Source organism: Pseudomonas sp. 22515, assembly GCF_052044625.1.
In the GTDB taxonomy this organism is placed as follows: Bacteria; Pseudomonadota; Gammaproteobacteria; order Pseudomonadales; family Pseudomonadaceae; genus Aquipseudomonas; species Aquipseudomonas alloputida.
In genome coordinates this window covers 5,264-60,350 of sequence record NZ_JBQENN010000032.1, presented here as the reverse complement: position 1 = coordinate 60,350, position 55,087 = coordinate 5,264, and the positions used below count along the sequence as shown (strand labels likewise).

General features: G+C 61.9%; 56 protein-coding genes and 2 tRNA genes (1 of these 58 only partly in view). 29 read left to right on the top strand and 29 right to left on the bottom strand.

The window, feature by feature from the left end:
* The 3 genes from ACTJJN_RS23845 to ACTJJN_RS23835 form a co-directional block, all read left to right on the top strand.
* Positions 1-124, top strand: the 3' portion of a protein-coding gene (locus tag ACTJJN_RS23845; protein WP_012051158.1) for a hypothetical protein. Its footprint begins 662 nt before the window's first position; 124 of the gene's 786 nt are visible here — the last part of the coding sequence; the start codon falls outside the window, past its left edge; it ends in the stop codon at positions 122-124.
* The gene (rimI, locus tag ACTJJN_RS23840; protein ID WP_004575708.1) at positions 121-576 is read left to right on the top strand and encodes a ribosomal protein S18-alanine N-acetyltransferase; all 456 of its coding nucleotides are present in this window, start codon (positions 121-123) and stop codon (positions 574-576) included. The genes ACTJJN_RS23845 and rimI overlap by 4 nt, the downstream gene beginning before the upstream one ends.
* 138 nt (positions 577-714) lie before the next feature.
* Entirely contained in the window at positions 715-1,290 is a 576-nt protein-coding gene (locus ACTJJN_RS23835; protein ID WP_012051159.1) for a D-Ala-D-Ala carboxypeptidase family metallohydrolase, read from the top strand.
* On the opposite strand, the gene ACTJJN_RS23830 is transcribed toward ACTJJN_RS23835, so the two are convergent.
* On the bottom strand, positions 1,230-2,147 hold the full coding sequence (locus ACTJJN_RS23830) for a LysR substrate-binding domain-containing protein (protein WP_012051160.1): 918 nt from the start codon (positions 2,145-2,147) through the stop codon (positions 1,230-1,232). The two genes, ACTJJN_RS23835 and ACTJJN_RS23830, sit on opposite strands and share 61 nt — an antisense overlap.
* A gap of 183 nt (positions 2,148-2,330) precedes the next feature.
* Between ACTJJN_RS23830 and ACTJJN_RS23825 the strand changes: the two genes are divergently transcribed.
* Entirely contained in the window at positions 2,331-2,945 is a 615-nt protein-coding gene (locus tag ACTJJN_RS23825) for a LysE family translocator (RefSeq protein WP_012051161.1), read from the top strand.
* Positions 2,946-3,075: 130 nt separating this feature from the next.
* Here ACTJJN_RS23825 and ACTJJN_RS23820 read toward each other — a convergent pair.
* Together ACTJJN_RS23820 and ACTJJN_RS23815 are read right to left on the bottom strand one after the other, a co-directional pair.
* A tRNA-Met gene (locus ACTJJN_RS23820) sits at positions 3,076-3,152 on the bottom strand.
* A 95-nt stretch (positions 3,153-3,247) separates the two neighbouring features.
* Positions 3,248-4,171 (bottom strand): FecR family protein, encoded by a 924-nt coding sequence (locus tag ACTJJN_RS23815; RefSeq protein ID WP_017148091.1) that lies wholly within the window; start codon positions 4,169-4,171, stop codon positions 3,248-3,250.
* Positions 4,172-4,364: 193 nt separating this feature from the next.
* Between ACTJJN_RS23815 and ACTJJN_RS23810 the strand changes: the two genes are divergently transcribed.
* From ACTJJN_RS23810 to ACTJJN_RS23800, 3 genes are all read left to right on the top strand, one after another.
* The gene (locus tag ACTJJN_RS23810; protein ID WP_161774983.1) at positions 4,365-5,579 is read left to right on the top strand and encodes an MFS transporter; all 1,215 of its coding nucleotides are present in this window, start codon (positions 4,365-4,367) and stop codon (positions 5,577-5,579) included.
* Between the two features lie 103 nt (positions 5,580-5,682).
* Positions 5,683-5,820, top strand: a complete 138-nt coding sequence (locus ACTJJN_RS23805) for a hypothetical protein (RefSeq protein WP_003247435.1) — start codon at positions 5,683-5,685, stop codon at positions 5,818-5,820.
* An 83-nt stretch (positions 5,821-5,903) separates the two neighbouring features.
* Positions 5,904-7,061 carry an MFS transporter gene (locus ACTJJN_RS23800; protein ID WP_221100762.1) on the top strand — a complete coding sequence of 386 codons (1,158 nt, stop codon included), beginning with the start codon at positions 5,904-5,906 and terminating at the stop codon, positions 7,059-7,061.
* 7 nt (positions 7,062-7,068) lie between these two features.
* Here the strand turns inward: ACTJJN_RS23800 and ACTJJN_RS23795 are convergent, their stop codons facing one another.
* Entirely contained in the window at positions 7,069-8,025 is a 957-nt protein-coding gene (locus ACTJJN_RS23795; RefSeq protein ID WP_012051165.1) for a FecR domain-containing protein, read from the bottom strand.
* Positions 8,012-8,527, bottom strand: a complete 516-nt coding sequence (locus ACTJJN_RS23790) for a sigma-70 family RNA polymerase sigma factor (RefSeq protein ID WP_047605086.1) — start codon at positions 8,525-8,527, stop codon at positions 8,012-8,014. The genes ACTJJN_RS23795 and ACTJJN_RS23790 overlap by 14 nt, the downstream gene beginning before the upstream one ends.
* A gap of 171 nt (positions 8,528-8,698) precedes the next feature.
* On the opposite strand from ACTJJN_RS23790, the gene ACTJJN_RS23785 reads away from it, so the two are divergent.
* The 3 genes from ACTJJN_RS23785 to ACTJJN_RS23775 are packed head-to-tail and all read left to right on the top strand — an operon-like array spanning position 8,699 to position 12,893.
* On the top strand, positions 8,699-9,325 hold the full coding sequence (locus ACTJJN_RS23785; RefSeq protein WP_041168291.1) for a DNA-3-methyladenine glycosylase family protein: 627 nt from the start codon (positions 8,699-8,701) through the stop codon (positions 9,323-9,325).
* Positions 9,326-9,372: 47 nt separating this feature from the next.
* Positions 9,373-10,425: a bifunctional DNA-binding transcriptional regulator/O6-methylguanine-DNA methyltransferase Ada gene (gene ada, locus ACTJJN_RS23780; RefSeq protein ID WP_012051167.1), complete on the top strand. Its 1,053-nt coding sequence runs from the start codon at positions 9,373-9,375 to the stop codon at positions 10,423-10,425.
* A gap of 56 nt (positions 10,426-10,481) precedes the next feature.
* Positions 10,482-12,893 carry a DUF3772 domain-containing protein gene (locus ACTJJN_RS23775; RefSeq protein WP_341783369.1) on the top strand — a complete coding sequence of 804 codons (2,412 nt, stop codon included), beginning with the start codon at positions 10,482-10,484 and terminating at the stop codon, positions 12,891-12,893.
* A gap of 25 nt (positions 12,894-12,918) precedes the next feature.
* On the opposite strand, the gene ACTJJN_RS23770 is transcribed toward ACTJJN_RS23775, so the two are convergent.
* The 5 genes from ACTJJN_RS23770 to ACTJJN_RS23750 form a co-directional block, all read right to left on the bottom strand.
* Complete coding sequence (locus ACTJJN_RS23770) at positions 12,919-14,136, bottom strand: DUF3422 domain-containing protein (RefSeq protein WP_119714157.1); 1,218 nt, start codon at positions 14,134-14,136, stop codon at positions 12,919-12,921.
* Positions 14,137-14,535: 399 nt separating this feature from the next.
* Positions 14,536-14,697 (bottom strand): hypothetical protein, encoded by a 162-nt coding sequence (locus tag ACTJJN_RS23765; RefSeq protein ID WP_158249204.1) that lies wholly within the window; start codon positions 14,695-14,697, stop codon positions 14,536-14,538.
* Positions 14,698-14,714: 17 nt separating this feature from the next.
* Positions 14,715-16,145 (bottom strand): aldehyde dehydrogenase family protein, encoded by a 1,431-nt coding sequence (locus ACTJJN_RS23760; RefSeq protein ID WP_088513498.1) that lies wholly within the window; start codon positions 16,143-16,145, stop codon positions 14,715-14,717.
* A gap of 13 nt (positions 16,146-16,158) precedes the next feature.
* The gene (locus ACTJJN_RS23755; RefSeq protein ID WP_004575698.1) at positions 16,159-17,658 is read right to left on the bottom strand and encodes a purine-cytosine permease family protein; all 1,500 of its coding nucleotides are present in this window, start codon (positions 17,656-17,658) and stop codon (positions 16,159-16,161) included.
* A gap of 92 nt (positions 17,659-17,750) precedes the next feature.
* Positions 17,751-18,140 carry a nuclear transport factor 2 family protein gene (locus ACTJJN_RS23750; RefSeq protein WP_017148094.1) on the bottom strand — a complete coding sequence of 130 codons (390 nt, stop codon included), beginning with the start codon at positions 18,138-18,140 and terminating at the stop codon, positions 17,751-17,753.
* A gap of 211 nt (positions 18,141-18,351) precedes the next feature.
* On the opposite strand from ACTJJN_RS23750, the gene ycaC reads away from it, so the two are divergent.
* From ycaC to ACTJJN_RS23715, 7 genes are all read left to right on the top strand, one after another.
* On the top strand, positions 18,352-18,972 hold the full coding sequence (ycaC, locus tag ACTJJN_RS23745) for an isochorismate family cysteine hydrolase YcaC (RefSeq protein WP_010951959.1): 621 nt from the start codon (positions 18,352-18,354) through the stop codon (positions 18,970-18,972).
* Positions 18,973-19,078: 106 nt separating this feature from the next.
* Positions 19,079-19,894 carry a polyphosphate kinase 2 gene (gene ppk2 / locus ACTJJN_RS23740; protein WP_440781666.1) on the top strand — a complete coding sequence of 272 codons (816 nt, stop codon included), beginning with the start codon at positions 19,079-19,081 and terminating at the stop codon, positions 19,892-19,894.
* A gap of 36 nt (positions 19,895-19,930) precedes the next feature.
* Positions 19,931-21,127: a monovalent cation:proton antiporter-2 (CPA2) family protein gene (locus tag ACTJJN_RS23735; RefSeq protein ID WP_192907556.1), complete on the top strand. Its 1,197-nt coding sequence runs from the start codon at positions 19,931-19,933 to the stop codon at positions 21,125-21,127.
* 40 nt (positions 21,128-21,167) lie between these two features.
* Positions 21,168-22,265 (top strand): AI-2E family transporter, encoded by a 1,098-nt coding sequence (locus tag ACTJJN_RS23730; RefSeq protein ID WP_003247421.1) that lies wholly within the window; start codon positions 21,168-21,170, stop codon positions 22,263-22,265.
* Positions 22,266-22,268: 3 nt separating this feature from the next.
* Complete coding sequence (locus tag ACTJJN_RS23725; protein WP_324737376.1) at positions 22,269-23,783, top strand: TolC family protein; 1,515 nt, start codon at positions 22,269-22,271, stop codon at positions 23,781-23,783.
* Positions 23,780-24,877 (top strand): HlyD family secretion protein, encoded by a 1,098-nt coding sequence (locus tag ACTJJN_RS23720; RefSeq protein WP_324737377.1) that lies wholly within the window; start codon positions 23,780-23,782, stop codon positions 24,875-24,877. The genes ACTJJN_RS23725 and ACTJJN_RS23720 overlap by 4 nt, the downstream gene beginning before the upstream one ends.
* Positions 24,867-25,889 (top strand): DUF2955 domain-containing protein, encoded by a 1,023-nt coding sequence (locus ACTJJN_RS23715; RefSeq protein WP_276216905.1) that lies wholly within the window; start codon positions 24,867-24,869, stop codon positions 25,887-25,889. Before ACTJJN_RS23720 ends, ACTJJN_RS23715 begins: the two co-directional genes overlap by 11 nt.
* Positions 25,890-25,908: 19 nt before the next feature.
* On the opposite strand, the gene ACTJJN_RS23710 is transcribed toward ACTJJN_RS23715, so the two are convergent.
* From ACTJJN_RS23710 to ACTJJN_RS23655, 12 genes are all read right to left on the bottom strand, one after another.
* Positions 25,909-27,621, bottom strand: coding sequence for a SulP family inorganic anion transporter (locus ACTJJN_RS23710; RefSeq protein ID WP_012051178.1), 1,713 nt, complete (start codon positions 27,619-27,621; stop codon positions 25,909-25,911).
* 174 nt (positions 27,622-27,795) lie between these two features.
* Positions 27,796-28,896 carry a redox-regulated ATPase YchF gene (gene ychF, locus ACTJJN_RS23705; protein ID WP_003247414.1) on the bottom strand — a complete coding sequence of 367 codons (1,101 nt, stop codon included), beginning with the start codon at positions 28,894-28,896 and terminating at the stop codon, positions 27,796-27,798.
* A 24-nt stretch (positions 28,897-28,920) separates the two neighbouring features.
* Positions 28,921-29,505, bottom strand: coding sequence for an aminoacyl-tRNA hydrolase (pth, locus tag ACTJJN_RS23700; protein WP_003247413.1), 585 nt, complete (start codon positions 29,503-29,505; stop codon positions 28,921-28,923).
* Between the two features lie 79 nt (positions 29,506-29,584).
* Positions 29,585-30,178, bottom strand: coding sequence for a 50S ribosomal protein L25/general stress protein Ctc (locus tag ACTJJN_RS23695; RefSeq protein WP_003247411.1), 594 nt, complete (start codon positions 30,176-30,178; stop codon positions 29,585-29,587).
* Positions 30,179-30,296: 118 nt separating this feature from the next.
* A complete protein-coding gene (locus tag ACTJJN_RS23690) occupies positions 30,297-31,238 on the bottom strand; it encodes a ribose-phosphate pyrophosphokinase (RefSeq protein WP_003247410.1) in 942 nt (313 codons plus the stop codon).
* Between the two features lie 48 nt (positions 31,239-31,286).
* A tRNA-Gln gene (locus ACTJJN_RS23685) sits at positions 31,287-31,361 on the bottom strand.
* Between the two features lie 20 nt (positions 31,362-31,381).
* Positions 31,382-32,242, bottom strand: a complete 861-nt coding sequence (ispE, locus tag ACTJJN_RS23680; RefSeq protein WP_221100766.1) for a 4-(cytidine 5'-diphospho)-2-C-methyl-D-erythritol kinase — start codon at positions 32,240-32,242, stop codon at positions 31,382-31,384.
* A gap of 4 nt (positions 32,243-32,246) precedes the next feature.
* Positions 32,247-32,864 (bottom strand): lipoprotein insertase outer membrane protein LolB, encoded by a 618-nt coding sequence (lolB, locus tag ACTJJN_RS23675; protein ID WP_003247402.1) that lies wholly within the window; start codon positions 32,862-32,864, stop codon positions 32,247-32,249.
* Between the two features lie 4 nt (positions 32,865-32,868).
* Complete coding sequence (locus ACTJJN_RS23670; RefSeq protein ID WP_012051182.1) at positions 32,869-34,590, bottom strand: tetratricopeptide repeat protein; 1,722 nt, start codon at positions 34,588-34,590, stop codon at positions 32,869-32,871.
* Positions 34,591-35,437: 847 nt separating this feature from the next.
* A complete protein-coding gene (locus ACTJJN_RS23665) occupies positions 35,438-35,797 on the bottom strand; it encodes a hypothetical protein (RefSeq protein WP_014755319.1) in 360 nt (119 codons plus the stop codon).
* Positions 35,794-36,771: a hypothetical protein gene (locus ACTJJN_RS23660; RefSeq protein WP_266028608.1), complete on the bottom strand. Its 978-nt coding sequence runs from the start codon at positions 36,769-36,771 to the stop codon at positions 35,794-35,796. The genes ACTJJN_RS23665 and ACTJJN_RS23660 overlap by 4 nt, the downstream gene beginning before the upstream one ends.
* A gap of 9 nt (positions 36,772-36,780) precedes the next feature.
* A complete protein-coding gene (locus tag ACTJJN_RS23655; protein ID WP_440781665.1) occupies positions 36,781-37,269 on the bottom strand; it encodes an Hcp family type VI secretion system effector in 489 nt (162 codons plus the stop codon).
* A 1,093-nt stretch (positions 37,270-38,362) separates the two neighbouring features.
* On the opposite strand from ACTJJN_RS23655, the gene hemA reads away from it, so the two are divergent.
* The 6 genes from hemA to ACTJJN_RS23625 all read left to right on the top strand — a co-directional run bounded on the left by hemA (position 38,363) and on the right by ACTJJN_RS23625 (position 43,713).
* The gene (gene hemA, locus ACTJJN_RS23650; RefSeq protein WP_003247394.1) at positions 38,363-39,640 is read left to right on the top strand and encodes a glutamyl-tRNA reductase; all 1,278 of its coding nucleotides are present in this window, start codon (positions 38,363-38,365) and stop codon (positions 39,638-39,640) included.
* The gene (gene prfA / locus ACTJJN_RS23645) at positions 39,637-40,719 is read left to right on the top strand and encodes a peptide chain release factor 1 (protein WP_003247392.1); all 1,083 of its coding nucleotides are present in this window, start codon (positions 39,637-39,639) and stop codon (positions 40,717-40,719) included. The genes hemA and prfA overlap by 4 nt, the downstream gene beginning before the upstream one ends.
* Complete coding sequence (gene prmC / locus ACTJJN_RS23640; RefSeq protein ID WP_004575885.1) at positions 40,719-41,549, top strand: peptide chain release factor N(5)-glutamine methyltransferase; 831 nt, start codon at positions 40,719-40,721, stop codon at positions 41,547-41,549. The genes prfA and prmC overlap by 1 nt, the downstream gene beginning before the upstream one ends.
* On the top strand, positions 41,543-42,298 hold the full coding sequence (locus ACTJJN_RS23635; protein WP_014755324.1) for a molybdopterin-synthase adenylyltransferase MoeB: 756 nt from the start codon (positions 41,543-41,545) through the stop codon (positions 42,296-42,298). The genes prmC and ACTJJN_RS23635 overlap by 7 nt, the downstream gene beginning before the upstream one ends.
* The gene (gene murI, locus ACTJJN_RS23630; protein ID WP_014755325.1) at positions 42,291-43,088 is read left to right on the top strand and encodes a glutamate racemase; all 798 of its coding nucleotides are present in this window, start codon (positions 42,291-42,293) and stop codon (positions 43,086-43,088) included. Before ACTJJN_RS23635 ends, murI begins: the two co-directional genes overlap by 8 nt.
* A gap of 106 nt (positions 43,089-43,194) precedes the next feature.
* Entirely contained in the window at positions 43,195-43,713 is a 519-nt protein-coding gene (locus ACTJJN_RS23625; RefSeq protein WP_003247385.1) for an acyloxyacyl hydrolase, read from the top strand.
* Between the two features lie 123 nt (positions 43,714-43,836).
* Here the strand turns inward: ACTJJN_RS23625 and ACTJJN_RS23620 are convergent, their stop codons facing one another.
* From ACTJJN_RS23620 to ACTJJN_RS23600, 5 genes are all read right to left on the bottom strand, one after another.
* Positions 43,837-44,535 carry an SDR family oxidoreductase gene (locus tag ACTJJN_RS23620; protein WP_014755326.1) on the bottom strand — a complete coding sequence of 233 codons (699 nt, stop codon included), beginning with the start codon at positions 44,533-44,535 and terminating at the stop codon, positions 43,837-43,839.
* An 11-nt stretch (positions 44,536-44,546) separates the two neighbouring features.
* Positions 44,547-45,974, bottom strand: coding sequence for a deoxyribodipyrimidine photo-lyase (gene phrB, locus ACTJJN_RS23615; protein ID WP_004575883.1), 1,428 nt, complete (start codon positions 45,972-45,974; stop codon positions 44,547-44,549).
* Entirely contained in the window at positions 45,965-46,864 is a 900-nt protein-coding gene (locus tag ACTJJN_RS23610; protein WP_003247379.1) for a MerR family transcriptional regulator, read from the bottom strand. The genes phrB and ACTJJN_RS23610 overlap by 10 nt, the downstream gene beginning before the upstream one ends.
* Positions 46,854-47,822 (bottom strand): YbgA family protein, encoded by a 969-nt coding sequence (locus ACTJJN_RS23605; protein ID WP_003247377.1) that lies wholly within the window; start codon positions 47,820-47,822, stop codon positions 46,854-46,856. The genes ACTJJN_RS23610 and ACTJJN_RS23605 overlap by 11 nt, the downstream gene beginning before the upstream one ends.
* Before the next feature lie 103 nt (positions 47,823-47,925).
* Positions 47,926-48,912, bottom strand: coding sequence for an NAD(P)/FAD-dependent oxidoreductase (locus ACTJJN_RS23600; protein ID WP_012051188.1), 987 nt, complete (start codon positions 48,910-48,912; stop codon positions 47,926-47,928).
* Positions 48,913-49,099: 187 nt separating this feature from the next.
* Between ACTJJN_RS23600 and ACTJJN_RS23595 the strand changes: the two genes are divergently transcribed.
* Positions 49,100-50,005, top strand: coding sequence for a TIGR01777 family oxidoreductase (locus ACTJJN_RS23595; protein ID WP_440781664.1), 906 nt, complete (start codon positions 49,100-49,102; stop codon positions 50,003-50,005).
* Positions 50,006-50,018: 13 nt separating this feature from the next.
* A complete protein-coding gene (gene hemH / locus ACTJJN_RS23590) occupies positions 50,019-51,035 on the top strand; it encodes a ferrochelatase (RefSeq protein ID WP_014755330.1) in 1,017 nt (338 codons plus the stop codon).
* A gap of 35 nt (positions 51,036-51,070) precedes the next feature.
* Here the strand turns inward: hemH and ACTJJN_RS23585 are convergent, their stop codons facing one another.
* Together ACTJJN_RS23585 and upp are read right to left on the bottom strand one after the other, a co-directional pair.
* A complete protein-coding gene (locus ACTJJN_RS23585) occupies positions 51,071-52,336 on the bottom strand; it encodes a uracil-xanthine permease family protein (protein ID WP_440781663.1) in 1,266 nt (421 codons plus the stop codon).
* Between the two features lie 2 nt (positions 52,337-52,338).
* Positions 52,339-52,977 (bottom strand): uracil phosphoribosyltransferase, encoded by a 639-nt coding sequence (gene upp, locus ACTJJN_RS23580; RefSeq protein WP_003247366.1) that lies wholly within the window; start codon positions 52,975-52,977, stop codon positions 52,339-52,341.
* A 162-nt stretch (positions 52,978-53,139) separates the two neighbouring features.
* Between upp and ACTJJN_RS23575 the strand changes: the two genes are divergently transcribed.
* The 4 genes from ACTJJN_RS23575 to ACTJJN_RS23560 all read left to right on the top strand — a co-directional run bounded on the left by ACTJJN_RS23575 (position 53,140) and on the right by ACTJJN_RS23560 (position 55,054).
* A complete protein-coding gene (locus tag ACTJJN_RS23575) occupies positions 53,140-53,697 on the top strand; it encodes a hypoxanthine-guanine phosphoribosyltransferase (RefSeq protein WP_010951990.1) in 558 nt (185 codons plus the stop codon).
* Between the two features lie 2 nt (positions 53,698-53,699).
* A complete protein-coding gene (locus ACTJJN_RS23570; protein ID WP_088513045.1) occupies positions 53,700-54,173 on the top strand; it encodes a WbuC family cupin fold metalloprotein in 474 nt (157 codons plus the stop codon).
* Positions 54,174-54,224: 51 nt separating this feature from the next.
* Entirely contained in the window at positions 54,225-54,695 is a 471-nt protein-coding gene (locus ACTJJN_RS23565; RefSeq protein ID WP_440781662.1) for a hypothetical protein, read from the top strand.
* A 68-nt stretch (positions 54,696-54,763) separates the two neighbouring features.
* Positions 54,764-55,054, top strand: coding sequence for a PA4642 family protein (locus ACTJJN_RS23560; protein ID WP_003247360.1), 291 nt, complete (start codon positions 54,764-54,766; stop codon positions 55,052-55,054).
* Positions 55,055-55,087 lie beyond the last annotated feature (33 nt).

Below are 55,087 nucleotides of genomic sequence, written 5' to 3'. Positions count from 1 at the left end.
CGACAGCCTGGGCGACGCCTGGGCATTGCCGGGCCTTGAACTGTTGATGGACGAGCCGCAACGCAAGGCGGACGTCTGGAAAGCCATGCGCCAGCTGATGGCGCGCTGGAAGAGCGTTGAATGAGTGACTCGATCAGCTTCCGCCCGATGACCGAGGCGGATCTGGATGCCGTACTTAAGATCGAATATGCCGCATTCAGTCATCCCTGGACCCGTGGAATCTTTCAGGATGCGCTCAAGTCGTACGAAGTCTGGCTGATGTTCGATGGCCAGCAGCAAGTGGGCCATGGTGTGATCAATGTGATCATCGATGAAGCGCACCTGCTCAACATCACCGTAAAACCGGAAAACCAAGGCTGCGGCCTGGGCCTGCGCCTACTCGAGCACCTCATGGCCCGGGCCTATCAGCTCAATGGCCGCGAATGCTTTCTGGAAGTGCGCGCCAGCAACCAGTCGGCCTATCGTTTATACGAGCGTTACGGTTTCAACGAAATTGGCCGCCGCCGCGACTATTATCCGATCGCCGGCGGCCGTGAAGACGCCCTGGTGATGGCCTGTACCCTGTTCGAAGACTGACTTTCCAGCGGCTTACCCCGTCACGCAGGCACCCCTCTGCTCCGGCCGCCCGCTGACGCTGCAGTAACGGTTGCGCGTTGAACTAGTATGAGTCCCGGTGGGAGCGCAGGCTTTGTTCTCTGCAGGGACGGATAAAGAATGAGAAAACTGCTTTTGGCAGCGGGCTTGTGTTTAGCGAGCGTTGTCCACGCTGACGAGCGCGACGTGTGGATGTTCGCCCAGTGGGCGGGTGATCATCAAACCCGCCCTTTCCGTGAAATGCTGGTAGATGCCCGGCTTTACGGTGTAGTGCCAATTCACCAGTTGCTGCGCTCGGCTTCGGACTGGAAACTGTGCCACGCATCGCCTTTCGCTGTACCGCCCCCCGGCAATTGGGCGGCTGTACGCTCGACCCTCGCGTTGATCAGGGCACTCGACGATCAAGGCATCCTGCGCCAGTTCGAGGTGGTTTCGGCTTACCGTGAGCCGCGCCTGAACGCCTGTGCGGGCGGGGCAGCCAACAGTGCGCATACCCGCGCGTTCGCCGTCGATATACTGCTGCCGGCCTGGGCCGATCCCAATCCGCTGTGCCGTTTCTGGCAGCAGCACGGCCAAGCCTGGAACATGGGCCTGGGCCGCTACCCATCAGGCCGCATTCATGTGGATACCGCCGGCTATCGCACCTGGGGCGGCGATGGCAGTGCGGGGTCGTCGTTCTGCGTCAAACCCAAATGAGCCAGGCAACCCCGGCATTCGTCCATTAGCCACTCTGCGAAGCGCTGGCACTTGCCGCTGTCGGCCAGAGGCTGTGGGCTAAGCAGGTGGTAGGCCGAGCCATCGCGCACAAAACCGTACGGTGCCTGCAACTGCCCGCTGTCGAGTTCGTCGCACACCATCAGGGCTGAGGCCATGGCCAGGCCCAGGCCGGCGTTGGCGGCCTGGATCGACAGGTAGAAATGCTCGTAGTCGCTGCGTTCGCAGTGCCGCGCCTGTTGGCCGCTCAGGCGCAGCCAGGTGGGCCAGGCAGCAGGGCGTGTGGTGCTGTGCAGCAGCCGTTGGCCATCGAGTCTGGCGCTGGCGGCGGGGTGGCACACCGGGCCGATCCATTCATCGCAGACCTTCTGGTTGAACAGCTGGTTATTCCAGTGGAAGTCGTCACGGCGGATGGCCATGTCGACCCCACTGCGGGCGAAGTCCAGCGGCCCGCCGGCAGCCACCAGGTGTAACTGCAGGTCGGGATGGGTGGCATGGAAGCGCGGCAGGCGCGGGATCAGCCAGCGCATGGCGATGGTCGGCTCGCAGGACAGCACAAGCACATTGTCGCGGACCTGGTGCTGCAAGCGCTGCACGGCGCCTTCCAGTTGCTCGAAGATCGCCTGGGTGGTGCCATGCAGGGCGCGGCCGGCAGGGGTGAGGAAAATGGCCCTGTTGCGGCGTTCGAACAGTTCCACGCCAAGGCTTTCTTCCAGCAGGCGTATTTGGCGGCTGACCGCGCCGTGAGTGACGTGCAAGTGTTCGGCGGCGCGCACGAAGCTCTCGGTCTGGGCGGCGATGTCGAAGTAGCGGAAGGCGTTGAGTGGCGGCAGTTTCATGATATCCCTGTTCAGCTGTGCCGGCCTCTTCGCNGGTTTACCCGCGAAGAGGCCGAGGCAGGCTGTACATATCTGTGAATAAAACTAACAGATTCATCTCAGCATAAATCGATTTTTCCGCATCCGTAAGCGCTCGATAATCGGCGGTCTGTGCATTTCCATCGCCTATCGAGAGCCCTCAGCATGACCGAACTCATCGCCGTCGCCCTGTTCACCTTGCTCGCCGTCATCAGCCCTGGCGCCGATTTCGCCATGGTCACCCGCAGCAGTTATGCGCAGGGGCGCAAGGCCGGGCTGGCGGCCGCCATAGGTATCGCACTGGGGGTGCAGGTGCATGTGTTGTACACGGTGTTGGGCATTGCCGTAATCATCAGCCAGAGCCCGGCGCTGTTCTTCGTCATGAAAGTGCTGGGTGCGGGCTACCTGATCTACCTCGGGTACAAGTCATTGACCAACACGCAACGTATCAACCTGGACGGGGTTGGCCAGTCTGCTGCCAGCGTACTGCAAGCGCTGCGCACCGGCTTTTTGACCAACGCCCTCAACCCCAAGACCATGCTGTTTGTCATCAGTGCCTTCACCCAGGTAGTGCAGCCTGGCAGCCCGCTGGCGCTGAACTTCGCCTACGGTGCGTTCATGTCCGTTGCCCATTGGCTATGGTTCAGCCTCGTGGCGGTATTTTTCTCCAGTACGGCATTGCGCAGGGCGATGATCGAGCGGCAAGTGCTGGTGGACCGGGCCATTGGTCTGGCATTGATCGGGCTTGGCCTGGCTGTGGCGGTGACCGGAATACGTTGAGGCGACGATAGCAGCGCCGAAACCTGTGGTTCGGCGCCCGGCTGCTGCTGGATGGGTTAGCGCGGGCCCCAGCAACTTTTTCGCAGGCAAAGAAAAAGGGCTTACCTTGCGGTAAGCCCTTCGTCTTGTTTGGTGGCTACACAGGGACTTGAACCCCGGACCCCAGCATTATGAATGCTATGCTCTAACCAACTGAGCTATGTAGCCGATGGCGCGCATTATTCTCTTGAACGCCCCCTCTGTCAACACTCATTTCAAAAAAAATTTGCACGCTTTCAAAAACTTAGCGGCCAGCCCCGGTTTTAGCGCACCACAAGCCAGTGCCCGAGCACACCCAGCAACTGCAGCTGCTGGGCTGCAGCCAGGGATTGCAGGCTTTGGCCAGGCCGGTCGAGGTTGAAATCGCCGCTCACACGGCGATGAGCCACGTGTTCATCCATCATCCACAGACGCTGCCCTTGGTAACCGGCAAGGCGCTCCAGCACCTGCCTCAATGGCATGTCTGTGGCTTTAAGGCGGCCGTTGCGCCAACTGTCAGCGGTTTTCAGATCAGCCTTCCGCACCGGGTCGATGCGTGTGTCATCGAAGGTTACCCGCTCACCTGCCGAGACCATTCGCTGCTCACCCCCCTGGGTGACCATGGCCTTGCCACTGAATACCACGAGTTCGTCACGCCCTGCATGGCGGGCTATCTGCAAGCGAGTGCCGTATACCTGGATGCGTGCGTTGCCCACTTCCACGTCCATGGCCCGCCCGTCGAGCACGACTTCCATATGCACCTGGCCCTGCACCAGGTGCAGTTGGCGGGTGCGGCCGCGCAGGTCGACGTTCATCGCGCTGGCGCTGTCCAGGTTCAATGTCGTGCCATCCGCCAAGCGTATGCTGCGGCGCTCTCCCACGTCGGTGTGCAGCTCGCTGGCCAGACGCTGTATCAGCGGCCAGTACAGGTAAGCAGCAGCGCCTAACCCTAGCAAGAACACAAGCGCCAACCCTTTACCCAGGTGACTGCGACGGACAGTGACATGCCGTGGGCGAGGGCGGGCAGGTGCGGGTTGCAGCTGTTGCCAGAACGTCTCCAGCTCGGCGTAGGCGTGGGCGTTCTCTTGTACCTGGCACCAGGCTGCAAATGCCTGGCGCTGCGTTTCGTCGCAACCGGGCTGGCGCAACAACGAAAACCACGCCAGCGCTTCCTGTTGTGGATCGGGCTGCAGCTGCTTGGCGGACATCGGGCTCATGGGGGCGGTCTGCTCACGATAGGGGCCGTTTGGCCTAACGATGACAGGAGTCATTGGCAGAGGATGCTAATTATATTGAGAACCATTTTCAAGTACGTGGCGACAGGGGGATAAAAAAGGTAGCTATGTATCTATTTGATTCCTGATAATCGGATCCCAAACCAGAGGATGGAGATTCAGGCAAATGGCCACCAGTAGTGCCTCCACCGCATCCACCCCGGCAGCGGCAAGCCAAGCCTCGCCGATGGTGATGCGCATCATCGGTTTCTGCGCCTTGGCGCATTTGATCAACGACCTGATCCAGTCGGTGCTGCCGGCGATCTACCCGATGCTCAAGGCCAACTACGACCTGAGCTTCGCCCAGATCGGCATGATCACGCTCACGTTCCAGATCACCGCCTCGTTATTGCAGCCTTGGGTCGGCTTCTTCACCGACCGCCGGCCCACGCCAAATCTGTTGCCGCTAGGCACCCTGTGCACGTTGGTGGGGATCGTGATGCTGGCCTTCGTTGGCAGTTTCCCGATGATCCTGCTGGCGTCGGCGCTGGTGGGCATTGGCTCGTCGACCTTCCACCCGGAAACCTCGCGTATTGCACGGCTGGCTTCGGGCGGGCGCTTCGGCCTGGCCCAGTCGACCTTCCAGGTCGGTGGCAACACCGGCTCCGCTCTGGGCCCGCTGTTGGCAGCGGCCATCGTCATTCCGTTCGGCCAGACCCATGTGGCCTGGTTCGGCCTGGCCGGGCTGTTCTTCCTCGGCGTTACCCTGATGCTGCGCGGCTGGTACAAGGAGCACCTCAATCAGGCCAAGGCGCGAAAGGCGGTGCAGGCCACCCACGGCATTTCGCGCAATCGGGTATTTGCGGCGCTGATCGTGCTGGGCCTGCTGGTGTTCTCCAAGTACTTTTACATGGCCAGCTTCACCAGCTACTTCACCTTTTACCTGATCGAGAAGTTCGGCGTGTCGGTGGCCAGCTCGCAGCTGCACCTGTTCCTGTTCCTCGGCGCAGTGGCGGCGGGCACCTTCTTTGGCGGGCCGATCGGTGACCGTATCGGGCGCAAGGCAGTCATCTGGTTTTCAATACTGGGCGTGGCGCCGTTCACGCTGGCGCTGCCGTATGCCGACTTGTTCTGGACCACGGTGCTGAGCGTGGTGATCGGCTTTATCCTGGCTTCTGCGTTTTCCGCGATCGTGGTGTATGCGCAGGAACTGGTGCCGGGCAGCGTGGGCATGATCGCCGGGATCTTCTTCGGCCTGATGTTCGGCTTTGGTGGCATTGGCGCTGCGCTGTTGGGGTACGTAGCAGACCTGCGTGGTATCGAGTATGTGTACGGCTTGTGCTCGTTCCTGCCATTGTTCGGGTTGTTGGCGGTGTTTCTGCCAAGTACAGGTAAACGCTGAACGCGCCGGGGGCCTGGCAGAGGCCCCTGGGCAATTGACGAGCCCCCCGGAGGTGGCTAGAGTGCCGCCTCTTTTTTCAATCACCTGCGTAGTAGCCAAAGCAATGCGCCGTACCCAGTCCCTCCCACACGCCCGCCAGCCTGCCTTCCAGGCACTGCGTCGTGCATGGCCGAGTGACACGGTGCTCAAGCGCCGCCGCAGCGTGCTGTTTGCCTTCACCTTCTCACCACACCTCGCCTGAACGGATCTGCGCTTTAGCGTCGCTCGCCGTCTCGGCGTGCGCGCCTGTTTCTGCACGTCTTTTCGGTTTGCCAGGAGTGGTACATGAACATGCGTTTATTGGCGGGCTTGTTGTTCGCCGTTTCTGTCGTGGGTTTCAGTTTGGGGGCCAGCTTGCCGCTGGTGTCGTTGCGCCTGCATGAAGCGGGGGCGAGCACCCTGGAAATCGGCATCATCTCGGCCATCCCTGCCGCCGGCATGATGCTCTCTGCTTTTCTGGTCGACGTCTGCTGCCGCCATCTCACCCGGCGCACTATCTATCTGCTGTGTTTCAGCCTGTGCACGGTCAGCATCGCCTTGCTCGAGTCCGCGTTCGGCTCGTTGTGGCTGCTGGCGTTGCTGCGCCTGGGCCTGGGGCTTGGCATGGGGATCGCCATCATCCTCGGCGAGTCGTGGGTCAACGAACTGTGCCCCGAACATAACCGCGGCAAGATCATGGCCCTGTACGCCACCAGCTTTACGGGCTTTCAGGTGCTGGGCCCGGCCATGCTGGCAGTGTTGGGCGCCGATAGCCCGTGGATCACGGGTGTCGTCACGGTCTGTTATGCGCTGGCGTTGCTGTGCATTGTGCTGACGGTGCCCAACGACCATGTCGAGCACGAAGAGGGCGAAAAAAGCTTCGGCCTGGCCGGGTTCTTCCGGGTGGCACCGGCGTTGTGCATGGCGGTGCTGTTCTTCTCGTTCTTCGATGCCGTGGTGCTGTCGCTGCTGCCGGTGTACGCCACCAGCCATGGCTTTGCCGTTGGCGTGGCAGCGTTGATGGTGACGGTGGTGTTTGCCGGCGACATGCTGTTCCAGCTGCCGCTGGGCTGGCTGGCCGACCGGGTTGAGCGCACAGGGTTGCACCTGGTGTGCGGGCTGGTGGCGATGGTGATCGGCATCGGTTTGCCTTGGCTGCTGAATCTGACCTGGCTGCTGTGGCCGCTGCTGGTGGTGCTGGGCGCGGTGGCGGGGGGCATCTATACCTTGGCGCTGGTGCTGATCGGGCAGCGCTTCAAGGGCCAGGACCTGGTCACTGCCAATGCCAGTGTGGGCTTGCTCTGGGGTGTAGGCAGCCTGGTCGGGCCGCTGGTCAGTGGGGCGGCCATGAATGTCGCGCCCCACGGTTTGCCCATGGCGCTGGCCCTGATGGCCGGGCTGTTCGTGTGCTTTGCCAGGCAGTCATACCGGCGCCGTGGGCGGATGCGGGCTGTGGCGCAGTGATACCCCTTTACGCCGCGCCGATGCTGACCCAATAGCGCGTTCGGTACTCGACCCGCACGGGTAGGCTGCGGGTGAGCAGTTGCAGGATTTGCCCGGTGTCATCCAGCTGATAGGTGCCGGAAACCTTCAAGCCTGCCACTTCTGGAGCGCAGCGCAACAGGCCCGGTCGATAGCGGCCGAGTTCGCTGACAAACTCGGCAAGCGGCATCTGCTGCACGCTGAGTACACCTTCGGTCCAACCCCAGGGGTCGTTGTGCAGTGTTCTGGCCTGAATGCTGCCGTTGGCGCTGACTTGCAAGGTTTCACCGGGCAGCACCTGCCTCGCTGACGCCGAGGCAGGGAACAGCGTGACTTCACCACGCCGCACCGACAGCAGCAGGCCCTGGCTGTTTTCGCGCAGCAACAGCTGGCCATCGAAGGTGGTCAGCGGGCCGACAGGGGTGGCGACGTGGAATGGGCGGTTGTCGTTGGGGTTGCTGTCCAGGCTGACCTCGCCATGGATCAGTTTCAGCTGGCGTTGTTCCGCACTGTAGTGCAAGTCGATGGCACTGGCAGTGTTGAGCTGGATGCGGCTGCCGTCACTGCCTTGCCATTGGCGCCGTTCACCGGTGGCGGTGCTGGTGTCGGCCAGCAGTTGTGGCAGGCCCAGCGGTTCGCGCGCGGCCCAGCCCAGGCTGCCGCCCACGGCCAACAGCCCCAGCAACTTCAGGTGGTCCCTGCGGCTGGCTTTGGGGTGCTGGCTAGCGTCCAGGGTGCGCCGGCTCAGGTCCTTGGGCAGCCCGGCCAGTTCATCGCCCAGATGACTGACCCGCTGCCAGGCCAGGCGGTTGTGTGGGTGGCTGGCCAGCCAGTGTTGAAACTGCTGCTCGGTGCGCGGGCTAGGGGTGTCGAAACGCAGCTTCACCAGCCAGTCGATGGCCTGATCGACCTGCGCCTGAGCGGGCGTACCATCAGGCATCGGCATAGCGCAACCGGTAGCAGACGCCCAGGGCCTTCGCCAGATCGCGCTCAACGGTGGCCCTGGACACCTCCAGACGTTGGGCAACCTGCACGATGCTCAAACCGTCTAGCTGGGCCAGCAGGAACGCTTGGCGGACGCGCGGTTTCAACTGGTGCAAGGCGCGGTCGAGGCGTTCAAGGCTATCGAGGATGACAAGCTTATCCTCTTCGCTGGGCACTTCTGCTTCGGGCAGGTGAGCCAGGCTTTCCTGGTAGGCCCGCTCCAGCGCGCGGCGGCGGAACTGGTCGATCATCAAGCCACGGGCGATGCTGCTGAGGTAGGCGCGCGGTTCTTTGAGCGGCGACACCTGGCGGGCGCGCAACAACCGCACGAAGGTATCCTGGGCCAGGTCTGCGGCATGTTCACTGCAACCGACCCGGCTGCGTAACCAGCCGCGCAACCAGGCATGGTGAGACTGGTAGAGCAGAGCGACCTCGGTGGGCTTGAGCGTGTCGTTGATCTGCATCGTAGAGAAGGCCCAGTCCAGTGATGTGTGCGATTGTGAATAGTTCTCAATTCTATGCGGGGAAGATGGCGCCGAGCAATGGCATGCCAAAGATTAGCTGCGCAAGAACCGGCGTTTGCCCGATGAACGGCTGCGCTAAGCTGGACCTGCAATCGACTTGATGGAGGTGCCATGATGCTGGCCGACCTTTCGCCTGAGGCCTATCACGAGGCCACGCAACACCTGGCGGCACTTGACCCGGACTGGTCGCGGCATATCGCAGCGATCGGGCCCTGCCTGCACCAGGCTACGCCGCGACGTGAGCCTTATGAGGCATTGGTGCGGGCGATTGCCTACCAGCAACTGCACGCCCGCGCCGCCGAGGCGATCCTGGGGCGTTTGCTGGCGCTGTTCCCGGCAGATGATTTTCCGCAGCCAGAGCAGTTGCTGGCGGTATCCCCGGAAACCCTGCGTGCCTGCGGCTTTTCGGCGAGCAAGCTGGTGACGGTCCAGGGCATTGCTCAAGCCACCCTGGAGGGCTTGGTACCGACGCGGGAGCAGGCGTTAACCATGGCTGACGAGGCGTTGATCGAACGCCTGGTGGCGCTGCGTGGGGTAGGGCGGTGGACGGTGGAGATGCTGCTGATCTATAGCCTGGGCCGTTCTGACATTTTGCCGGTGGACGATTTTGGCGTGCGCGAGGGGTATCGGCGGCTCAAAGGGCTGGAGACGGCGCCGACACCGGCGCAAATGCGTTCGCTGGGCGGCGCCTGGCGGCCGTTTCGTACCGTGGCGGCCTGGTACCTGTGGCGGGCCTGAGGTTTTTGCATCGCCCGTACAGGCAACAACATATCCGGGAAACAAAGATGAACCCCTACACCACCCCCGACCAACGCTGGCAAGCCGTAGAGAGCCGCGACACTGCCGCCACAGGCCACTTTGTCTACGCCGTACGTACCACCGGCGTCTACTGCCACCCCGGCTGCAAATCACGCCAGGCCAAGCGCATGAACGTCGAGTTCTACGACACTGCCGCAGCCGCCGAGGCTGCCGGCTACCGTGCTTGCAAACGCTGTATCAGCAAGGCCAGCGCCACCCGCCACAGCCAGCTGGTTACCCACGCCTGCCGCTTGATCGAAACCAGCGACCCCGCGCCAAGCCTCGAGCAACTCAGTGCACGTCTGGCCATCAGCCCCTTCCACCTGCATCGGCTGTTCAAGGCCGAAACCGGGGTTACGCCCAAAGCCTACGCCACGGCCTTCCGGGCCCGGCGCCTGCGTGCGCACCTGGAAGACGGCCAGCACTCTGTCACCGATGCTATTTACAACGCCGGCTACAACTCCAACAGCCGCTTCTACGAAAGCGCCGACCAGCGCCTGGGCATGCGTCCCCGGCAATACCGCGCCGGCGGTGCCGGGGCAACCATTCACTTCGCCCTCGGGCAGTGCTCGCTGGGTGCAATACTGGTCGCCCAGAGCGACAAGGGCATCTGCGCGATTCTGCTGGGCGACGACCCCGAGAGCTTGTTACACGAGCTGCAGGATCAGTTCCCCAAGGCCCACCTGATTGGCGGCGACAGCGCCTACGAACAGAGGGTGGCCGAAGTGATCGGTTTCGTCGAAGCGCCCGCCTTGGGCCTGGCTCTGCCGCTGGATGTACAAGGCACCGCGTTTCAGGAGCGGGTGTGGCAGGCGCTGCGTGAGGTGCCGGCCGGCAGCCGGGTCAGCTATACCGACATCGCCGAGCGCATTGGCGCCCCCAAGGCCGTACGGGCGGTAGCCATGGCCTGCGCGGCCAACCGTATTGCCGTGGCCATCCCTTGCCACCGCGTAGTGCGCCGGGATGGCGACATCAGCGGTTACCGCTGGGGCGTGGAGCGCAAACAGCAATTGCTGAAGCGAGAAACGGCACTCTCCTGACGGCCCGAAGCCGCGTAGAATCCCCCGCCAAATCGAATTGCAAAGAGGAATATTCGATGAGGCGTGTCAGCCTTGCCCGTTATTGCCCAGGTCTGATTGCCCTGCTGGCCCTGATGCTGTTGCTTGTCAGCCCGGCCTGGTCGGCCCCGGCCACGCCATTGTCCAACTTGGCGGCTGCCGAAGCGCCCGCACTGGACGAAAACGCCAGCCTCGAACAGCTGAGTGACCGCTTGGACCTGATCCGCCAAGGCGTCACCAGCGAGGCCAACGACGACGTGCTGTCGCAACTGCGCCTGGGCGCGATGCAGGTTCAGCGTCAAGCTGATGCACTGAGTACACAGCGCACTGCCGATGTGGGAAAACTCGACGACCAGCTGAAGGTCATCGGCCCGGCCCAGCCGGACGAGGCTGCTACCCTGACGCAGCAGCGCAAAGCGCTGGAGGCCGAGAAAAAGGCGCTGGTAGCCCAGCAGGATCAGGCCACCAAGCTGACCCAGTCGGCCCGTGACCTGTCCACGCAAATCGTCAACCTGCGCCGCAGTCAGTTCAACTCGCAAATCACCAGCCGTGCAGCCTCGCCGCTGAGCCCAGCGTTCTGGCAGAGCATCATCCGCCCCACCCAGGACGACGTGGCGCGCCTGCGTGACCTGCGCAGCGAGGCGGCCGATGCCATCAGCAGCGCCTTCAGCGCCGAAAACCGCTGGCTGTTCGTTGCCAGCCTGGTGGCGGCGATTCTGGTGTGGACGTTGGTGCGGCGCGTGCTTGAACGCTTGCTGGCCAGTGCCATGGTTCACTGGCTGCCGGAGGGCCGCCTGCGCCGCAGCGCCTTGGCTCTGGGCGTTAGCCTGGCAACCCTGGGCACCATCGCCGGCTCGGTGTCGTTGCTGCGCTGGGGGCTGGAAAGCAATGCACGCTTAGGTTCGGATATTGCCAGCCTGACCAATCACATTCTCACCCTGGTGGTGTTCAGTGCCTTCATCACAGGCCTGGGCCGCGCCATGCTGATGCTGCAGCGTCCGTCCTGGCGGTTGCCGGCGATCCACGACGAAGTCGCCAGTGCGCTGGGCTGGTTCCCGAAGGTGCTGGCATTGGCACTGATGGTCATGATGACCATGGAGCGCATGAACAGCGTGATCGGCGCCAGCCTGGCCCTGACGGTGGCCGTCAACGGGCTGACCGCGCTGGTGGTGGCGCTCACCTTTGCTGGCGCGCTGCTGTGTTACCGCCGCACCCTGCGCAAGCATGGCCTGGAGCGCCCGACGGGCCTGGCCGGGCTGATCCCGTTCGTGATGGTCATCTGGCTGACGTTGATCCTGCTGGCGCTGCTCACCGGCTACCTGACACTCGCCTATTTCCTCACCGCCAAGCTGTTGTGGGTCAGCCTGGTGATCACCTGTGCCTACTTGCTGACCACCTTCTTCGGCGACCTGTGCGAAACCCTGCTGTCACCCCGCCAGCCCGGTGGCCTGGCTCTGGCGTCGACCCTGGGCCTGGCCCCTCGCCACCAGGCCCAGGCCAGTACCATACTGGCCGGCATCGGCCGCACGGTCGTGCTGTTCCTGGCACTGTTGCTGGTGTTGATGCCGTCGGGCACCAGCCCTAGCGAATTGCTGTTGAGTCTGGGCGACTGGGATGGGACCGGCGGCAAGCTGCTCGGTAACCTGAACATCGTGCCGCAGGACATCCTGCTGGCCTTGGCGATCTTCCTCGGCGGCCTGTTCGCCATCCGTGTGGTCAAGCGCTGGCTGAGCGACCGCCTGCTGCCGGAAACCGAGATGGACGCCGGTATGCGGGCCTCGCTGGTAACCCTGGTGGGTTACCTGGGTTTCCTGTTCCTGGCCATGCTGGTGATGTCGACCTTGCGTATCAACCTCACCAGCCTGACCTGGGTGGTCAGTGCCCTGTCGGTCGGTATCGGTTTCGGTTTGCAGCAGATCGTGCAGAACTTCATTTCCGGCCTGATTCTGCTGACCGAGCGCCCGGTGAAGGTCGGCGACTGGGTCAGCCTGGCGGGTGTCGAGGGTGATATCCGCCGCATCAATGTCCGCGCCACCGAGATCCAGATGTCTGACCGTTCCACGGTGATCGTGCCCAACTCGCAGTTCATCTCGCAGAACGTGCGCAACGTGACCATGGGCAACGCGCTGGGCGTGGTCAGCATTACCCTGACACTGCCGCTGGAGACCGATGCCAACCGTGTGCGTGAGCTGCTGCTGGCGGCTTACCATGAGCATGAGGCGATTCTGGATGCGCCAGCTACCTCGGTGTCGTTCAAGGACCTGACGGCCAGCGGTATGGTGATCGGTGTGAGTGGCTATGTGGCTGGGCCGCGGCAGGTATCGGGCACCCGCAGCGACCTGCTGTTCACCATTCTTGGCCGGTTGCGTGATGAAGGCATTCCACTGTCTTCGCCGCAGAGCATGGTGCTGGTGCAGGAAGGTGCGCGGCCGGCTGACGAGTCGGTGTAGGCATCGGGGGGCAAGGCCCCCCAACTCAATGCTGTTTGGCCTGCCTGATACGCAGCAGTATCACCAGCAGCACCAGCAGGACTGGCGGCGCCATGGCCATCAAGCCATCGCGCGCCGTCAGTCCCAACCCCAGTACATTCAGCCCGCCATACAAAAGCTTGAACAGATTCAGCAGGTAATAGGTGATGGCGATGATCGACAGCCCCTCCACCGCTCGCTGGATTTTCACCTGGGCATCTGCCCGGGCATTGAGGCTGCGCAAGATCTCGGCGTTCTGCTCCTCCATCTCAACTTGCACCCGCGCCTGCAGCAAATCGCCCAGGTTGGCCACGTTCTTCGCCAACTGCTCCAGCCGTTGCTCGGTAGCTGCGCAGTAACGCACGGTCGGCTTGAACCGGCGCTCGATGAATACCCCAAGGCGCTGGCAGTCGCCCACATGGCTTTCCCGCAACTCCCCCAGGCGTTCGAACACCAGCTGTGCGTAGGCCTGGGTGGCGCCAAAGCGGTGACGGGTTTTTACCGTGCGGCTTACAACCTGACGTGACAGGTGGGCAATGGCTTCCAGCAGCCCCTTGGAATCATGGCCATCGACCCCGGCACTGCGCTCGGAGAGGCAGACCAGGGTCTTGTCGAAAGTATCCAGTTCCTGGCTCAGTTGCTTGGCCGTGCTCAGGGTCAGCGAAGCCATCATGCGGTACGTCTCGATTTCCAGCAGGCGGCGGATCATGCGGCCCTGGCGGTAGGCATTGAGGCGCCTGTTGATGAACAGGAAGCGGTTGGTGCCATCCTCGGTCAGGCGGAAGTCGCTCCACACCACCGCATCGCCACCACCCACGCACGAGCCGCACGGGTCTTTGAAGCCGTAATCGGCCAGGTTCAGGTCCTGTTCGTGACGTACCAGCACCTGCACTGCATTGATCACCTGCGCCACCTGCGGCGCAATCGCCTCGGCCAGCACCGGCGGCAGGGTTTGCCATGTGGTATCGGCTGTGGTGCATGGCACAACCAGCGTCAACGTGAAGAACTCGGTGTGCCGCTCCCATTTGAACGGGTGGCCATCCATGGCAGTGATGCCTTGTGCGGCACCGGTGTCCGAAACATCAGGGCAGCAGCGCTGCAGCAATGCTGTACAGGCAGCATCGCCGCCGAGCAAGGCCAGGTGGAAGACATGCGCCGGGCCGTCGAAATAAAGTGACGGACGGGCGTGCAGTTCATTGTGCAAGGCGGTGCGTTGAGGGTGCATGGGTGGTCCGGCCTGGTGTTGTGATTATGGGGGTACCAGGAAGTGGGACTTTGCGGGCAATGGAGAAAGTCACGCGGGGGAATGTTTGTATGACCTGTACCGGCCTCTTCGCGGGTGAAACTGCTCGTGGGCGCTCAACATTTTAAAAGCCTTCGCGGTGGCCTGTAGGAGCGGGTTCACCCGCGAAAGGGCCGGCCCTGCTGGCCAATTTCCACCCGCCGCTCACCGTCGCAGCCGCCACCGTATTCGCGGGTAAACCCGCTCCTACACACAGCACAGGCCGTTGTAGGAGCGGGTTCACCCGCGAACACCGGCAAAGCCGGTGCCATCCACCGCGTTGGTTTTCTTCGCGGGCATGCCCGCTCCCACAAGATGACCACAGGGCTGAGGTGTTGTGGATTACCTGTGGGGGCTTACCCGCGAGGAGGCCGGAAAACCATAGATTTCGCCTTGCCCCACGGTTTGATGATTAATCACCTCGATTTCAAAGCCTTTCCAGGCATTGCCGCCGTTGAAGCTGCAGGTTGCTGCCTGTCGACTGACACCGGTGAAAAGCTTCAACCCGGCCCCTTGCGGTATCAGCCCAGACAGCGGGTTACATGCTTGACCGACTGATAGGCTGACAACCCCCAAGGCCCCAGCTCACGGCCGATCCCGCTGCCCTTGGTGCCCCCCCAGGACGTCTCGACGAACACCGCCTGCACCGAGTTGATCCACACATGGCCAACCTCCAGCGCATCGGCCACGCGCTCGGCGCGTTCCAGGTCGGCAGAGCATACTGTAGCCACCAGCCCGAAGCGGCTGTCATTGGCTTCGGCAATGGCCTGTTCCTCGCTGGCAAAGCGCCGTGCGCAGAGCACCGGGCCGAAGATTTCCTCGGTCCACAGGCGGCTGTCTTTCGGCACATCGGTATACAGCGTCGGGCTGACGAACCAGCCTTCACGGTCCAGTGCATGGCCGCCAGCCAGGCACTGCAAACCTTCTTCCCGTGCCGTGGCAAAGTAGCTGGCCACCTTCAGCCATTGCGCCTGGCTGGTCAGCGGGCCCATGTCGACCTCTTCGGTCAAAGGATTACCCACCCGCAGGTTTTCCAGTGCCGCCTGCAAGCGCGGCAGCAGTGCATCGGCAATGCCGTCCTGCACCAGCAGCCGCGATGTGGCCGAACACATCTGGCCGGCGTTCCAGCTGATGCCGGCAACAATCCACTCCACCGCTTGATCGACATCGCAATCATCGAACACCACGATGGCCGACTTGCCGCCCAGTTCCAGCGTCACCGGCCGGCACTGCGCCGAAGCGCTGCGCATCACCTGGCTGCCGACGCTGTTGCTACCGGTGAAGGACAACTTGTCCAGGCCGTTGTGGTTGCTCAGTGCGGCGCCGGTCTCGGCCTTGCCGTTGACGATGTTCAGCACCCCGGCGGGCAGGCCCAGGGCGTCGGCGATCTGGCCGTAGGCCTGCTCGATCAGCGGAGTGACCTCTGAAGGCTTGAGCACCACGGTGCAACCGGCGGCCAGGGCCGGGGCAAGTTTCCAGGCGCTGGTCACCAACGGGAAGTTCCACGGCACGATCAGGCCGACCACGCCCACCGGTTCAAGGCGGGTGCGGGCGGTGAAACCCGGCGCAGCCAGCGGCACTGTGCGGTTTTTCGATGGCAGTTGCTCGGCCAGCTCGGCGTAATAGCCAAAGGTGGCGATGGCGTCATCCAGGTCAATTTCCGCTTCGTGACGCGGTTTGCCGTTATTGCGCATCTGCAGGGTGACAAGCGCTTCACGGCGCTGCCCGAGCTGTTCGGCAACACCACGCAGGAAGGCGGCACGTTCACTGGCGCAGGTGCTTTTCCAGGCGGGCAGGGCGCTGCGGGCAGCGGCGACGGCCTGGTCGACCTGGCTCACGCTGGCGGCCATCAGCTCGGCGAACGGTTGCCCCAGCGCAGGGTCGTTGACGCTGATGCAGTCGCTGCCTTGGCCTTCGACCCAATGGCCGGCGATATAGTGGGAAGTGGTCATGGTCGGTTTCCAGTCAGGCCATTTCGGCGGTGGTCACAGGCGTATGCGCGGTGCTTTTGCAACGCACCCATCGCGGGCCCAGGGGGCCATAAACGCCAGCAGGTTCAGGGAACAGGTTGAGCAACAGCAGGTACAGCACGCCAGCCAGCCCCAGCGTGACCGGCAGGCTCAGGTCGATGCCGCCAGCCAGGTCACCCAGTGGGCCGACGAACTGCCCCGGCAGGTTGACGAAGCACAGGCCAACCGCCGCGCTGGGGATCCACGCCCCCATGCCGCGCCAGTTCCAGCCGTGCAGGAACCAGTAGTGGCCACCACGCTGGCCGCGGGTGAATACCTGCAGGTCGTCGGCGTGGTAGAAGCCGCGGCGGGTAATCAGGCCAAGGATCATGATCACCATCCACGGGCTGGTGCAGGTAATGATCAGCACGGCAAAGGTCGATACGCTCTGCACGAGGTTGAAGGTGAAGCGGCCAATGAAGATGAAGCCAATCGCCAGCACGCCGATCAGCAGCGTAGCGCCAGCACGGCTGAGCAGGCGCGGGAACACGCTGGACATGTCCAGGCCGGTGCCATACAGCGCGGTGGTGCCGGTGGACATGCCGCCGATCACCGCAATCAGGCACACCGGCAGGAAGAACCAGCTAGGGGCAACTGCCAGCAGGCCGCCGACATAGTTGTTGGCGGCAATGTAGTCCGGCGCCTGGGTGGCGACCAGGGTGGCCGTACACAGGCCGAACAGGAACGGAATCAGCGTCGCCCCCTGTGCCGCGATCACTGCCAGCATGATGCGTGCCTTGGGGGTTTCGCGTGGAATGTAGCGCGACCAGTCACCCAGGAAGGCGCCAAACGACACCGGGTTGCTCATGGCCAGGATCGCCGCGCCGACGAACGCAGCCCAGAAGCCTGCCTGGCCAAGGTTGACGCTGCCTGCGTAGCCGGCATCGAAGGGCCCGGCAAAGGCGACGATGCCCAGCAGGAACAGCAGGCTCGAGGCCCACACGGCAATCTTGTTGACCCACAGCATGAAGCGGAAGCCAAAGATGCAGACCACCAGGACCAGCACCGCGAACACACCGTAGGCCAGCCCCAGGGTCAGGTCGGTCTCTGGCAGGCCGGCCAGGCGCTTGGCACCACCGACCAATGCATCGCCCGAGCTCCATACCGAGAGTGAGAAAAACGCCACCGCCGTGAGCAGCGACAGGAACGAGCCGACGATGCGCCCGTGTACGCCAAAGTGCGCGCCTGATGAAACGGCGTTGTTGGTGCCGTTAAGCGCACCGAACAGCCCCATCGGTGCAAGGATCAGCGCGCCGATGCCAACGCCGAGCAGAATCGCCCACACACCCGCCTGGAATGACAACCCGAAAAGCACCGGGAAGCTGCCCAGTACGGCGGTAGCGAAGGTATTGGCACCGCCGAAGATCAGGCGGAACAGGTCCAGCGGGGAGGCGTCGCGTTGATCGGCGGGGATCTGTTCGACGCCGTTGGTCTCGATACCGGTCGAGTGGCTCATGGTGGTGCTCCAGCGCGGTTGTTGTAGCCAGCGCAGTGCGCGGGCCTTTTTGTGGGTGCGATGGCAGGGCGGCAGCGCCGCGTAAAGGGTGATCAGGCCGGTGTTACGACCGACAGGTGCTCGTGGCAGGCCAGCCACTGGTCACCATGGCGGCGGAAGACAATGGTCTCGCGCTCGCTCAACGGGTGCTCTTCACCGCCGATGCGGATACGCGTGGCCACATCGTGCATGAACACAGCCACGTCGCCTTGCAGGCTTACATGGGCGTTGCCCGATTCGCAGGCAAGCACGGTAAAGCCCTCGGCCTGCCACTGGGCCCAGAGCTCTTCATAGGCGCGACGCGACAGCAGCGGATACGGAAAGGTGTGGAACAGAAAGGTGGCGTCTTCGCTGAAGCAAGCGAAATAGCGGGCGGTGTCGTTGCTGGCGAACGCCGCGACGAGGTCGGCGGCGGCTTGCCGCACTTGAAGTGTCTGGTCCACGGGAGTGGCCTCACGGTTTTTTTGTGATTGTGGTGAAGCGATTCTGGTGGCGGTGGGCGAGGGGAAAAATCGCTGGCGGCAAATAATCAGTTCAGAAATTTGTGAACTGATGGGGCACATGGCAGTACAGGCAAGCCGACTGACGGTCTCTCCCACCCTCCATCCTTGCCTACGCTGATACTCCCAACCCGCTGAAGCAAGGAGATCCACTGTGGCCTTCCAATACAAGCGTCTGGACAAGAACAACGCAGCCGTACTGCTGGTCGACCACCAGACCGGCTTGCTCTCGCTGGTAAGGGACATCGACCCCGACCGCTTCAAGAACAACGTCTTGGCCCTGTCTGACCTGGCCAAATACTTCAAGCTGCCGACCATCCTCACCACCAGTTTCGAGACGGGGCCCAACGGCCCGCTGGTGCCGGAGCTGAAAGAGCAGTTCCCTGATGCCCCCTACATTGCACGCCCGGGCAACATCAACGCCTGGGACAACGAAGATTTCGTCAAAGCGGTAAAAGCCACCGGCAAGAAACAGCTGCTGATTGCTGGCGTGGTCACTGAAGTATGCGTGGCTTTCCCGGCCCTGTCGGCGTTGGAGGAGGGCTTCGAGGTATTCGTCGTCACCGACGCCTCTGGCACGTTCAACGAACTGACCCGTGATTCGGCCTGGCGACGCATGGAGGCTGCCGGGGCGCAGCTGATGACCTGGTTCGGCGTGGCCTGCGAACTGCACCGTGACTGGCGCAACGACATCGAAGGGCTGGGTACCCTGTTCTCCAACCATATCCCGGACTACCGCAACCTGATGACCAGTTACAACAAGCTGGCCAAATAGTGCCTCCCGGGGGCTGCACGACAGCCCCCACATCAATCTGCAAGCGAAGCGGCAAACTGGCATTAATCGACCATACTCACTCTTCATTCGCCTTCAGGAGCGTGTCATGTCGAAGCCGTCCAGGAAGCCCTCCAAAAAACAGCCAGAAAAGCTGGGCGGTAAGGCGTACGAAAAAGCGCTCAAGAACCTGCATGTAGAGTTGGTGAAGCTACAGGAGTGGGTGGTCGCCAAGGGCCTGAAGGTATGCATTGTCTTCGAAGGCCGCGATGGCGCCGGCAAGGGTGGCACCATCAAGGCCATTACCGAGCGTGTCAGCCCGCGGGTGTCTCGTGTAGTGGCGCTGCCCGCACCGACCGAGCGGGAAAAGACCCAGATGTACGTGCAGCGTTACCTGGGCCATCTGCCTGCGGCGGGTGAAGTGGTGATCTTCGATCGCAGTTGGTACAACCGTGCGGGCGTTGAGCGGGTAATGGGCTTTTGCTCTGGCGAGCAAGTGGACAAGTTTCTGACCGGAGTACCCGGGTTCGAAAGGGTCATGGTCGATTCAGGGATCATCCTCATCAAATACTGGCTTGAAGTCAGCGCCGATGAGCAGACCCGGCGCCTGCAGGATCGCATCAACGACGGCCGCAAGCTGTGGAAGTTGTCACCGATGGACCTCAAGTCGTATAGCCGCTGGGATGAATACACCCAAGCGCGTGACGAAATGTTCCAGGCGTCGGATACCGCTTGGGCGCCGTGGTTCATGGCCAATTCCAACGACAAACGTCGCGCCCGGCTGAATATCATCAGCCATCTGCTCAGCCGTATTCCCTACAAGGATATAACCCGCGACCAGCACGTGAAGCTGCCCAAACGCGGCAAGATCGGCAAGTACAAGGCGGTCGCCTACCCGTTCAAGTTCGTCGAAGAACGTTTCTGACCCCCTCCCTGCAGGGCGCTGCGAAGGTACGAGCTCATGCCACATGACGGCAGCCTGTTGCAGGCGACGGTAGTATTCCTTCTGGCTGTGGTGCTTCTGGTACCGCTGGCGCAGCGTCTGAAAATGGGCGCAGTACCGGGCTATCTCTTGGCGGGTATCTTGATTGGTCCGTCGGTGTTTGGCCTGCTCGGCAACCCGGACAACGTGGCGCGGCTGTCGGAAATGGGCGTGGTCATGCTGTTGTTCGTGATTGGCCTGGAGTTGTCCCCAAAGCGCCTGTGGACCATGCGCCGGGCGCTATTTGGCGTCGGCAGTTTGCAAGTGGGGCTGACCGCCGTGCTGCTTGGGCTACTGGCATTCTGGCTGTTCGACCAATCGAAACCCGCCGCCATCGTGCTGGGGCTGGGCCTGGCGCTGTCGTCCACCGCTTTTGGCTTGCAGGTACTGGCCGAGCGCAAGGACCTGGGCAAACCTCATGGCCGCCTGGCCGTGGCCATCCTGCTGTTCCAGGACATTGCCGCCATTCCCTTGATTGCCGTGGTGCCGCTGCTCGGTGGCGATGTCAGCACTGCTGACGAAGGTGCCTGGCCTTTGTTGGCTGTAGCTGTCGGCATTGGAGTGCTGATTGTTTTTGGCCGTTATCTGCTGACCCCGATATTCAAGTGGACGGTGGGTTCGGGCCTGCCTGAGCTGTCGACCGCCACGGCCTTGCTGGTCGTGCTGGGCACCGCTTGGTTGATGGAGCATGTGGGTGTGTCGATGGCGCTGGGGGCGTTTCTGGCCGGTGTGCTGATGGCCGAGTCGCCGTTCCGCCATGAACTGGAAACCCAGATCGAGCCGATCAAAGGCCTGCTGCTTGGATTGTTCTTCGTTGGCGTAGGTATGAGTGCCGACCTGCGCCTGCTGTTCGGCATGCCGCTGATGGTGCTGGGCCTCACCGTGCTGTTGGTGGTGATCAAGCTGCCCTTTCTGTATGGCCTGGGGCATACGGTCGGTGGGCTCAACCAGGCCCAGGCGTTATGCCTGGGCGTGGTGCTGGCTTCGGGCGGCGAGTTTGCCTTCGTGGTGTTCAAGCTGGCGCTGGAGCACCAGATACTCACCCAGCAGGTACACGACCTGCTGGTGCTGGCCATCACCTTGTCGATGGCGGTGGTGCCCTTGGTCATGATGGCCCTGGCGCGGCAGCTGCGCGATGACAGCCCTGTACAGGCATCCCCTGAAACGGGCCAGTGAATTGTGCCTTGCTGGCGCATTGGGTATCGGGAGGTGAATCATGCAGTCGAGTTTCAAGCTGGACAGCGCCCTTTCGCGGGGCTTGCTCGATGTGCTCATCAAGGCCGGTCTGGTAGCAGCCTTGGTGATCTTCGCTTTCCAGGTGTTTCAGCCGTTCCTGGAGTTGATGATGTGGGCGGTGATCCTGGCGGTTACGTTGTACCCGTTGCATTGCCGTATCCAGCGCCGCACCGGGCTCAAGCAAGGCTATGTGGCGACGCTGGTGGTGCTACTGGTTCTGGTGCTGCTGCTGGTACCTATCTACCTGGTGATGATGTCCATTGGCGAATCGGTGGACAGCCTGGTGACGCTACTCAAGAGCGGCGCCTGGAGCGTGCCGGTCCCGCCTGATTCCGTGGCGACCTGGCCACTGATCGGGCCGAAGGTGCATGCGCTGTGGTTGGCGGCCTCCGAAAACATGGCCAGTGTGCTGAATCAGTGGATGCCCCAGATCAAGGGGGCCGGGCTAACAGTGCTGGGCGCTGCGGCCAGCGCTGGTGGGGCTTTCCTTCTGTTCATCGGTGCAATCATCATTTCCGGGGTCATCATGGCCTTCGGTGAACGCGGTGAAATCGCTGCCCAGCGCATCGCCATGCGGGTTTCAGGCGCAGAGCGCGGTAAACCCCTGGCCACGCTGTGTACGGCTACCATTCGCGCGGTGGCACAAGGGGTGATTGGCATTGCCTTCATCCAGATGCTGCTGATCGGTGTTGGTTTTATCGTCAAAGGGGTTCCTGGTGCCGGGATGCTGGCCATCGTCATCCTCATGCTGGGCATTGCACAGGCCCCGGCGACGCTGGTGACCTTGCCGGTGATCATTTATGTGTTCAACGCCGAAGGCTTCACGGTGGCGACCATCATTTTTGCCGTCTACACCTTTGTCGCCGGCCTTGCCGACAACGTGCTCAAGCCGCTGCTGCTGGGGCGCGGGGTCGATGTACCAATGCCGGTGGTACTGATCGGCGCATTGGGCGGGATGGTGGTCAAAGGCATCATCGGCTTGTTCATCGGCCCGGTAATCCTTGGCGTGGCCTACGTGTTGTTCTGGCAATGGGTTGCGCTGCAGGTGCCGGAGCAACCGGCACCACCTGCCGCCTGAGCCATGCCCAACCGCTGCTGTGGCCTGGGGCTGCTGATGGTGCTGGCCGGTTGCACCCAAGTCGGCCCGGATTATGAAAAGCCCCAAACGCCGTGGTTGGGCAGCTGGAGCACGCCAATGCTGGAGCAGGCCGGGCGCAGCGCGGCGGCGCCCGACCTGCGCCAGTGGTGGGCAGTGTTTGCCGACCCAACGCTGGACGCGCTGATAGCCGAGGCCGACGCCAACAACACCAACCTGCGCGTGGCTGGCCTGCGTATCGCTGAAGCCCGTGCCCAGTTGGCCATCGTGCAGACCGGGCGTTATCCACAGCTGCAGCAACTGAGTGCGCAGAGCCTGTACCTGAAGCAGCACCAGTCCGGTACGCCCTCCGCCCGTGATTCGGTGTTCTGGCAATCCAGCGTGGGCTTCGACATCGGCTGGGAAATTGACTTCTGGGGCCGCTTCAGTCGCGCCATCGAAAGCGCCGATGCCGTCTACTTCGCCTCCCAGGCCAACTACGCCGATGCCATGCTGCTGCTACGTGCGCAGGTGGCCGACACCTACTTTGCCCTGCGCACTGCCGAAGCGCGGCTGGCTATTGCACAAGAGAACGCCAAGCGCCAGGCGCGTAGCCTGGAGATCACCGAGCGGTTGTTCCGCCACGGTGAAAATGACGAACTCGACTGGCAGCAGGCGCGTACTCAATACCTGGCGACCCAGGCCACCATTCCCGAGTTCGAGAACCAGCTCAATGCCCTGCGCAATGTGCTGTGTTCGCTGCTCGGCCGCCCGCCTGGGCCGCTGCCGCAGCTGGCGGCCGGCCATGGCCAACTGCCCTTGCCCAACCGGGCAGTGTTGCAGGATGTACCGGCCAGCCTGCTGCAGCGCCGCCCGGACATCCGTGCCGCCGAGCAGGCAGTGGCGGCGCAGTCGGCGCTGGTCGGGGTGGCCGAGGCCGATCTTTATCCACAGCTGAGCTTGCTCGGCAGTATCGGCTGGACCTTTCTATCGGCCAATCATCTGCCTGACACCTTCGACCTGGTGGCTGGCCCAAGCCTGATCTGGAACCCGTTCGACTATGGCCGGCGCAAGAACACCGTACGTGTGGAAGATGCCCGCTTGCAGCAACTGATCGAGTTGTACCAGCAGGGCGTGCGCGAAGCCGCCCGTGAGGCCGACGATGCTGCCAGCGGGCTGGTGCGCTCGCTGCAGAGTGCAACCATTCGCGAGCAGGCCTCTCAGGCTGCGCAGCGCTCGCTGAATCTGGCCAGCTCGCAATACCGCGAAGGCTTCGCTGATTTTCAACGGGTGCTCGATGCTCAGCAACTGCTGTTGCAGCAACAGGACGGTTATCTGGTCAGCCGTGGCAACGCGGTCAGCAGCCTGGTGACGTTGTACAAGGCCCTGGGTGGTGGTTGGGACGCCAGCCGCGCGCCGATCGACCCGGCTACCCGCCAGCAAATGCAGCAACGCACCGACTGGGGCGAATTGCTCGACGAGCCAGCCCCCTCCGCGCATGCACAAGGTGAAACCGAATGAGCGACGCCACGCCCACGCCGCCCCCGTCAGCCCCGGATCGCGGCATGCGCTGGGTGCTGCTGCTGATTGCCGTCAGCCTGCTCTGGTACTTGCTGGCTGACCGCTATACGCCGTACACCCAGCAAGCTCGCCTGCAGGCTTACGTGGTCCCGGTGGCCGCCGAAGTGGCCGGGCAGATCAAGCGTGTGGCCGTAGGCAACAACCAGGAGGTGCGCCAGGGCGATGTGCTGTTCGAACTCGATCAGGAGCAGTACCGCATTGCCTTGGCCCGTGCCGAAGCCGACCTCGATACCGTGCGCCGGCAGATCGGCGCCAGTACCGCCGGCATCGATTCGGCGCATGCAGCGCTGGTGGCCGCCCAGGCCAACGAACGCAAGGCGCGGCAGGACGCCGAGCGCCTCAAACGGCTGATTGACGAGGACCCCGGTACGGTGTCGGTGCGCCGCCTGGAAGGCGCCCAGGCCACTCGTGACCAGGCCATCAGCCAAGTGGCGGCAGCCCGCGCCGAAGTGGAGCGCGCCCGTGAGCAGCAGGGCGGGGCACAGGAAGACAACGCCCAGCTGCGCAGTGCTGCGGCCAATGTGGAAAAGGCCCGCCTGGACCTTGCCCGTACCGTCGTGCGTGCCGACGCGAACGGGTTGATCACCGACCTGCGCACAGACGTTGGCCACTATGTCGGGGCGGGCAGCCCGATGATGACCCTGATCAGTATCCATGATGTGTGGATAAGTGCCGACATGACCGAGAACAACCTCGGTCGCTTGCGTCCTGAAACCCCGGTGCTGGTGGTGCTCGATGCGCTACCGGGCACCGTGTTGAAAGGGCGTATACGCAGCATTGGCTATGGCGTGAGCGTGGGCCAGAGCACGCCGCCGGGTACGCTGCCGACCGTGCAGAATAGCCGCGAGTGGCTGCGTTCGGCGCAGCGTTTCCCGGTTATTGTGGAGCTGGAGCGCGACCAGCTTCAGGACAAGACCGCGCTGCGGGTCGGTGGTCAGGCCGAGGTCATGGCCCTGCCCAGCGAAGGCAACCCACTGAACCTGCTGGGCCGGCTGTTCATGTGGCTGATGAGCTGGCTGTCGTATGCCTATTGAATGGCGCCGCTTGCGGGCGCTGCGCCTGGCCTGGGGTGTGGCGTTGTGCCTGGCGGTGAGCTTTGGTATCGGCTTGCCGGTGCCGATCCTGGCGCCGGTGTTTGCGGTGCTGCTACTGGCCATGCGCAGTCAGCCATTGCCCCTGCGTGCGGCACCGGCCCTGGCGTTACTGGTGCTGCTCGCTTGCGGCAGCGGGTTGCTGCTGATTCCGCTGTTGCGCCATGCTCCGTTGGCCGGGGTGTTACTGGTCGGGGTGGGTGTTTTCCTGACCTTGCGCTATGCACTGAAGGGCGGCAACGGCCTGCTGGCCAACCTGCTGGTGGTCGGCCTGACCATGATCGCCGCTGCCGGCACCAGTGACTTCACCCTGGCATTGTCGGTGGTCGAAGCGCTGGCCAAAGGCATGCTGCTGGCAGTGCTGGGCACGTCAGTGGCGCACAGGTTGTTCCCCGAACCTGCAAATGCGCCAGCGCCGCCGGTGCCGCCGCTGCTGGGCAGCGAGCATGTCAGCTGGGTGGCGCTGCGTGCCACGTTGATCGTGATGCCGGCCTTTCTGCTGGCATTGATCGCCCCTGACCAGTACATGCCGTTGATCATGAAGGCCGTGAGCGTGGGGCAACAAGCCGGTGAAACCCGCGCGCGGCACGCCAGCCGCGAGCTGATCGGTTCAACCGTGCTTGCCGGGGTGTTGGCGATAGCGCTGTGGGTAGCGCTGAGCCTGTTCGTTCACCTGTGGATGTTCTTTTTGTGGGTACTGCTGTTCGCCCTCTGGCAGGCTCGGCGCCTGTACCAGGCGGTGCCGAGCCGGCAGAGCCCGGCGTACTGGGTCAGTTGCCTGACGACCATGTTGATCTTGCTGGGGCAGTCGGTGCAGGACAGTGCAGGTGGGCAGGATGTGTACAAGGCATTTGCGGTGCGTATGGCGCTGTTTCTGGCGGTGTCGGTGTATGCCAGCGCCATGTTGATCTGGATTGACCGGCTTCGGAGTCGGCGCGGGCTTCTTCGCAGTTAAGCCCGCTCCCCCAGGCCATTCAGGGCTGCCAATCAACCCCACTCTCTTCCAGATAGGCATCCACCGCTGCGCCCACCGTTGGATGAAAGGCCTTCTCCCCCATATGCTCGAACAACTCGAACTGCCGCATCTTGTCCTTCACCGGGTCCTTCATTTCGGCGAACTGCAACTCCACCCCCCGCGCCTCCAATGCCCGGTCCAGCTCGGCCAGCATGTCCGCCGAAGTGATATCGATACTGGTCACAGGCTCAGCGGCAATTACCACCCGTTGCACCGGCGTTGGCGACGCGTCTACCGCCGCCATCACTGTGTTCTGGAACTGCTCGGCGTTGGCAAAGAACAACGGCGCGTCCCAGCGCAGCAGCACCAGCCCTGGAATACGCCGGGCCTGTGGATAACGCTGCATGTCATGGTAACCGCGCAGCCCATCCGCCCGGCCAAGCACCGCGTGGTGCGGCCGCCAGCCGTCCCACAGGAACTCGATCACCGACACCACCACGGCAATGCAGATACCGGGAATGGCACCGAACACTGCCACGCCGACAAAGCAGGTGAACGACAGCCAGAACTCCCACTGCTGCATGCGGAAGATACGCTTGAGGTCGGCAAACTCGAACAGCCCCAGTGCAGCGGCAATCACCACCGCAGCCAAAGCGCTGTTGGGCAGGTGCTGCATCAGATTGGGCGCTACCAGCAGCAACAGGGTTACCGCCAGGGCGCCGATGATGCCGGTGAGCTGGGTCTGCGAGCCGGCAGCTTCGGCCACTGGGGTACGCGACGAACTGCTGCTGATTGGTATGCCCTGGAACAGCCCCGAGGCCAGGTTGGCCACGCCCAGGCCGAACATTTCCTGGTTGGGGTTTACCCGCATCTTGAGGCGCGCGGCATAGGAGCGTGACAGCACACTGGTGTCGGCGAACGACACCAGCGCCACTGCAATCCCGCCCAGTAGCACCTCGACCAGGTCAATGTCGCTGACCCAGGGGAAGACGAAGCCGGGCAGGCCCTGGGGCAGTTGCCCGAGTACCTTGACGCCCATCTGATTGAGGTTGAACACGCTCACTGCCAGCGTCGCCAGTACCACGGCGATCAGGATGCCCGGCAGGCGCTTGAACGGTTTGAGCAGCAGAATCAGCGCCAGGCTACCGGCACCCACGACAAAGCTTGGCCAGTGCCCTTGGCCGGCGTATAGCGCCTGGCCCAAGGACCAAAGGTCGCGCAAGGGCCCTTCGCTGTCGACTTTGATGCCGAACAGCTTGGGCAACTGGCTGATCAATACGGTCAGGGCGATGCCGTTCATGTACCCATAGCGGATGGGCTTGGACAGCAACTCGGTGATAAAGCCCAGGCGCAGCAGCCCGGCAATCACACAGAACGCCCCGGCGACCAAGGCCATCATACTGGCGATGGCGATCGCCCGCTGTGGGTCGCTGGCCGCGTATTGCACCACCACCGCCAGGATAGGCGCGGCCAGCGCCGAGTCCGGGCCCAGCACCAGGATACGGCTGGGACCGAACAGGGCATAGGCCAGCAGGGGGATGATGGTGGCGTACAGGCCATAGATGCCGGGGACGCCGGAAGCCTCGGCGTAGGCGATGCCCACAGGCACCAGCATGGTGGTGAGCACCAGGCCGGCGGCGATGTCCTTGGGTAGCCAGGCTGCCTTGTAGTGGAGCAGGGTGACCAGGCCGGGGAGCCAGCGTTGCCAGTCGAAACGAGTGGGGTGGGGCATGGTGTCGGCTCTGGGCGAGAAGGGCGCTGAACCTCAGCTTAGATGCTGGGGGCGGGGCCCGCTTTGTGGCCCGTTGCGACACAAGGCCGCCCCTGCACAGGGCGCATGTCCGGGCAAAACAAAACCCCTTGAAGCGCAAGCCTCAAGGGGTTTGTGTGTGCTGCAGGTTACCGCTTAGACGTTGAAGCGGAAGTGCATCACGTCGCCGTCTTTGACGATGTAATCCTTGCCTTCCAGACGCCACTTACCGGCTTCCTTGGCACCGGCTTCACCCTTGAACTGGATGAAGTCGTCATAGGCCACCACTTCAGCGCGGATGAAGCCTTTTTCGAAGTCGGTGTGGATAACGCCGGCTGCCTGCGGGGCAGTGGCTCCGACGCGAACGGTCCAGGCGCGTACTTCCTGCACGCCGGCAGTGAAGTAGGTCTGCAGGTTCAGCAGCTCGTAACCGGCGCGGATCACGCGGTTCAGGCCAGGCTCTTCCAGGCCCAGGGCCTCGAGGAACATGTCCTTCTCTTCACCGTCTTCCAGCTCGGCGATTTCTGCTTCGATCTTGTTGCACACCGGCACCACGACCGCGCCTTCTTCCTCGGCAATGGCCTTGACCACGTCCAGGTGCGGGTTGTTGTCGAAGCCGTCTTCGGCCACGTTGGCGATGTACATCACCGGTTTGCTGGTCAGCAAGTGGAAGCCACGGATGACGGCCTTTTCGTCGTCAGCCATGTGCTTCATCAGGCTGCGCGCAGGCTTGCCTTCGGTAAAGTGCGGGATCAGCTTTTCCAGAATGGCCTTTTGCGCCAAGGCATCCTTGTCGCCGCCCTTGGCGTTGCGCGCTACCTTCTGCAGTTGCTTTTCGCAGCTGTCGAGGTCGGCGAAGATCAGTTCGAGGTCGATGATCTCGATGTCACGCTTGGGGTCGACGCTGTTGGAAACGTGGATCACGTTCTCGTCTTCGAAGCAGCGCACCACGTGGGCAATGGCGTCGGTCTCGCGGATGTTGGCGAGGAACTTGTTGCCCAGGCCTTCGCCTTTCGAGGCACCGGCAACCAGGCCGGCGATGTCGACGAATTCCATGGTGGTCGGCAGGATGCGGTTTGGCTTGACGATTTCAGCCAGCGCAGCCAGGCGAGCGTCGGGCATAGGCACGATGCCGCTGTTCGGCTCGATGGTGCAGAAAGGGAAATTCTCCGCCGCGATGCCAGACTTGGTCAGGGCGTTGAACAGGGTGGACTTGCCGACGTTGGGCAGGCCGACGATGCCGCAATTGAAACCCATGGGTATTCCCCTCTCTAAAGGAAATCAGGCCTTCTGGCTGTGCAGCTCGCGCATCGCCTTGGCGAAATCGCCGGCAAGCACGTCCGGCAGCACGCCGAGGGCAAAATCGATGCTGGCGTCGAGCTTCTCCTGCTCGGCGCGCGGCGCGCGGCCCAGGACGAAGTTGGATACCAGTTTGGCGTCACCCGGGTGGCCGATGCCAAGCCGCAGGCGGTGGAAGTCGTTCTGGTTACCGAGCTGCGCGATGATGTCGCGCAGGCCGTTGTGCCCACCATGGCCGCCGCCGCGCTTGAGCTTGGCAACGCCCGGGGGCAGATCGAGTTCGTCGTGTGCCACCAGTATCGCTTCCGGCTTGATGCGGAAGAAATTGGCCAAGGCCGCTACGGACTGGCCGCTGCGGTTCATGTAGGTGGTGGGGATCAACAAACGAACGTCGTTGCCCTGATGGCTGAATTTAGCCGTCAGGCCGAAATACTTTTTGTCAGCGGTCAGCGAAACACGCTGGGCGCTGGCAAGGCGTTCAACGAAAAGAGCCCCTGCGTTATGCCGGGTCTGTTCGTACTCGGGGCCGGGGTTACCCAGGCCAACGATCAACTGGATGGCGGTCACGTCAGGGGCTCTTCCTTGGAGTTGGTGGGTTACAGTGCGCGCGGCACTGTAACCCGATCAACGCCGGCGTGCGAGTGGATTACTCGGCAGCGCCTTCTGCTTCTGGAGCAACGCGTGGAGCGTGAACGTTGGCAACAGCTTTGTCATCACCGTGGGCCAGAGCAACGAACTCTACGCCTTTCGGAGCTTTCAGGTCCGACAGGTGGATGATGGTGCCGATTTCGGCGTTGCCCAGGTCAACTTCGATGAACTCAGGCAGGTCTTTGGCTTCGCAGGAAACTTCGATCTCGGACTCAACGTGGGAGATCTCGCCGCCTTTCTTGACCGGGGCTTCTTCGTTGATGAAGTGAACCGGAACCTTGGCGGTCAGCTTCTGGCCAGCAACGACGCGAACGAAGTCAGCGTGCATGATGAACTGCTTGGCTGGGTGGCGCTGCATGGCCTTGATGATGACGTTCTGCTTAACACCGTCAACGTTCAGTTCGATAACGTGGCTGAAGGCAGCTTCGTTTTCGAACAGCTTGGTGATTTCCTTGGCCAGGATGGTCAGGGATTGAGCTTCTTTATCGCCACCGTAGACAACGGCTGGGATGCTCAGCGAGTGACGCAGGCGGCGGCTCGCACCTTTCCCCAGGTCAGTACGCGCTTGGGCGTTCAGAATAAAATCAGTCATTTTGTTTCTCCAAAATAGCCCCCCGAGGGCGTTTGCGACCAGCGCCAACGGGGATGGCAAAAAAGCCCCGCCCCAACACAGGTTGGGGCGGGGCGCTTCACATCAACACGTGTCCCGCTTAGCGGAACATCGCGCTGATCGATTCTTCGTTGCTGATGCGGCGTACCGCTTCAGCGACAACCGGTGCGATATCCAGCTGGCGGATACGATCACAGGCTTGAGCAGCGGCGGACAGCGGAACGGTGTTGGTCACCACCAGCTCGTCCAGTACCGACTTCTCGATGTTCTCGATGGCGCGGCCCGACAGGACAGGGTGCGTGCAATAGGCGTAAACCTTGGCAGCGCCGTGCTCTTTCAGGGCTTTGGCCGCGTGGCACAGGGTGCCTGCGGTGTCGACCATGTCGTCTACCAGGATGCAGGTGCGCCCTTCGACGTCGCCGATGATGTGCATAACCTCGGAGTGGTTAGCCTTTTCGCGGCGTTTGTCGATGATACCCAGATCGACGCCCAGGGACTTGGCGACAGCGCGTGCGCGCACGACACCACCGATGTCCGGGGAGACGATCATCAGGTTCTCGAAACGCTGGTCTTCGATGTCGTCAACCAGTACGGGCGAGCCGTAGATGTTGTCGACGGGGATATCGAAGAAGCCTTGGATCTGGTCAGCGTGCAGGTCGACGGTGAGTACACGGTCGATACCTACGACAGTGAGCATGTCAGCAACGACTTTGGCGCTGATGGCTACACGTGCCGAACGCGGACGGCGGTCCTGGCGGGCATATCCGAAGTAGGGAATCACGGCGGTGATTCGGGATGCTGAGGAGCGGCGGAAGGCGTCGGCCATCACTACCAGTTCCATCAGGTTATCGTTGGTCGGGGCGCAGGTCGGCTGAATAATGAAAACGTCTTTACCGCGAACATTTTCATTGATCTCAGTACTGATCTCGCCGTCGGAGAATTTACCGACAGAGACGTCACCGAGAGGGATATGCAGCTGACGTACGACACGCCGAGCCAGATCGGGGTTAGCGTTCCCCGTAAAGACCATCATCTTGGACACGCGCAGTACCTGAAGGCTGAGGGTATACCTGGATGAGTATAAGGAAAATGGCAGGGGCGGCTGGATTCGAACCAACGCATGGCAGGATCAAAACCTGCTGCCTTACCGCTTGGCGACGCCCCTGTATCTGTTGCTGCGAACGCTCATGCGCTCGACTTCTTGACCAGACTTTGCAGCTTGCGATGCAACATCGAAATATTGCTTCCTTTCGCCACAAACCCTGTTTGGGTCGCTGAAAGAAGGGCCAGAACTTTATCAGCTTCGGCTTTGCTTGGGAAGGCCCCAAACACACAACTTCCAGTGCCGGTTAGTCGAGCCTCAGTGAATTTTCCCAGTGAATTCAACGCATTGCGAACTTCTGGGTAATTCTGCTCTACCACCGGTTGGCAGTCATTTCGACTGTTTCCCTCGGGAACGGGGCGCATCTTAAGGGGGAGAGAATCACGTGTCAACTGTGGATGTGAAAAAATTTCTACTGTGCTGACAGACACTTGCGGCACCAGCACGACATACCAGGGTTCGGTCGGGTCGACCGGGGTCAGTTGTTCGCCTACGCCTTGCGCGAATGCTGCGTGGCCGCGTACGAACACCGGCACATCGGCGCCCAGGCTCAGGCCCAGTGCGGCCAGGCGGTCTTCGTCCCAGTCCAGTTGCCACAGGTGGGCCAGGGCCAGCAAAGTGGTCGCGGCGTCCGAGCTGCCACCGCCGATACCTCCGCCCATGGGCAGTACCTTGGTCAGCCAGATGTCGGCGCCAAGCGTGGTGCCCGATTGTGCTTGCAGCATGCGCGCGGCCCGTACGATCAGGTTGCTGTCGTGGGGGACGGACTCGATCTCGGTGTGCAAGCGGATCACGCCATCGTCACGCAGGGCAAAACTCAATTCGTCGCCATGGTCTAGAAACTGAAACACCGTTTCCAGTTCGTGGTAACCGTCTGCGCGGCGGCCGATGATGTGCAGCCACAGGTTGAGCTTGGCCGGGGCGGGCAGGGTGAGCTTTTGCATGCGATCAATGCCCCAGCTGGCGCGGCTGCCAGTCCTTGACCACCAGGGTCACGTCCAGGTCCTTGCCGTGCAGCTTCAGGCGCTCGGGCAACCAGTAGCCGTTCTGTTCGGTGTAGCTCAGGTACTGCACCTGCCAGCCATCCTGGTCGAGGCTGGCCAGGCGGCTGTCGCCATCCAGGGTCAGCTTGCTCTTGCTGTCGGGGGCGGGCAGGCCGCGCACCCACCAGACCAGGTGCGAAACCGGCAGTTGCCAGCCCAGTTGCTCTTCCAGCAGGGCTTCTGGGCTGGTGGCTTCGTAGCGGCCCTGGTTGGCCACTTCCAGCACCACGCCACCTGGGCGGCCGGTAAGGCGTGCGGCACCACGGCCCAGCGGGCCGGCCAGGCGAATGTCGTAATAGTCCTGACGTTGCAGCCAGAACAGCGTGCCGCTGCCGGAATCGCGCGGGGCACGGATACCGACCTTGCCGTTGATCTGCCAGCCATCGAGGCTGCTCAGCTGCGCTTTGTGGGCGCGCCACTGCTGCGGGTCGCCGTGGCCCTGCAGGGCCTCGCGGCTACCGAAGCCGGCACAGCCGGCCAGCAGGGCGATCATGGTAAAGGTGATGCAATGGCGCAGGAACATGGCGTTAAAGAGTCTCGGATCCGGTCAGGCGCAAAAGGGTCTTGCGCAGGATAGGGCTGTCGGCCTGGGCCTCGAAGCCCTTGGCCCATACATGGCGAGCTTCGCGGCGCTTGCCGTTGGCCCACAGTACTTCGCCCAGGTGGGCGGCCACTTCGTGGTCGGGGAAGTTGGCAAAGGCCTGGCGCAGGTAGGTTTCAGCGACGTCGAGGTTGCCCAGGCGATAGTTGACCCAACCCAGGCTGTCGAGCACTGCCGGGTCATCGGGGGTCAATTGGTGGGCCTTGTCGATCAGCGCCTTGGCTTCGGCATAGCGGGTGGTGCGGTCGGCCAGGGTGTAGCCCAGGGCGTTCAGGGCCATGGCGTTTTCTGGCTCGCGGGCGATGATGGCGCGCAGGTCTTTTTCCATCTGCGTCAAATCGTTGCGCTTCTCGGCCAGCATGGCGCGGGTGTAAAGCAGGTTGAGGTCGTCCGGGTAGCGCTGGATGGCTTGCTGCAGCACCTGATTGGCCTGGGCGTCCTTGTTGTTGTTGCTGTAGCTTTCCGATTCGATCAGGAATAGCTGGATGGCGTAGTCTGGCTGGGCTTCGCGCGCTTCGGCGAGCAGGCGCGAGGCATCGCTGCCGCGGCCGTTGGCGATCAGGATGTCGGCCTGGCGCAGCTGTGCCGGCAGGTAGTCTGGGCCTGGGCCGACCAGGGCGTATTCATCCAGAGCGCCAGCAGGGTCGTGGCGCTCCTCGTGGATGCGGCCCAGGTTCAGGTGCGCGGCGTCAACGTAGCTGTCGCGCTCGATCAGCTCCTGCAAGTAGCCTTCGGCTTCATCCCAGTCTTTGTTCTCCAGGCACACCAGCGCCAGCGAGTAGCGCAATTCGTCATCATCGGGGTATTGCTGGACCAGACTGATGAACTCGCCTTTGGCATCGGCAATACGGTCCTGTTCGACCAGGGTGCGAGCGTAGGTGAGGCGCAGGCGTTTGTCGTCTGGGTTGTCGCGAATCGCCCCGCGCAGCAGTGGCAGGGCCTCTGGACCACGGTCCAGGGCCTGCAGCAGACGGGCGCGCAGCAGGATCGGGGCGACTTCGCCGTTTTGTGCCGGGTGCGACTCAAGCAGTTCCAGGGCTTCTTCGGTCTTGCCGTCCTGGTTCAGCAGCAGGGCCTTGCCGAATATCAGCTGGCCGTTGTCGGGGTATTTCACCAGCAGGCGTTCGAAACTGTGTAGCAGGCCGTCGCGGGTGCTCTGATCGGTTTCGGCTGCGGACAGGGCGAGGAAGTCGAAGTGGGTGTCGCCCTGGCCCTGCAGTACCTTTTCCATGTAGGCCATGGACTCGTCATAGCGGCCGGCGCGGGCCAGCTGGATGGCGGCGGCGCGCTGGGCGTCGAGGTTCTGCGGGTCGTTGCGCGCCCAGACCAGTGCATTCTCCAGTGACGGCTCGTCGGCGCCGAGGTACTCGGCAATGCGGTAGGCGCGCTCGGAAACTGCTGGGTCCTGGGTTTTTGCCGCCTGATCGGTGTAGTTGGCCAGGGCGATGTCGAAACGGTTGCGCTGGCCGGCCAGCTCTGCCACCAACAGGCTATAGAGTGTGTCCTGCTTGAACGAACCATACACCACGGGCTTTTCCGCCTCTGCCTTGCCAGCTTCGGCGACGGGAGGCTCGGCCTTTTGCGGGGCCAGGCTCTGGCAGCCCTGGAGCAGGGCGAAGGCAAGCAGCAATGCGTATGGTTTGTTCATAGAAAGGCTTATTAGGAGGACTCACCGGCGGTCGGAGCATGATGACACAAGCGCGGAGGCAAACCCACCTGCGAAGGTCGTGGTTTACAGGCTGGGTGGTGCTGAGTAGGACAGCGGGGTGGGGGAGAGGTTCGCTGGGGCTTGTGCTTGAGGTTTGGCGCTGCTTTCAAAGGGTTTGGTAATGATCGGCAACATATAGGAATGCCCTAAAGAGTAACAGTGCGAGAAAAAGCGCTATGCACACAATGACGAGTCTGCTGAGTAATTTCTTCGTGTGGCTTGGTAATTGGTTTGCTTCTTTGGCATCTATTAAGCCTTTGCGTGCATAGGCTTTCGGGAAGGTTAGCATTAAAGATATTGTTCTGAATCGAAAAACTTTCCCGGTAAGGCCAAGTCCAGCATATGTTTTTCTGTCCTCGATGATTAACTTGCAATTGGATGGCATTGACTCAATGTGTTCAGTCAGGCGATGGGGTAATATGCACCAACTAGGCCTCCTCCCACGCTACCTGCCTATGAACTACTCTCGACTATTTTAGAACTTCTGCAATCTACCTGTCTTCCTAGGCATTCGTTATCCTCAGTCCCACCAGTAACAGCGCAGAGGAGTGCGCCTGTATCGGCTGTTGGCACGCCAAGAGCGAGACAAATACTAGGGGCAATAGTACCACCGTAGCTTGCTGCTATCCTTCCCCCGTCGACACGGCCTGTCAAGGAAGATTCATGGACGTATTTAGCTCTTCTGCACTCATTATCGCGGCCAGTGGTACAGGCTTTTGTAGGAAATATTCCCTCGTTACGTTGCCACGTCAGGTTTCGATTCGGGGCAAGTCGTATCGGCATGAAGTCATAGATAATGCGACAGCATCAGTGCAATGAACAAGGTGATGTGAATAACCCATAGGGTTAACAAAATGCGCTTTTCGCGGAGGGGGAAATTTTTTATTTCCTCAATTTCAGCGTAACCCCTGTAGATGAAGATTTTGGGGATGGCCAATAGTGTTGCAATCTGGCCGGTTCTTATTGTTTTGCCCAAGAGTCCGGCGTACTGGTAATTTTTGATGTTGTCAGATACGAGGCGGGAGGTGGGCAGGAAAGATTCAAAATGCTCGGTGTATTTGTGTGAGATAATAATTTGCGCGCTAGCGGCAATTAGCATTGCTGTAATCAGGATCAGCGCGATCAGTCCTGGCTCTATGTTAGTCATTTTGAGAACTCGTGATACAAAAAGTCACCTAATACCTCGCCTTTTTCTCCTGCGAAATCACCGGCTAACTTCGCCCCGGCAGCGCCACCGATGACCGCGCAGGTGAGTGCCCCTAGTCCGGCAGTCCCTACTCCTAGTGCCGCACATACTGCGGGTGCAACAATACTCCCTCCTAGGTAACCGCCTACAGCGCTACCAGCCAGACCTCCAGCTAATGATGCAGAGTTTACATATGCAGCACGCTGGCATTCGCTTTCTCTGCCCAGAATACAAGCCTGGCGAATCTCTAGCCCCGTCGCTGCTACGTCAAGCGCTATGCCAATATAGGTTCCCTTTTTGATCAGGTTGGCAGCCTTGCCCACCCCGGCAACCTTATCCGCATACCCCGCAATTTCACCCGTGTGCAAATAGCTTTTCGTAGAAATGGCCAGTGTCCTCTTGATCGATCCCTTGTTGCGCAATCCAGCGCCGAACGCCGCCAGCTTGCCCAACTGTTCGTCAAGTTTCGAGAACAGTGCCGTACGCTTGGCATAAAACTGGTCGCGGGCATTGAGCGTCCCTGAGCCCAGATGCTCCCTGTGCAATTTCTCGATTTCCAGCAATGTGTCCTCAATTGCTTTCAGATGCTTGCTCCAGCCATCGCTAACCACGCCTGCACCCATTGACGCGTGGGCGAGCAAGCTCTTCAACAGTTCGAAGTTCTCCAGAAAAAACTCATCGGCACCTTGCCCGCTGCGCATCAGCCCCATATGGGTCACGGCAGCTTTTGACATCAGATATGCCTCCTGACTGGTGCAGGAAGGCGTGGACCAGTCACCGACGATCACCAGTTCGCCGCCTCTGACCACGCTGTTGAAAATGTGCGAATTGAGGATGTCAAACTTGCTGGCCGAGTGCCCGGTCAGCGCGAAACCGGCCTTGAGCGTGTGGTAGCTTTGCATCCTGGGGTTGATGAACGCACGGGCTTCAGACATGGCGACCCCTCATGCGTACTTCTTGTTACCGATCCGGTCCCACCCGCCAGCAATGTTGCCGCCGCCGGAGCCGTCGGTGCGTTTTTGCTGGGTATAGGTGGTCTTGATTCGGCCGTAGTCGAGCTGAATCACCTCGATCGGCACGCCATCGGCGGCGCTCTGGGTGTAGTCGGCGATGATCACTTCTTCGAGAATGATTTCGTAATACTTGAGCTTGTCGCCGCCCGCGCGGCACAGCGCGAGTTTCACTTCCTTGAAATGCTGGCCTGCACAACTGGCCTCCATCAGTTTGCAACTGGCGCTGTCGAGAAACTTAGTGAAGGTGAAGTTGCTGGCTGCGGTGCGGCCAGAGCTGGCGCCGCCGGCGGAGCTTGCGGTGGCGGAGGTGCTTTGGCTTACACCGAATTCATAACCGGTCACTTCAATCCACTTGCTGTACTTTTCGTCCAAGGCTTCGCCTGGGATATCGCTGATTTGCAAATACGCGTCAAAAGCCATGTTTACCGCTCCTTGGCAAGGATGTGGGTACGGAATATTGATGTAACGACGGGACTTGCCCCGTCAGTGCTTGGCAAGGCTAGGCGCGGAAAGGGGGGAGGGCAACAGCTGGGCATATATTTGGGAAATGGACTACAAGATTATGGATAAGTCCTCTGGAAATATTTAGAAGTTTTCTCGCTCTGGTCGGATTACTTGGCCTGGGCGATATTGAAACCGGCCGGCCAATTTCGCGACCAGCAGACTATAGAACGTGTCTTTCTTGAATGAACCATGCATTACGGTTTTTCCAACTTGCTCTTGCTCTTGCTCTTGCTCTTGCTCTTGCTCTTGCTCTTGCTCTTGCTCTTGCTCTTGCTCTTGCTTCTAAGTGCGCGATAGTTGAGGCGACGCAGATTGCGACTTCAGGAGGCCGAGCGCAGGGCTTGCGGAGGGAGGTGACGGGCATGGATGCCCGTCAAGCGCTGGGCCCCAGGATGGGGCCTGCAGCGCGGTCCTCCCGGGAGCAAGTCCGGAGTGAGGGGACCCCGGAGCGTAGCGTAGGGGCCGGATGATGGTAGCCGACGGCTTTGGTTACTTTGGCCACGACCAAAGTAACCCGCCGGAAGGGCGGAAAGGTGACTACGCGCCACCTTCGCGAATGAATACCTACTTGATGTGGATGCTCACATCCAAGAAGCAAGAAGCAAGAAGCAAGAAGCAAGAAGCAAGGAGCAAGGAGCAAGGAGCGAAGTGGTCTGTTTTGACTCGGCGAACCGTCATTTGCGATGGCGACGCTGACTCACCTTTTCGCAAAAGGCTTAAGGCAGTTAGCTCTGTAACCAGCTTCTTGGCGTCCGTTGTCACGGGGCAAGCCCACCAAAAAACGCTGCGCTCCCATCATCCGGCCCCTGCGCTGCGCTCCGGGATCCCCTCTCACCGGCCTCCTGAAGTCGCGAAGATCAAAAGCGGGAGTGAAACCTGAAATCAACGTTGATGCTGGCCCGCGAGCGGCGATAGCCGCAGGACTATCAGCACAATAGCGAACGGTGGTTGTCCTGAAACCTGCGAAAGAGGACAATTATCGGCTTCCCGTCACAACCAGCGACCTTGCATGGCCTTTCTTGCACTTGGTATCAACCATAAGACTGCCTCGGTAGACGTACGCGAGCGCGTGGCGTTTACCCCAGAGCAGCTGGTAGACGCCCTGCAGCAGCTCTGCCGACTGACGTCCAGCCGCGAGGCGGCGATCCTGTCGACCTGCAACCGCAGTGAGCTCTATATAGAGCAGGACCACCTGTCCGCCGACGCCGTGCTGCAGTGGCTGGCCGACTATCACCGCCTCAGCCTCGACGAGTTGCGCGCCAGCGCCTACGTGCATGAAGAGCACGAGGCCGTGAAGCACATGATGCGCGTGGCCTCGGGCCTGGACTCGCTGGTTCTCGGCGAGCCTCAGATCCTGGGCCAGATGAAGTCCGCCTACGCCGTGGCCCGCGAAGCCGGTACCGTCGGGCCGTTGCTTGGGCGCCTGTTCCAGGCCACCTTCAGCGCCGCCAAGCAGGTGCGTACCGATACGGCCATCGGTGAAAACCCGGTTTCGGTTGCGTTCGCCGCGGTCAGCCTGGCCAAGCAGATTTTCGCCGACCTGGGCCGCAGCCAGGCCCTGCTGATCGGTGCCGGCGAAACCATCACCCTGGTCGCCCGCCACCTGCACGAGCAGGGCGTACGCCGTATCGTGGTGGCCAACCGCACCCTGGAGCGCGCCAGCATCCTGGCCGAGCAGTTCGGTGCGCATGCCGTGCTGCTGGCAGACATCCCCCAGGAACTGGCCAACAGTGACATCGTGATCAGTTCCACCGCCAGCCAGTTGCCGATCCTGGGCAAGGGCGCGGTCGAGAGCGCACTGAAACAGCGCCGACACAAGCCGATCTTCATGGTCGACATCGCTGTACCTCGCGATATCGAAACCGAAGTCGGCGAGCTGGATGATGTCTACCTGTACACCGTCGACGACCTGCACGATGTAGTGGCGGAAAATCTCAAGAGCCGCCAGGGCGCGGCCCAGGCGGCCGAAGAGCTGGTATCCGTGGGCGCCGAAGACTTCATGCTGCGCCTGCGCGAACTGGCTGCGGTGGACGTGCTCAGGGCCTATCGCCAGCAAAGTGAGCGCCTTCGCGACGAAGAACTGCAAAAGGCCCTGCGCCTGCTGGCCAATGGCGGCAACCCCGAAGACGTGCTGGCCCAGCTGGCCCGGGGCCTGACCAACAAACTCCTGCATGCGCCCAGCGTGCAGCTGAAAAAGCTCTCGGCCGAGGGCCGCCTTGATGCGCTGGCCATGGCCCAGGAACTCTTTGCCCTCAACGAGGGCTCCACGGACAAATCCCCGCAATGAAAGCGTCGCTGCTGAACAAACTGGAAATCCTCCAGGACCGTTTCGAAGAACTCACCGCCCTGCTCGGTGACGCCGAGGTTATTTCCGACCAGACGCGTTTTCGCGCCTACTCCCGCGAGTATGCCGAGGTAGAGCCGGTCTACGCTGCTTATAAAGAGTGGCGCAAAGTCCAGGATGACCTCGAAGGTGCCCAGGCGCTGCTCAAGGACAGTGACCCGGACCTGCGTGAAATGGCCGTGGAAGAGGTGCGTGAAGCCAAGGAGCAACTGCTGACGCTGGAGGCGCAGCTGCAGCGCATGCTGCTGCCCAAAGACCCCAACGACGGTCGCAACGTGTTTCTGGAAATCCGCGCCGGTACGGGTGGCGACGAGGCAGCCATCTTCTCTGGTGACCTGTTCCGCATGTATTCGCGCTACGCCGAAAAGCGCGGCTGGCGCCTGGAGATCTTGTCCGAGAACGAAGGCGAGCACGGCGGCTACAAGGAAATCATTGCCCGCGTCGAGGGCGAGAATGTCTACGGCAAGCTCAAGTTCGAGTCCGGTGCACACCGGGTTCAGCGTGTGCCCGAGACCGAGTCCCAAGGCCGTGTCCACACTTCCGCGTGCACGGTGGCGGTGCTCCCCGAGCCGGACGAGCAGGCCGCCATCGAAATCAACCCGGCCGACTTGCGCGTGGACACCTACCGTGCCTCCGGTGCCGGCGGCCAGCACGTCAACAAGACCGATTCGGCGATCCGTATCACCCACTTGCCCACCGGTATCGTGGTCGAATGCCAGGAGGAGCGCTCGCAGCACAAGAACCGCGCCCGCGCCATGTCCTGGCTGTCGGCCAAGCTGAACGACATGCAGACCAGTGCCGCGCAGAACGCCATTGCCAGTGAGCGCAAGCTGCTGGTGGGGTCCGGTGACCGCTCCGAGCGCATCCGCACCTACAATTATCCACAGGGGCGGGTGACCGACCACCGCATCAACCTGACCTTGTATTCGTTGGACGACATCCTCAGCGGTGGCGTAGACGCGGTGATCGAACCGCTGCTGGCCGAATACCAGGCCGATCAACTGGCCGCCTTGGGGGACTGATGACTGTCATCGCCAGCCTGTTGCGCAACGCGCAGTTGCCTGAATCGCCCACTGAGCGCCTGGATGCCGAACTGCTGCTGGCTGCGGCCATCGGTAAATCGCGCAGCTACCTGCATACCTGGCCCGAGCGTATTGTCAGCAGCGAAGATGCCGAGACCTATGCCGGCTACCTGCAGCGCCGCCGTGGCGGCGAGCCAGTGGCCTATATCCTTGGGCTGCAGGGCTTCTGGAAGATCGACCTGGAGGTTGCGCCGCATACCCTGATCCCGCGGCCGGATACCGAACTGCTGGTCGAGACGGCGCTTGAGCTGCAACCCGCTTCGCCAGCCAAGGTTCTCGACCTGGGTACGGGTACGGGGGCCATCGCTCTGGCGCTGGCCAGCGAACGCCCGGCCTGGCAGGTGACAGCGGTTGACCGGGTGGAGGAGGCTGCTGCCCTCGCCGAGCGCAACCGCCAGCGGTTAGGCCTGGCCAACGCTCGGGTACGGCTAAGCCACTGGTTCGACAGCCTGGCCGGGGAGCGTTTCGACCTCATTGTCAGCAACCCGCCCTACATCGCCGCTGAAGACCCGCACCTGGTGGCCGGCGACGTGCGCTTTGAGCCCAGCAGTGCCCTGGTGGCCGGTGCCGATGGCCTGGACGACCTTCGCGTGATCGCCGCCCAGGCCCCCGCGCACTTGTTGCCAGGTGGTTGGCTGCTGCTGGAACATGGCTACGATCAGGCGGCAGCGGTACGTGCTCTGCTGGCTGAACATGGCTTTATCGAGGTGGCCAGCCGCACGGACCTGGGCGGCCATGAACGCATTACCCTGGGGCGACTGCCATGCTGAGTGATCAGGAACTGCTGCGTTACAGCCGCCAGGTGCTGCTGTCCCAGATCGACATCGATGGCCAGCTGCGGCTCAAGCAGAGCAAAGCGCTGATCATCGGGCTGGGTGGCCTGGGCTCGCCAGTCGCCCTGTACCTGGCCGCCGCTGGCGTGGGTGAGCTGCATCTGGCCGACTTCGACACCGTCGACCTGACCAACCTGCAACGCCAGGTCATCCACGACAGTGCCAGCGTCGGCATGAGCAAGGTCGACTCTGCCTTGCAGCGCTTGCAGGCAATCAACCCGGAAGTCAGCCTGGTTGCTCACCGCCAGGCACTGGACGAGGACTCGCTGACGGCTGCGGTGGCGGCAGTCGACCTGGTACTGGACTGCTCCGACAATTTCTCTACCCGCGAGGCGGTCAACGCTGCCTGTGTCGCCGCCGGCAAGCCGCTGGTCAGCGGAGCGGCAATCCGTCTGGAGGGTCAACTGTCGGTGTTCGACCCGCGGCGCGACTACAGCCCGTGCTACCACTGCCTGTACGGGCATGGTAGCGAAGCCGAACTGACCTGCAGCGAAGCTGGCGTCATTGGCCCGCTGGTGGGGCTGGTGGGTAGCCTGCAGGCGCTGGAGGCGATGAAGCTGCTGGCTGGCTTCGGTGAGCCGTTGGTCGGCCGCTTGCTGTTGATCGATGCCCTCGGCACCCGTATCCGCGAGCTTCGTGTCAAGCGCGACCCGGCGTGCACGGTCTGTGGCAAGCGCGATGGCTGAGCGCTCGGCGCCGGTCGGCGTCATGGACTCGGGGGTTGGCGGTTTGTCGGTGCTGGCCGAGATCCAGCGCCTGCTGCCCAACGAGACGTTGCTGTATGTGGCCGACTGCGGGCATATACCCTACGGTGAGAAGTCGCCGGACTATATCCGCGAGCGCTGCCGGCACATTGCCGAATTCTTCCATGAGCAAGGCGCAAAGGCCATGGTGTTGGCCTGCAACACCGCCACGGTGGCGGCAGTGGCCGACCTGCGCGAGTTGTATCCGACCTGGCCGTTGGTGGGCATGGAACCGGCCGTCAAGCCTGCAGCGGCAGCCACACGCTCGGGCGTGGTCGGCGTGCTGGCCACCACCGGTACCCTACAGAGTGCCAAGTTCGCAGCCTTGCTCGACCGCTTCGCCAACGACGTACAGGTTATTACCCAGCCTTGCCCGGGGCTGGTCGAACTGATCGAAACCGGTGACCTTGCAAGTCCGGCGTTGCGCCAGATGCTGCAAGGTTACGTGCAGCCGCTGCTGGCAGCAGGTTGCGATACGCTGATCCTCGGCTGCACCCATTACCCTTTCCTTCGCCCATTGCTGGCCGGCATGGTGCCGAATGACGTGGCCATCATCGACACCGGCGCGGCCGTGGCGCGTCAGTTGCGACGGCTGCTGGGTGCCAGTGATCTCTTGGCCGAAGGCCCGGCCGGCGCTGCACGCTTCTGGACAAGCGCTGACCCAGAAGCCTTAAGAAAAATCCTACCTGTGCTGTGGCATAAGTCGGACGATGTGCAAAGCTTTGCGTTGTGAAAAAAACGTGAAAAAAGGCTGAACTATCGTTCCACTTCTGCTTTCTACCGCTTTGCCTGAGATGAGGCGGACACTAACAACAGCATCAGAAAGAAGGATGTTTCTTATGAGGAAACTGCTCGGCTTGGCAGCGGCTGCTGCCTTTGTTTTGGGGCAAGCGATGTCGGCACAAGCTGCCGATGTTTCGTTTTCGGTGGGGCAGACCGGCGATTCGACAATGGTTTACCGGCTAGGGCTGCAATCGAATTGGGATGCGAGTTGGTGGCAGACCAGCGTTGGTCGGCTGACCGGCTATTGGGATGGGGCCTACACCTACTGGGATGGCGACGAGACCGCAAGCAATCACAGCCTGTCCTTCGCGCCGGTGTTCGTCTATGAATTTGCCGGGGAGTCGGTGAAGCCTTACATCGAAGCCGGCATCGGGGTGGCGGCGTTCTCCAGCACCGAGCTGGAAAGCAACGAGCTGGGTTCGGCTTTCCAGTTTGAGGACCGCATCGGCTTTGGTTTGCGCTTTGCCGGCGGGCATGAGATTGGGGTGCGGGCGATTCACTATTCCAATGCCGGCATCAAAGAGCCCAATGATGGTGTAGAAAGCTACAGCCTGCATTACAGAATGGCGCTCTGAGTTCGCCTGCACTCGTCACTTCGCGGGCAATGCCCGCTCCTGCCGGCATACCACAGCACTCAAGGTATGGGTAATTTGCAGGAGCGGGCTTGCCCGCGAAGACGGTAATGCTGATTTCAGGTGTTAACGCGCCAGCGGCCACAGGCTACTGAGGTCCAGCGTCTCCAGGATCAGTTCGGGTTCTCTCTGAGGCCAACGCCGCAGCAACTCCTCTGCGGCACTGCCGGGCGTCCACGCCTCCGGTATCGCCTGTGCCGACGTTAGCGTAACCTTCAACGATTGTGGCCCTACAATGGTCAGTGCTACCCCTTGGTCCTCAAGGGCCTTGCGTTGCTCACGCATCCATTGCGGCAAATTGTTCCAGCCCGCAGTCACCTGTGTCGGTGCAAACAGCTGCAACGCCGAATAGCGGTTGAAAAGCGCCATCACCTGCGGCGACTGACCCTTTTCCAGCAACGGCAGCGCTTTGCTCAGGCAATGCTCTGCGGCCAGCTGGTTGGTAGTGACGATCGCTTCGATCAGCTCACTGTCACTGGCATTGTCTGGCAGGTAATCGGTGGTGCCGGTGTTGAGGATCAGCCCGTCCAGCGAACACCAGGCATGGCAAATTTGTTGGCACGCATGGCTGACGTGTTGTTCTTCATGCAACTGCCACGGCAACCGCAACAATTGGCTGCCGTAGCGTGCCCCCAAAGCATCCAGTGCGTCGCTATTCTTGCCACTCGCGGCAACGCGATGTCCTTCATCGAGCATCCGCTCCACCAAAGCCAAGCCAAGTCCGTTGCTTGCGCCCGTAACCCAGAAACTGCGTGAGTTAATCAAGACGTTATCCCCTAATTCTGCCGGCGTGGCAGCCCTTTGAACGCTTCCAGGGCCCGCTGGCGACTGCTGCTGAGATCTACGATTGGACTTAGGTAAGAAGTATTACCGAAAAGGTCCGTCGATTTAATGGGCTGATGGATGGCTTTTTCATCGAGTGCTTGTAGTTCTGGTACCCAGTGGCGAATGAAATGCCCCTGAGGATCGAAGCGCTGCGACTGCGAAACCGGGTTGAAGATACGGAAATAGGGCACCGCATCGGTGCCGGTGGACGCACTCCACTGCCAACCCCCGTTGTTGGCGGCCAGATCGCCGTCTATCAGGTTTCGCATGAAGTGTCGCTCGCCCTTGCGCCAGTCAATCAGCAGGTTCTTGCTGAGGAACATGGCCACGATCATGCGCAAGCGGTTGTGCATCCACCCGGTGTGCAGCAACTGGCGCATGGCGGCATCGATGATCGGGAAGCCGGTGCGGCCCTGCTCCCAGGCCTCCAGGTCTGCCGGGGCGTCACGCCAGGGCAAGGCTTCGGTTTGGGCGCGGAAGGCGCGGTGGCGCGAGACCTGTGGATAACCGCTCAGGATGTGCTTGTAGAACTCCCGCCAGAGTAGCTCGTTTATCCAGGTCTGCACGCCCATGCTGCCACTGTCGAACTCGCCCCGGTTGCTGGCCAGTGCACCGTGCAAGCATTGGCGGGGCGAAATCACGCCGGCGGCCAGGTAGGGGGAAAGCTGGCTGGTGCCGGGCTTGGCAGGTAAGTCGCGCAAGTGGTGGTAGTCGTCGATGGTTTCGTCCAGGAAGCGTGACAGACGGGACTGTGCCTCAGCCTCACCTGCTGGCCAGTGGTCGCGCAGTGCGGGCGTGGTTTTTCCGAACCCCTCTACATGTTGCGGGATTGGGTCGCTGCCGATGTTCAGCGGGGCCTGGCGCTTCACCCGCCGTGCCAGGGCCGGCAGGCTGCGGTGCAGATGCTCAAGGCAGGTCTTCTTGAACTGACTGAACACCTGGAAGTAATCGCCACTGCGAGTCAGTACGGTGCCCGGACGGAAGAACAGCTGGTCGAGGTAGCTGTGCGCCTGGATGGCCGACTTTTCCAGCAGTGCCCGGGTGGCATCATCCCGGCGCTGCTCATTGATGCCGTACTCCTCGTTCCAGTGCACGCTTTGCACCTGATGTTGGCGACAGACATCGAGCACCGCCTGTGGCGCCTGGTCCCAGGTATCGATTGTGCGGATCAGCAGGGGGATGTTCAGCTTTTCCAGTGATTGGCGCAGGTCATGCAGGTTACGCAGCCAGAAGTCGACTTTGCAGGCGGCATCGTCATGGGCTTGCCATTGTCCGGGGCTGACCAGCCACAGGGCGATGGTCGGGCCGCGCTCGGTGGAGGCGCTGAGTGCAGTGTTGTCATCGATACGCAGGTCGCTGCGCAGCCAGGTCAGGTGCATGGGGCATTTATCTCTACAGGCTGTCGATCATGGGCTTGAAGCACGCGCAATGCCGCCTGCGGGGTGTCGAACAGGAAAAGGTCGGGTAGCTCAAAAGCCTTCAAGCGGGCTTCATGCAGCGCCAGCGTGGCACCACCCAACAGCTTGGGGATTGGTAAGCCTTGCAGGGTGCGCAGCAACGCCTTGTCGTCGATGCGTGGGCCCAAGTGCAGGAGTAAGGCGCGTGGTTTGAGCGCGTTGACGGCGCTTAGCAATTGCGGGCCTGCGACGGGCTGCTCGAGCACCTCGACCGGGAAGCCATTGCTGGTGAGCAGCCAGGCGCACAACCATAAGTCTGGGCTGAAGGTGCGTTCGCTGTCTTCGGCCAGCAGCACGGCGGGCCCTTGCAGCAGCTGGTTGTCGTGGTACACGCGGGCACCGAGCTTGCTGCGCAGCCAGCTGTGGAAAAAGACCTGCTCCAGCCGAGCGTTGAAGTAATTGCGCCAGCGCTGGTCGAGCATGTCGAGCAGCGGCAGCAGCAGTTGTTCGCACAGGGTGACTGCCGGGTACAGCGCCATGGCCTGGTTAAGTTGCTGGTCGAGGGCGCGCTGTGAAAGGCCGGCGATGGCTTCGATCAGCTGGAATTGCCTGGCTTGCCAGTCCCCCTTCGGTGGGGTGCTGGCGGGTTTGTCGAGCAACTCGCGGACTTGGCCGACCGACGCGCCACGCTGCAGCCAAGCCAGGACCGCCTCGACGCGTTCGACCTGCTCAAGTGGGTACAGGCGATGCCCCTTGGCGGTGCGCTGTGGCTTGAGCAACCCATACCGGCGCTCCCAGGCGCGCAGGGTGACCGGGTTTACGCCGGTGCGACGGGCAAGTTCGCCGATGGGCAGCAAGTCCTCAGACCGCATTGCGCAAGCCCAGGCTCTCGGGGTGCGGCTGCAGGTAGGCTTGTTGCTGCAGGTAGGGGTCTGGGTGCTTGCGCAAATGGTGTTTGAGCAAGGTCAGTGGCACTACCAGTGGTACCACGCCTTGTTGGTATTGGCCGATGACTGCCTGCAACTCGGCCTTGTCCTGCTGCGTCAGGGCATCCTTGAAGTAACCGCTCAGGTGCTGCAGCACGTTACTGTGGGTGCCGCGGCTCGCGCAGCGGCGCAGGGCTTGCATCAGCTGGCTGAAATAGCGCGGGCCGATGCTCTGTGGTTCATCAGCCTTGCTCATGCTGCCAAGCAGGCGGCCGAGGGTGCGATAGGCCTGGGGGTTATTGGCCATCAGCAAATACTTGTAGCGCGAATGAAAGCGTACCAGCGCGCCACGGTTCAGGCCCTCGGCCAGCAGGCGCTGCCAGTCGGCGTAGGCGTAAACGCGGCTTATGAAGTTCTCGCGCAGCACGGGGTCATGCAGGCGGCCTTCTTCCTCTACTGGCAGGTCCGGGCGCAATGCACAGAAAGCCTGGGCATAGACGCCGCGCCCACCATGCACGGCCGGGTGGCCATTGTCCTGATAAACCTTTACCCGTTCCAGGCCGCAAGAAGGTGACTTCTGCATGAAGATGTAGCCGCAGATGTCGTCAAGTTCGTTGGCCATCTGCTCGCCATAGGTGCGCAGCGGGTCGGTCAGGTCCTTGCCGGGGTCGCGGGTGCCGACCACTTCGGGTTGCTCGGGGTTGCCGACCAGGCGAATCGGGTCGCGCGGAACACCCAGGCCGATTGCCACTTCCGGACACACAGGTAGCCAGTCGAAGTGCTGTTCCAGCTGTTTACGGCACAGGTCGGAGGCCTTGTGGCCGCCGTTGTAGCGCACGCTGTGCCCGGTCAGGCAGGCGCTGATGGCGATACGCGGCTTGCGGTGGGCGGAAGGGTCGTGCATGGCTGCCTCCGAAAATAAACCTGTACGTGACTCGAAACTTGTACAGGTTTATTTCAGCACAGCGCTGAAGTTATGCAAACTAGTATTTTTGTATAGTTCGGCATCACTCAAGGTGTTCGAGCAAGCGCCGCGCCGCTTCCTGGCCACTGAGCCATGCGCCCTCGACGCGGCCGGACAGGCACCAATCCCCACAGGCGTACAAGCCCTGGTCGGCATCGGCCAGTGCGCCCCACTCATGGTTGCTACTGGGGCGGGCATAGAGCCAGCGGTGGGCCAGGGCGAAGGTGGGCGGTGGTACCACGCAGCCGACCAGTTCGGCGAATTCGCCCCACAACTGTTCGATCACTACTTCTTTGGGCAGGTCGATGTGTTGGCGGCTCCAGTCTGACGTCGCGTGCAGTACCCAGGTGTCCAGGTGCTCGTCGCGGCCGGGCTTGCTGCGATTGCGGGCCAGCCAGTCCAGCGGGTTGTCCTGCACGAAGCAGCCTTGCATTGGCGTATCCAGCGGTGCCTGGAAGGCGAGGGCCACGGCCCAGGTAGGTTCCATTTGCACGCCAGCGGCCACGGCCGCCAGCTTCGGTGTGGCGGCCAGAAGTGGCGTGGCCTGCGGTGCCGGTACGGCGATGACCACACGGCTGTAGGGGCCGTGGCTGCAACCTTCGGTATCTTGCAGGTGCCAGTACTGCTTGCCGCGAAACACTTCCGCTATGCGGCAGCCGAAGTTGACCGTGACGTCCTTGAGCAAGCCGCGGGTAATGGCGCTCATGCGTGGCACGCCTACCCAGCGCGTCTGCTCGTCAGGGGAAGGGGTGAGTTCGCCGTCACGGTAGTTATACAGTTGAGGCTTCCATTGTTCGGCCCAGCCGGCGGCCACCCATTGCTGCACCTGATCGACAAAGCGTCGGTCACGGGCAGTGAAGTACTGTGCGCCCAGGTCGAGCGCGCCGGCTTCGCTGCGCTTGCTGGCCATGCGCCCGCCACTGCCGTGGCCTTTGTCGAACAAGTGCACGGATTGCCCGGCCTTTTGCAAAGCCTGGGCGGCTGACAAACCGGCGATGCCGGCCCCGATGATAGCGATAGGTATTGTCATGATGGCCTCTTCAAACCTTGCTGTGAGCAGACTACGCTGTCAGGCAAACCTGTACAATGCAAAAATTCTGTATAAGGTTATTCCGTGTTAGCGGGCAGGTTGGCCTATGTTTATCCGAGAGCGTCGGGTCAAAAAAGTGCCTTGCTGTTAAAAATAGACCACCGACGCATTCTGCGAGGACACAGCCATGCATATATTGCTGACAGGTGGCACCGGTTTGATTGGCAAGCATCTGTGCCAGTACTGGCTGGGCCAAGGGCATCGGCTTACGGTTTGGAGCAGGCGTCCTGAACAGGTGGCAAAAATCTGTGGTAGCGGGGTGCGCGGTATCGCGCGCCTGGAGCAGTTGGAGGCCGACGATCATCTTGATGCGGTGGTCAACCTTGCGGGTGCGCCGATTGCCGACAGGCCCTGGACGGCCGCCCGGCGCAATGTGCTGTGGGCCAGCCGTGTCACCCTTACCGAGCAATTGCTGGCTTGGTTGGGCACCCGTGAGCAGCGCCCGGAGGTGTTGATCTCCGGCTCTGCGGTAGGTTGGTACGGAGACGGTGGCGAACGCGAACTGACCGAGGCTTCACCCCCGGTGCGTGAAGATTTCGCCAGCCAGTTGTGCATTGCCTGGGAAGAGACCGCCCAGCGTTCGCAAGCGCAGGGGATCCGCGTGGTACTGGTCCGTACTGGCCTGGTGCTGGCCAGCGATGGCGGCTTTTTGTCGCGCCTGCGCATACCCTTCAAGCTGGGGGTGGGCGGGCCTTTGGGCAATGGGCGGCAGTGGATGCCCTGGGTTCATATAGACGACCAGGTCGCCCTGATTGATTTTCTCTTGCAGCACAAGGATGCCAGCGGTCCTTATAATGCCTGCGCGCCGGAGCCGGTGCGCAACCGTGAGTTTGCCAGGCGACTGGGCCGCGCCCTGCATCGGCCGGCGCTGTTGCCAGTGCCGGCATTGCTGCTCAAGGCCGGGTTTGGCGAGATGTCCACCTTGCTGCTGGGAGGCCAGCGGGCGCGCCCGGTACGCTTGCTGGAAGCCGGCTTCACCTTCCGCTTCAACGATCTGCAATCGGCGCTGGACAACCTGTCCAGTCGCCTCTGACATAGGACGCTGCATGACCGATCACGCCCTGCTGCTGGTCAACCTGGGTTCCCCGGCCTCCACCTCGGTAGCCGATGTGCGCCGTTACCTCAACCAGTTCCTCATGGACCCGTACGTGGTCGACCTGCCGTGGCCGGTGCGGCGCTTGCTGGTGTCGCTGATCCTGATCAAGCGGCCAGAGCAGTCGGCACACGCCTACGCTTCGATATGGTGGGAGGAGGGCTCGCCTCTGGTTGTGCTGACCCGTCGCCTGCAGGCAGCGATGGTCGAGCACTGGCCCCATGGCCCAGTGGAAATTGCCATGCGCTACGGCCAGCCAGCGTTGCCTGATGTGTTGGAGCGGCTGGCCGCCCAAGGTGTGCGCAAGGTGACTTTGGCGCCGCTTTATCCACAGTTCGCCGACAGCACGGTGACCACGGTGGTCGAGCTGGCAAAACAGACGGTCAGCGAGCGCCAGTTGCCGTTGCAGATGCGTGTGCTGCAGCCGTTCTACGAGCACCCGGCGTACATCGAGGCACTGGCTGCCAGTGCCCGGCCGTACCTTGAGACGGGTTACGACCACCTGCTGCTGAGCTTCCATGGTTTGCCGGAGCGGCACCTGAAAAAGCTGTTTCCGAAAGGGGTCAAGCACGACCTGCGTGCTGCCGATTGCTGCCACGGTGCAACCGCCGAAGTACGTTCGGTTTGCTATCGCGGGCAATGCCTGGCTACGGCCAAAGCCTTTGCGCAGAAAATGGGCATACCTGATGGCAAGTGGTCGGTATCGTTCCAGTCGCGACTGGGCCGGGACAAGTGGATCGAACCCTACACCGAGACGCGGTTGGATGAACTGGCCAAGGCCGGTGTGAAGAAGCTGCTGGTGATGTGCCCGGCGTTTGTGGCGGATTGCATCGAGACGCTGGAAGAGATAGGCATGCGTGGCAGCGAGCAGTTTGTCGAGGCGGGTGGCCGGGAGCTGGTGCTGGTGCCGTGCCTGAATGATCACCCGGAGTGGGTGAGGGTGTTGGCTGATATGTGTGAAAAGGCCTGAATCGAAGGGGCCGCCTTGCGGCCCCTACCGACCGTTTACACATCCAGCTTCTTGTGCTTCCAGCTGTCATTACCCGGCAGAATCAGGTTCAGCGCAATAGCCACAATGGCGCACAGGGCGATGCCCTTCAGGCCCCAGTCATCCGGGCCGTCACCGCTGCCGATCAGCACGCCGCCGATACCGAACACCAGTGTCACCGAGACGATCACCAGGTTGCGTGCTTCGCCCAGGTCAATCTTGTGGCGGATCATGGTGTTCATGCCCACCGCTGCAATCGAGCCGAACAGCAGGCACAGAATGCCGCCCATCACCGGCACCGGGATGCTCTGCAGCAGCGCGCCGAACTTGCCGATGAACGCCAGGGTAATGGCGAAGACCGCTGCCCAGGTCATGATCTTCGGGTTGTAGTTCTTGGTCAGCATCACCGCGCCGGTCACTTCGGCATAGGTGGTGTTGGGCGGGCCGCCGAACAGGCCGGCTGCAGTAGTCGCCAGGCCGTCGCCCAGCAATGTCCGGTGCAGGCCAGGCTTTTTCAGGTAGTCACGGCCGGTCACGCTGCCCACTGCGATCACCCCGCCGATATGCTCGATCGCCGGCGCCAGCGCAACCGGGACGATGAACAGAATGGCCTGCCAGTTGAACGCAGGGGCGGTGAAATTGGGGATTTCCAGCCACGGTGCGGCAGCGATCCTGGCGGTGTCGACCACGCCAAAGGCGAACGACAGGGCAAAGCCCACCAGCACGCCGGAGATGATAGGCACCAGGCGGAAAATGCCCTTGCCGAATACGGCAACGATCAAGGTTGTCAGCAGCGCTGGCATCGAGATCAGCATGGCCGTCTTGTATGGCATCAGCACTGTACCGTCCCCACCTTTGCCCATCGCCATGTTGGCGGCGATCGGTGCCATGGCCAGGCCGATGGAGATGATCACCGGGCCGATCACCACCGGCGGTAGCATGCGGTCGATGAAACCGGTGCCTTTGATTTTTACCATCAGGCCCATGAAGGTGTACACGAAGCCGGCAGCCATCACGCCGCCCATGGTCTCGGCCAGGCCGAACTGGCCTTTGGCGAGGATGATCGGCGTGATGAAGGCAAAGCTCGAGGCCAGGAACACCGGTACCTGCCGGCCGGTGACCAGCTGGAACAGCAGGGTGCCGATGCCGGCGGTGAACAGCGCGACGTTCGGGTCGAGGCCGGTGATCAGGGGCATCAGCACCAGCGCGCCGAATGCCACGAAGAGCATCTGCGCGCCCGAAACGACCTGGCGCCAGAGCGGGTCGTTGAAGCCGTCCTGCATGGTCAGGCGTCCTTTTGCTTGGTGCCGAAGATCTTGTCACCGGCATCACCCAGGCCTGGCACGATGTAGCCGTGCTCGTTCAGGCGCTGGTCGATCGAGGCGGTGTAGATCTTCACGTCCGGGTGGGCTTTTTCCACCACCTCGATGCCTTCTGGTGCGGCGACCAGCACCATGGCGCGAATCTCTTTGCAGCCGGCCTTTTTCAGCAGGTCGATGGTGGCAACCATCGAGCCGCCGGTGGCCAGCATCGGGTCGATGATCAGGGCCAGGCGCTGGTTGATGTCCGGCGCGAGCTTTTCCAGGTAGGTGTGGGCTTCGAGGGTTTCTTCGTTTCGGGCAACGCCGACGGCGCTGACCTTGGCACCCGGGATCAGGCTGAGCACGCCGTCGAGCATGCCGATGCCGGCGCGCAGGATCGGTACTACGGTGATCTTCTTGCCGGCGATTTTTTCAACCGAGACCTTGCCACACCAGCCGTCGATCTCGTAGGTTTCGAGGGGCAGGTCCTGGGTGGCTTCATACGTCAGGAGCGCGCCGACTTCCTGGGCGAGTTCGCGAAAATTTTTGGTGCTGATATCGGCACGGCGCATCAGGCCAAGCTTGTGGCGGATCAGCGGATGGCGGATCTCACGAGTGGGCATAGGGGAGGGCTCCGAAAGGCGGGCAAAAAAACCGCGCTAGATTAATCTATTCAGCCTGTGCTGTCGTCTGGTCATTCTGGACGTTAGTCCATAAATGCTTGATCTGTGACGAGCGGATGCGTACCTTTGCCCGCTTTTCCAAAATGCCCCCCGGAGCGCGCCATGTCCGCCGATCTCGAGCATATCCGTCAAGTCATGCATGAAGCTGACTGCCTGTACACCGAAGCCGAAGTCGAAGCGGCCATCGCCAAAGTCGGCGAACAGATCTGCAAGGACCTGCACGACAAGAACCCGGTTGTGTTCTGCGTGATGAATGGTGGCCTGATCTTCTCCGGCAAACTGCTGACTCACCTGCAGTTCCCGCTGGAAGCCTCCTACCTGCACGCTACCCGCTACCGCAACCAGACCAGCGGCGGCGAGCTTTTCTGGAAGGCCAAGCCGGAAGTGTCCTTCATCGACCGTGACGTGTTGATCGTTGACGATATCCTCGACGAAGGCCACACCCTCAGCGCCATCATCGAGTTTTGCAAGCATGCCGGCGCCCGCTCGGTGTACACCGCTGTGCTGATCGACAAGGATCACGACCGCAAGGCAAGCCCTGACCTCAAGGCCAACTATGTGGGCCTGCCTTGTGTCGATCGCTATATCTTCGGTTACGGCATGGACTACAAAGGGTACTGGCGCAATGCTAACGGCATCTTCGCCGTAAAGGGGCTGTAACCGTGCGCCAGCCTGCGTTCATCGACCAATCGCTGTTCGTCGGGCTGGCCGAAAAGGCCGCAGCCAACCCGCGCGGGCGGCAGCATCACACCTTCCACGAAATGGAAGAGCCCTGCCATCGCATGGCGGTCGGGCTGCAACCAAGCACCTACATTCCGCCGCATCGCCATGTGAGCGCCGACAAGGCTGAAACCTTGATAGCACTCAAGGGGTGCTTTGGCCTGCTGATCTTCGATGAACAGGGCACGGTTGCAGACAAGCGGGTGCTGCAGGCCGGTGGCGACTGTCTGGGTGTGGATCTGGCGCCTGGTACCTACCATGGCTTGGTGGTGCTGGAGCCCGACAGCATCCTGTTCGAGTGCAAGGCTGGGCCATACCGACCAGTGAGCGAGGGCGAGCACGCACACTGGGCGCCGCGCGAGGGTGAAGCCGGCGTGGCCGATTACCAGGCCTGGATGCGCGCGCAGTTCGATTGATATCGGCTGCACCCGGCATGCTAGAGTGCTCCTTCATACAAGGAGCCTCACATGCGTGCGATTCTTCCCCTCCTGCTGGCGGTCAGCCTGCCGCTCGCTGCCGCACCGCTGCACAGTCAGTTCCTGCCATCTGATGACCAGTCCCTGCGCCAGGAAGCGCCGACCAGCCAGCAATTGCTGCAAGTGACTGACTATTCGGTGGTCGTAGGGGCCCAGCGCCAGTCCGATCAGCAGCCGATTCCGATCACATCGTCGTTGCAGGTGCGCCTGAAGGGCAAGCCGCTGAGCAAGGGCGCAACCATTGCCCAGGTGCTGCTGACGTTCGATGGTGAAGCGGCCAAAAGCCTGAAAAAGCCTGTGTATGACGCTAAAACCCGCACCTTGAGCCTGAATTACCCAGTCAGCAACTACCGGGTGGTCATGGACCTGCTGCGTAACGAAACCCTGTACGTGCAGTTTCTGACTTACGGCAACGGCCATATCTGGGCCGACCTGCACACCGGGACGGTACGTACGCGTTGAGGCGCGAAGCCTGCGGGGGGTAAACTGCCGGCCTTCGAAATTCCGTGATGGTCCAGTTGGAGTCGGCAATGCGTAAAGACAAGAAACAGGTAATCGGTGACGAAATCAGCGACGACTACATCAAGTCGTTCCTTCAGTTCGAGCCGGCCGATGGTGTGACTTCGCCGTCGCTGCACAAGCTGGTCAAGGCTTACCGTGGCCTGCGCGTGGACGACTTTGAGCGCTTTGTAGGCTTCTTCGTCGAGGCTGGCCTGGACCTGGATGGCAAGGACGAGCACGGCAAGACCTTCGTCGAGCAAATTGCCGACCAGCGCAATGCCCCTGAGTACATCGAGATCATCGATAAAGCCCGCGGCTGATCTGTAGCCAGTGCCGGCCTCGTCGCGGGCGCG

Coding starts and splice junctions, on each gene's coding strand:
- rimI (WP_004575708.1), top strand. CDS start 121: ATGAGTGACTCGATCAGCTTCCGCCCGATGACCGAGGCGGATCTGGAT.
- ACTJJN_RS23835 (WP_012051159.1), top strand. CDS start 715: ATGAGAAAACTGCTTTTGGCAGCGGGCTTGTGTTTAGCGAGCGTTGTC.
- ACTJJN_RS23830 (WP_012051160.1), bottom strand. CDS start 2,147: ATGAAACTGCCGCCACTCAACGCCTTCCGCTACTTCGACATCGCCGCC.
- ACTJJN_RS23825 (WP_012051161.1), top strand. CDS start 2,331: ATGACCGAACTCATCGCCGTCGCCCTGTTCACCTTGCTCGCCGTCATC.
- ACTJJN_RS23815 (WP_017148091.1), bottom strand. CDS start 4,171: ATGTCCGCCAAGCAGCTGCAGCCCGATCCACAACAGGAAGCGCTGGCG.
- ACTJJN_RS23810 (WP_161774983.1), top strand. CDS start 4,365: ATGGCCACCAGTAGTGCCTCCACCGCATCCACCCCGGCAGCGGCAAGC.
- ACTJJN_RS23805 (WP_003247435.1), top strand. CDS start 5,683: ATGCGCCGTACCCAGTCCCTCCCACACGCCCGCCAGCCTGCCTTCCAG.
- ACTJJN_RS23800 (WP_221100762.1), top strand. CDS start 5,904: ATGAACATGCGTTTATTGGCGGGCTTGTTGTTCGCCGTTTCTGTCGTG.
- ACTJJN_RS23795 (WP_012051165.1), bottom strand. CDS start 8,025: ATGCCGATGCCTGATGGTACGCCCGCTCAGGCGCAGGTCGATCAGGCC.
- ACTJJN_RS23790 (WP_047605086.1), bottom strand. CDS start 8,527: ATGCAGATCAACGACACGCTCAAGCCCACCGAGGTCGCTCTGCTCTAC.
- ACTJJN_RS23785 (WP_041168291.1), top strand. CDS start 8,699: ATGATGCTGGCCGACCTTTCGCCTGAGGCCTATCACGAGGCCACGCAA.
- ada (WP_012051167.1), top strand. CDS start 9,373: ATGAACCCCTACACCACCCCCGACCAACGCTGGCAAGCCGTAGAGAGC.
- ACTJJN_RS23775 (WP_341783369.1), top strand. CDS start 10,482: ATGAGGCGTGTCAGCCTTGCCCGTTATTGCCCAGGTCTGATTGCCCTG.
- ACTJJN_RS23770 (WP_119714157.1), bottom strand. CDS start 14,136: ATGCACCCTCAACGCACCGCCTTGCACAATGAACTGCACGCCCGTCCG.
- ACTJJN_RS23760 (WP_088513498.1), bottom strand. CDS start 16,145: ATGACCACTTCCCACTATATCGCCGGCCATTGGGTCGAAGGCCAAGGC.
- ACTJJN_RS23755 (WP_004575698.1), bottom strand. CDS start 17,658: ATGAGCCACTCGACCGGTATCGAGACCAACGGCGTCGAACAGATCCCC.
- ppk2 (WP_440781666.1), top strand. CDS start 19,079: ATGTCGAAGCCGTCCAGGAAGCCCTCCAAAAAACAGCCAGAAAAGCTG.
- ACTJJN_RS23735 (WP_192907556.1), top strand. CDS start 19,931: ATGCCACATGACGGCAGCCTGTTGCAGGCGACGGTAGTATTCCTTCTG.
- ACTJJN_RS23730 (WP_003247421.1), top strand. CDS start 21,168: ATGCAGTCGAGTTTCAAGCTGGACAGCGCCCTTTCGCGGGGCTTGCTC.
- ACTJJN_RS23725 (WP_324737376.1), top strand. CDS start 22,269: ATGCCCAACCGCTGCTGTGGCCTGGGGCTGCTGATGGTGCTGGCCGGT.
- ACTJJN_RS23720 (WP_324737377.1), top strand. CDS start 23,780: ATGAGCGACGCCACGCCCACGCCGCCCCCGTCAGCCCCGGATCGCGGC.
- ACTJJN_RS23715 (WP_276216905.1), top strand. CDS start 24,867: ATGCCTATTGAATGGCGCCGCTTGCGGGCGCTGCGCCTGGCCTGGGGT.
- ACTJJN_RS23710 (WP_012051178.1), bottom strand. CDS start 27,621: ATGCCCCACCCCACTCGTTTCGACTGGCAACGCTGGCTCCCCGGCCTG.
- ychF (WP_003247414.1), bottom strand. CDS start 28,896: ATGGGTTTCAATTGCGGCATCGTCGGCCTGCCCAACGTCGGCAAGTCC.
- ACTJJN_RS23695 (WP_003247411.1), bottom strand. CDS start 30,178: ATGACTGATTTTATTCTGAACGCCCAAGCGCGTACTGACCTGGGGAAA.
- ispE (WP_221100766.1), bottom strand. CDS start 32,242: ATGCAAAAGCTCACCCTGCCCGCCCCGGCCAAGCTCAACCTGTGGCTG.
- lolB (WP_003247402.1), bottom strand. CDS start 32,864: ATGTTCCTGCGCCATTGCATCACCTTTACCATGATCGCCCTGCTGGCC.
- ACTJJN_RS23670 (WP_012051182.1), bottom strand. CDS start 34,590: ATGAACAAACCATACGCATTGCTGCTTGCCTTCGCCCTGCTCCAGGGC.
- ACTJJN_RS23665 (WP_014755319.1), bottom strand. CDS start 35,797: ATGACTAACATAGAGCCAGGACTGATCGCGCTGATCCTGATTACAGCA.
- ACTJJN_RS23660 (WP_266028608.1), bottom strand. CDS start 36,771: ATGTCTGAAGCCCGTGCGTTCATCAACCCCAGGATGCAAAGCTACCAC.
- ACTJJN_RS23655 (WP_440781665.1), bottom strand. CDS start 37,269: ATGGCTTTTGACGCGTATTTGCAAATCAGCGATATCCCAGGCGAAGCC.
- hemA (WP_003247394.1), top strand. CDS start 38,363: ATGGCCTTTCTTGCACTTGGTATCAACCATAAGACTGCCTCGGTAGAC.
- prfA (WP_003247392.1), top strand. CDS start 39,637: ATGAAAGCGTCGCTGCTGAACAAACTGGAAATCCTCCAGGACCGTTTC.
- prmC (WP_004575885.1), top strand. CDS start 40,719: ATGACTGTCATCGCCAGCCTGTTGCGCAACGCGCAGTTGCCTGAATCG.
- ACTJJN_RS23635 (WP_014755324.1), top strand. CDS start 41,543: ATGCTGAGTGATCAGGAACTGCTGCGTTACAGCCGCCAGGTGCTGCTG.
- murI (WP_014755325.1), top strand. CDS start 42,291: ATGGCTGAGCGCTCGGCGCCGGTCGGCGTCATGGACTCGGGGGTTGGC.
- ACTJJN_RS23625 (WP_003247385.1), top strand. CDS start 43,195: ATGAGGAAACTGCTCGGCTTGGCAGCGGCTGCTGCCTTTGTTTTGGGG.
- phrB (WP_004575883.1), bottom strand. CDS start 45,974: ATGCACCTGACCTGGCTGCGCAGCGACCTGCGTATCGATGACAACACT.
- ACTJJN_RS23610 (WP_003247379.1), bottom strand. CDS start 46,864: ATGCGGTCTGAGGACTTGCTGCCCATCGGCGAACTTGCCCGTCGCACC.
- ACTJJN_RS23605 (WP_003247377.1), bottom strand. CDS start 47,822: ATGCACGACCCTTCCGCCCACCGCAAGCCGCGTATCGCCATCAGCGCC.
- ACTJJN_RS23600 (WP_012051188.1), bottom strand. CDS start 48,912: ATGACAATACCTATCGCTATCATCGGGGCCGGCATCGCCGGTTTGTCA.
- ACTJJN_RS23595 (WP_440781664.1), top strand. CDS start 49,100: ATGCATATATTGCTGACAGGTGGCACCGGTTTGATTGGCAAGCATCTG.
- hemH (WP_014755330.1), top strand. CDS start 50,019: ATGACCGATCACGCCCTGCTGCTGGTCAACCTGGGTTCCCCGGCCTCC.
- ACTJJN_RS23585 (WP_440781663.1), bottom strand. CDS start 52,336: ATGCAGGACGGCTTCAACGACCCGCTCTGGCGCCAGGTCGTTTCGGGC.
- upp (WP_003247366.1), bottom strand. CDS start 52,977: ATGCCCACTCGTGAGATCCGCCATCCGCTGATCCGCCACAAGCTTGGC.
- ACTJJN_RS23575 (WP_010951990.1), top strand. CDS start 53,140: ATGTCCGCCGATCTCGAGCATATCCGTCAAGTCATGCATGAAGCTGAC.
- ACTJJN_RS23565 (WP_440781662.1), top strand. CDS start 54,225: ATGCGTGCGATTCTTCCCCTCCTGCTGGCGGTCAGCCTGCCGCTCGCT.
- ACTJJN_RS23560 (WP_003247360.1), top strand. CDS start 54,764: ATGCGTAAAGACAAGAAACAGGTAATCGGTGACGAAATCAGCGACGAC.